We start from the raw sequence: 52,500 nt of genomic DNA on the forward strand, positions 1-52,500 counted from the left end.
GCCGGTCATCCCATGAGCCGGCTCGATCAGCTCTTGCCATGGAACTGGCGCCCGGCAACTATCCTCAACTAAGATAACGTGTCAGGAATAGACGCTTACCATAATCTCGCGCCCTTAGAACGTAGGAATCGACACCAATGTTCCGAAGGGTTGATCACAAAGTGGTGAAAAGGTGTGAAGATGCGCGATCATTGACCCGGCCTAATATGGGGAAATGGATAAATTGTGCAAATACATCAGCATTTTAACGTTAAACTGCGCTCGCGGCGCGTCCCGACGGGGCCGGCACAGGCTGGAGATAAACCAGTTGTCTGGTGCCAAAATGCCGCATTAAGAGCGGCGTGATTCGAGCAGCGTGATCAGATGCTGCCGACCGTCTTGAGCCGGGCCCGGGGATGGATTTCGGCCTGCGATAGAACAGAGGTCTGGGCGCGGAAACGCTCGACCAGCGAGCGGACGAACGGCCGGATTGCGGCCGAGGTTACCAGCACCGGCGCTTCGCCTTCCCGGGCGGCCTGTTCGAAGCGGTCGCGCACCGCGGCCATAAATTCTGATAACTTTGACGGCTGCATCGCAAGGCTGCGTTCCTCGCCCTGGCCGATGATGGAGTCGGCAAAGGCCTGTTCCCATTTGGCCGACAGTGCGACCAGTGGCAGGTAACCGTTGACGGAAGTGTTTTGGGCGCAGATTTGACGCGCAAGGCGGGCACGCACGTGCTCGACCAGCGTCGCCGGGTTGCGCGAGAAGGCCAGCGCTTCGGCGATGCCTTCGAGGATAGTGGATAAATCGCGGACGGAAATGCGCTCGGCGAGCAGGAGCTGCAGCACGCGCTGGATGCCGGATATCGTGATCTGGCCTGGAACAATGTCCTTGATTAGCTCGCCCTGTTCCTTCGGTAGATCCTTCAGAAGTTTTTGCACTTCGCCGTAAGAGAGCAGATCCGACATGTTGGTCTTGAGCAGTTCAGTGAGGTGGGTCGAAACGACGGTCGCGGCATCGACCACGGTATAGCCTTTCAGTGAGGCCTCCTCCTTGAGCGAGGCATCCACCCATGTTGCCGGCAGTCCGAAGGTCGGTTCGGTGGTGTGAATGCCGGGAACCCCGACCTGATCGCCGGCAGGATCCATCACCATGTACTGGTTCGGCCAGATACGACCCGAGCCGGCGTCGACCTCTTTGATCTTGATGATGTAGGTGTTGGCCTCTAGCTGCACGTTGTCGAGAATCCGCACCGCCGGCATCACGAATCCCATCTCGATCGCGAGCGAGCGGCGCAGCGCTTTGATCTGCTCGGTGAGGCGATCCTGGCCATCCGGGCCGTTGACCAGCGGCAACAGCGCATAACCCAGTTCGATCTTCAGATCGTCGATCTTCAGCGCCGCCGAGATCGGCTCTTCCGCACTCGGGGGGGCGACCGCGGCGTCGGACGCCGCCGCCGCCATGGCTGCCGCCGCCGCGACGCTTTGGCGTTTTCGCGAACTCCAGGCAAGCGCCGCCGCTCCGCCGCCGAGCGCGACAAACGGCAGCATCGGAATGCCGGGTAGCAGACCCAGCACCAACATTACCCCGGCTGACATACCAAGCGCTTGCGGATAGCCGGAGAGCTGCTTCATCAGCGCCTTGTCGGCGGCGCCGGTGACGGCAGCTTTGGAGACCAGAAGGCCCGCGGCGGTGGAGACGATGAGTGCGGGAATCTGTGTCACCAGTCCGTCGCCGACGGTGAGCAGCGTGTAGCTGCGCGCGGCGTCGGCGAAGCTCAGGCCCTCCTGCGCAATGCCGATGACCATGCCGCCGATGATGTTGATGAAGACGACGAGCAGGCCGGCGACCGCATCCCCCCGCACGAACTTCGAGGCGCCGTCCATGGCGCCGAAGAAGCCGCTTTCATCTTCCAGCGCCTTGCGGCGTTCCTTGGCGGTCTTTTCGTCGATGAGGCCGGCGGAGAGGTCGGCATCGATCGCCATCTGCTTGCCGGGCATGGAGTCGAGCTGAAAGCGCGCCGCCACCTCGGCGATGCGGCCCGAACCCTTGGTGATGACCACGAAGTTCACGATCACCAGGATCGCGAACACGATGATGCCGATCACGAAGTTGCCGCCCATCACGAAGTTGCCGAAGGCCTCGATGACGTGGCCGGCGGCGGCCGAGCCTTCATGCCCGTGCGACAGGATCAGCCGTGTTGAGGCGAGGTTGAGCGACAGCCGCAGCATGGTCGCAATCAGCAGCACGGTCGGGAAAGAGGAGAATTCCAGCGGCGCCTGGATGAACAGGGACGTCATCAGGATCAGGATTGACAGCGTGATCGAGATCGCCAGAAAGAGGTCGAGGATGATCGACGGCAGCGGAAGAATCAGGACGACAAGGATCGTCAGGATGCCGAAGGCGAGCGCGAGATCGCCGCGCTTCAGCATGGTCCCGATCTCGCCAAAACTCGGAAAACCCGAGCCTGGCGAATTTGCGCCCTGATTCGCCGTGATGCCCCTCATCCTCCCCGTCTCCACCCACGCCCAAGGCCGCTCCCGCGCGCCGATCGTCTGCGCGGCGGCTGAGGCGGCTCCATTTTGAAGTAAGGCGCCGCCCTGGCGTTCATTGGGGGCGATGCCGTTCTGAGCGGCTGACGACGCGCGGTCCCCTAGGCAAAATTTGCCCTGTGTATGGTTAGCAAAGAGTTAAGACGCCCTCGTTGCGTCTGGTTCTGTCACTTCCGATGCCGCTAGGTCTCGTGGTCGCTGGTGACCGCTGGAACGATGTCTTTTGGCCGGTGCCCAGACAGAACGTGTTCTTTCGGCGCCGCCGTCCCGGTCCGCATCGGGCCTGTACGCTCGCAACCAGCTAATAAGGTCATCGAAATAAAGGTCATCGAGATGTCCGGTTCGCGAAGCAGCGTCAAAAATCCGCTTGATAAGACCTACGAACCCGCCTGATGCCTGCCTCAGTCCCACATCTTCGGTGGAACGCGTGCCACTTCTAGCGCGGTGGTCACGGAGAGGAGGAAATGCGCGCTCCGATCTGGCGCGCGTGCTCCGTATCGCGCTCGAAGCCACCCAAAGCCCTGACCGCCGATTGCCGCGCGGCACATGACATTGTAAGGGGATGCCTGCGCCGGCGGCGGTTGCACACGCGACGTCCGGCCGGGGCCTGTAGCTCAATGGTTAGAGCCGGCCGCTCATAACGGTCTGGTTGGGGGTTCGAGTCCCTCCGGGCCCACCAGCAAATCAGGCATCTACACGAGCCTGCGAGACCTTCCGGCTCATGTGGCGCCAACGTGTATCAATTTTGCGCGAGTGCGACGAAGGCGGCGAGACGATCGGGCCGCGAATTCTCCTGCCGTTGCGCGGCCATCTGGCCTGATGCCCACAACATCTTTAGGTGCGAGATGCGGCGGGGCGACTGACATAGCTGGACAATGTCCCCGCACAATGCACGGCACAAAGATGCCGACCTGTTCGTCAGCCCCAGAAGCTGGTTACAAATCGAATCTGTGAGGTTTGATAGGTAGTTCCGCTGTGACGACTGCAGCCGCCTTACAGAATGAACGCGGAACGCAAGATAGGAAAGATAGGATCGACCACAGACCATGGCGCCCGTGCTCTGAAGAAGTGATACGCCCGATCGCGGTCCTCGTGGGTATCTCGCCATATGATAGCAATCGGAGATCGAAACAGATGGTTTTGGTTTTACGTTGCACTGCAGCTAACACGAAAGGCTAACGCGCGCGGAGCTTGATCCTGTGGCGCTCGGCTGTCATATATTTATTTGTCCATTTTATCGTTGTGAAGTTGTTCGCAAAATGAGATTTACATTTGGTTTTATTCCCTGTCATCGAAGCCGCATCCAGGTAGGAAGATGAAGAAGCATTCGCGGGAGGAAATTCTTTCGAAGCTTGCCCGGGCAGACGAGCTTGCCCGCACGGGCAATTCCCAGGTCGATGTGTGCAAGGCGCTTGGTGTGAGTGTCATGACCCTTCATCGGTGGAGGAAACTGCCTCTGCCAAGGCAAGAAGCAAATGTTTTTCAGGACAATGCAGGAGAAGGTGTGGCGTCTGCCAGACCTCCGGCGATGGATCAGATGCGTCATGTTCTGGAGGAGCTTAAACTCGAGAACCAGCGGCTTCGAAAGATCGTCACGGATCTCTTGCTAGAGAAAATGAGGCTTGAGGAAGCCGCGGTTACGGCATCGTCTCGTCCGTCGGAGACGCAAGGTGTGCAGGCCCTGCTTGGTCCAGCCAATTCCAGATAGCTGTCCTTGGAAGGGAAAGAAGTGTCTCTCTGCGAGTGCGGAGTTACCTATTCCTCTTGGTCGGTCCGTTCGATTGCGTCCGCTAGTTCTTGGATTTCCCGATCAGCGTTATCTCCGGGCACGAAGCTTGTTACCGATTGACCGCTAGTGAAGCAACGAACGAAGGCGGCGCGGCTAGCGATCGGCGGCCCGACCGCTTCACCGAATGTATTTAACTCGTCGAGCAGTTGCCTTCCCTCGAGCGTGCGGCGATCGAGCCTGTTCGGCACCAGGATCACCTTGATTCGATCCCGGCGGCGTTCCCGTGCTGCGTTAATGATCGCAAGAGTCTGAAGCGTTGCATCGAGGTCAAGGCCGGACGGGGTGCAGGGTACCAAAATCAGATTGGCCACAGCGATGGAGGCCCCCATTTCTCGAGCGTTGGGAGCGGTGTCGATGACGATCACCCCAGCTTCAATGCTGCGCACTTCCTGCGCCCAGGCGGAGACTGACATTTGCTCCAAGGCCATTTCATAGACCGGGAATTCGAGATTGCCGGGCTCCGCCCACTGTGAGGCGGAACGTTGAGGGTCGCTGTCGACAAGCGCAACGTCATGTCCCCGGCGCGCGAGCGCAGCGGCGACACAGACCGCGATGGTGGTTTTGCCGACACCGCCTTTGCGCTGAGTAACGGTTATAATTCTCCGTCTCAGTCCGTGAGAGCTCATGCGGGCGCCACGATAACAAATTCTCACATTTTCCGGTAAAAGCATCTGCCGACGTTACCATTTCTTGACCGAAAATCACAATTGGCTGGCCGGTCAGGGTTTAATAGTGGTCCGTCCTTCTGATTTTATGCATGCCTAGTGGGCGAATCCGACCCAGATTAGGGAAATCGGCTCGGTAAAGCACGCAGGTATCCGGCTGATGGGCCGACGATCTCAGTCGAATCTAAGTTAAGGGGACGTAATTTGATCCTTGACTTGCGCGATCTGGTGCCTCTAACATAGACATAACAATCGAGAGGTGACATAACATTTATATGTTATGCGAGCCCCGGGTCGGCTCAGGACTAGCACATTCGAACTGCAGTATATTGGTGTCGATTGGCGTCGACTGAATATCTGCTTTCGTCATGAAAAAATCCAGCCAGAGGACGCCATGGCCGTTTCCTATTTGACGAAGACCGAGTTAGGTGAGTTTCTCCATAATAACGGGAACATCGAGGCGGGCGTACGATCGGCGTTGATCGATTCGCTCGAGCAAAGCGGTGTGTTTAACGAGGGCGACAACAGTGCGAGGGGATGGTTGGAGTCAGGGCCGTTCGCCGGCGGGGCGGTGCCGCCGGTGGTCCAGATTCTGGACGTATCCAACTCGACAAGCGTCCAGACGAATCCGAATCTGAAAGCGATTGTCCTGGACGACCACAGCGCCAGACTGAACGTGACCGGCGGGGATAACGACATCTTTGTCGCCGCAGGCAGAGGTAATGATACGATCAACCTTCGCGATAGCGGTGACGATACGGTCTACGGTGGAGGCGGCAACGACGTCATCCGCGGAGGCCATGGCGACAGCTCGCTATTCGGCGGTGCCGGCAATGACAGCATTTACGGCGGCACCGGCAATGACACGCTGGACGGCGGCGCCGGCAACGACCTCCTGGTATCTGGTGCGCTGGCCGGCGGCGGCGGGGGTGGCGGCGGCGGTAACGCGCGCGTTGCCAGCGCCGACGACAGCACCTTCGGGGATAATGATCGCGGCCGCGGCCGTGACGGCGGTCGTGGAGATGATCGCGGCGGCGGTCGCGGAGATGACCGTGACGGCGGTCGTGGAGATGACCGTGGCGGTGGTCGCGGAGATGGCCATGGCGGCGGTCGCGGAGACGACCATGGTGGCGGTCGCGGAGATGACCATGGCGGGGGTCATGGTCATGGCGGCGGTGGCAATAATGGTGGCAATAATAATGATGTGGAAGGACACAGCACGCTTATAGGCGGCGCTGGGAATGACACACTGGTTGGCGTGCAGGGCGACGTCATGCAAGGCGGTGCGGGCAACGACCACTTCAGGCTGTCCGGTGGTGGAGATGGCAATTCCACGCTGGAAGGCGGAGGTGGCAATGACACCTTCCGGATCGAATCGCATAGCGGCAGCGATACCATCTTCGGCGGCAACGGTAACGACTCCGCCGAGTTCGTTGGTCGTTCGTTCTTCGATGTTGCCAAGATCGACGTCGATGAGAGCACGTCGACCTACACCCTGCACTTCAACGATGAGCAGACTGTTGCGGTCAACGGAGTTGAGGAGTTGCACTTCAGCGATCAGGTCGTCACGCTGCCGAAACTCTCATAGTTCGGACGGAAGCACAGGATTGTTAAGGCCCCGCTTCGGTGGGGCCTTAATTTTTGTGATGCAAAGACATCCCACGGGGCCGCTCGTGCCTTTGTGAAGCCACATCGATAGTGTCATGGTCATAGATCGCTGGAGCGGTATTGTTCTAACTTTTTTCCGATAGCTCCGATCGGAACGCCAGGAGCCGATGTTGCCCCGAGGTATCAAGCGCTTGCTCAACGCGGGCTCCGGCCCCGGGTCTGCCCGACGAATCGCTCGAATGATTCACGAGCGAGGACTGGAAGAATTACGTTTCGATATCGATCCGAGTGTGCAACCCCACGTCGTCGGCTCTATCCTCGAACTTGAAACGTCGTTCGAGCCACAATCGTTTGATGTGATATGGTCGTCACACGTCCTTGAGCATCTCTATGCTCACGAGATCTTTCCCACGCTGCGCCAGTTCCATCGCGTCCTGCAACCGGACGGCTTTGCCCTGATCATGAGCCCTGATGTCGAAGCGGTGGCTCATTTTATAGTCGAGCAAGGTATTGCGGCGGTCGCCTACAATTCTCCTGCAGGTCCGATCAGGCCGCTCGATATGCTTTACGGCCATTCCCGGGCCATCGAGGAAGGACACCTGCATATGGCCCATCGCACCGGCTTTACCGCAGAGCGACTCGGCAATCTGCTATTGACGGCCGGCTTCCCGACCGTGTCGGTCTCAATGCAGAACTTCGAGGTTTGCGCGCTGGCGTTGATGCCCGAGGCCGATGATGCAGCCATCAAGACAGCTTTATTAGGAAGCGGGTTTAATTTTCAGGAGCTGGCGGCTTAGTCCGGCGCGGAGCGGCCATGCACGGATGCTTTTGCATGGTGGTTCAGAAGAACCCGTTGCATTTTCGGCAGTCCAATTTTGAACCCGACCAATCGAAGCATACGATAGCGAATTCCCGGGAAAGGGATGCTGGCCCAGCGCCCTAATACAAAGCGGGACACCCTGGAGCGGGACGTCGGCCCTTTAATGCCGGACTCTGCCGGCCGATGAATGCGGGCAATTGCCGCCTCAACGCCGCCGCATCTCTTGAAATGTTCGTGTTTTCGTCACTTTCATTATATGTAATGTTATTAATGAGAGGTCATTATCACTCGCTTGATGGCAGGGATGGCCTATCATGAATTGCAACAGACAGAGCGAGACTTCATGATCGCGCTAGCCGTCGCCGAGGATGCCGATATCGATCCGATGCTGCCGTCTGGGCTCGAATGCCTGGTCATTGTCGCTCGGCAGCACGGGCTGGATCTCACCCCGACGCAGCTCATCAAGGATAATCTTCTTACCGAAGGGGAAGTGTCTTCCAGCCAGTTGGTCCGCTGCGCCGAACAGGCCGGCATGCGATCGAAGCACGTCAAACTCGATTGGGACGGGCTTTCCCATCTGAAAAAGGCGCTTCCGGCCATTGTCGGCCTCCGCAATGGAAGCTTCATGGTGTTGCTGGGCGTAACTGGAGACGCCAACAATACGCGCATCGCGCTGAGGGATCCAAACGCCGCGGAAGACGCGCTGCTCGTGATCGACAGGCTTCGCTTCGAAGACATCTGGTCCGGGGACGTCATTCTCGCCAAGCGAAACTACGAAATCTCGGATGAATCGCAGCCGTTCAGTTTCGGTCTCGTGGTCGCATTGATGTTTCGCGAGCGTCGCATTGTTCGGGACGTCGCAATCGCTGCGCTGGTCCTCGGCCTTCTGGGCCTCGCGCCTATCATGTTTTGGCGCCTGCTGTCGGACAAGGTGATCTTCTATCACGCGTACAATACCTTCTACGTGCTCTGCGTCGCGATGCTGGTCATCATCGCCTTCGAGGCGACGTTCGCGTTCCTCAGGCAAGTCCTTGTTCATCGCCTGACGACCAGGCTTGACGTCAAGTTGTCCACCTATGTTTTCGAAAAGGTCCTCAATCTTCCCATCGACTATTTCGAGCAGACCGCCGTCGGGCTCGTCGCGCGCGACATCCGCGAGGTGTTCCGCATTCGCTCGTTCCTGATGGGTCAGTTATTCGGAACGGTACTGGATTCAACGACGCTGATCTTCTTCCTGCCGATCATGTTTTTCTTCAGCCCGACAATGACTTTGATAGTCTTGGCGTTCTCGGCGATGATCGTCGGGTGGCTTATTCTGATGCTGCCGACTTACCGCAAGGCGTCGAACGCCGTCCTGGTCGCGGAAGGCGATCAGGGTGCGTTTCTGGTTCAAACGCTCAACGGCATTCGGACGGTGAAATCGCTGGCGCTCGATTCGCGGCAGCGTCATTTCTGGGACGTGCTGGTGGCACGTGTCGCCAAGGCGCGGCTCGCGGAAGGAATGACCGGAAACGCGATCCAGGCGGTGGTGCGCCCACTGGAGCGGCTGTCGGTGAGCGGTTCTTATGCGATCGGCGTTTATCTCGCGCTTATCAACGATGATCCGGTTTTCATCGGGGCATTGTTTGCCTTCCTGATGCTGTCGCAGCGGGTATCCGCCCCGTTGATGCAGATGGCGCAGTTGATCAATCAATATGACGAAGCGCGTAGCGCGGTCGCAACGGTCCGCAACCTCGTGAACCAGCCCCCCGAGGAGGGACGTTCCGGGCATGGCGTTCGCTCCGCGATCGAGGGGAAAGTGGAGTTTTCCAACGTCACCTTCAGGTATAAAGGCGCTGTCTCGCCAACGCTGAACGGCGTTTCCTTTGAAGTAACCAGGGGAACTACGCTTGGCGTGATGGGTAAGAGCGGCTCCGGCAAGACCACGATCACGCGACTCTTGCAACGATTGCATTCCGATTATGACGGGCTGATCAAGATCGACGGAATCGACGTTCGCGAATACGACGTCGATCACCTGCGCAGGAACGTCGGCATCGTGCTGCAGGAAAACTTTCTCTTTAGCGGGACGATTCGCGAGAATATCTGCGCAGCCGTGCCGGATGCCACCTTTGACGACGTCGTCAAGGCGGCGCGATTGGCGGGCGCGGAGGAATTCATCGACAAGTTGCCGCGGGGTTATGAAACCCGTGTCTATGAGGGATCGCCCAACCTCTCCGGAGGGCAACGCCAGCGGCTTGCGATTGCGCGAGCGCTGATCGTCGATCCGCCGGTTCTCATCCTTGATGAGGCGACGAGCGCGCTCGACGCCGACAGCGAGGCCATCGTGAACGGCAACATCGCGCGGATAGCGAATGGCCGGACGCTGATCATCATCTCCCACCGGCTGTCGTCGCTAACAAAAGCGGATGCCATCCTTGTGCTCAACCGCGGGGTTGTTGACGATCTCGGGCGGCACGCGGAGTTGCTGGAGCGGAACGACATCTACAGTTCGCTTTGGTACCAGCAGAACACGCATCTCGCGCCGACGGTCCGCAGTGACAGGCCTAAACTTCGGAGCCCGACCCTTGTCCCATAGCCAGGTTTCGCTGGCGACCGTTCGCCAATTTCAGTCGGAGACCGATGCAATCCGGGAGGCCGCCGAACCCCTGGTCGCGCGCGCCACCTTGTTCGTGCTTTCCGCGTTCCTGGTTTCGATTATCGTGATCCTGTGCCTGACGCGGGTCGACCGTGTCATCACCAGCCTTAGCGGCAATATCGTGCCGCTCGGTCATGTCAATGTCTTGCAGGCGCTGGATCCCTCGATCATCAAGACGATCGACGTGCGCGAGGGCGAGCAGGTGGAACGGGGGCAGCTGCTCGCCACGCTCGACTCGACCTTCACGTCCGCGGACCTGATGCAGGCGAAGTTGCAGATCGCGAGCCTTGAGACCCAAGTGGCGCGCGATGAGGCCGAGCTGAAGCAGCAGCCGCTCGTATTTGCCGACAAGTCGGATCCCGACTACCAGAAATACGCGGGCCTGCAGAAGGCGCTCTACGGTCAGCGCGTGGCTCAATATAACGCCCAGCTCAACAGCTTCGAATCAAAGATCAGGGAGACCAAGGCGACGATTGAAAAGCTGCGCGACGACGATGCTCGCTATCGGCAGCGCGACGAGATCCTGGCGAAAATCGAAACTATGCGCACCACGCTCGCCGAACGCGGCACCGGATCGCAGCTCAACATGTACATCTCCCAGGACGCCCGGCTGGAATTATTACGGACGCTGGAAAATGCACACAATGGCCTGATTGTGGCGCAGAATTCACTGGGATCGATAACCGCCGATCGCGACGCATTCAAAGAGCAGTGGTTTGCGCAACTGAGTCAGGATCTGGTGACGACGCGCAACAAGCTCGATGAAGCAAGGGCGACCTATGAGAAAGCGCTCAAGCACCAGAATCTCGTGCGCTGGACGGCTGCCGAACCCTCGGTGGTGCTGACGATGGCAAGGCTCTCGGTCGGTTCGGTCCTCAAGCCGGGAGATCCCTTCATCACGCTCATGCCGATCGACATCAAGCTTGAAGCGGAAATCAGGATCGCTTCTCGCGATATTGGGTTCGTTCAGGCTGGCGATCCCTGCACCATGAAGGTCGATGCCTTCAATGCGGCGGAGCATGGTACGGCGAGCGGAAAGGTGCGTTGGATTAGCGAGGGCGCGTTCACCACGGACGATGACGGCAAGCCACTCAACTATACTTATTACAAGGCGCGGTGCTCGGTTGACACCTCCGATTTCAAGGACGTGCCGAGTAATTTTCGTCTGATTCCCGGCATGACCCTTCAGGGGGACGTCAATGTCGGAACCCGCTCGGTCGCGATGTATCTGCTCGGCGGAATGTTGAAGAGCTTCCACGAGGCGATGCGTGAACCATGATGCTTTCATCTAGATCGCTTTTACAGTGGTTGCGCCCCGCTTCTGCATCTTCTCGAGCTGGTGCTTTTGAGTGTGGAATGGCTGCGTATGAGCGTGGCCAGTATCTTGAATCGATCAAGCACTGGAAGCTGGCGTCGGAGACAGGCGAGGCCGAGGCCGCCTACCGGATAGGAATGCTTTATGTAAAAGGCGAAGGGGTCGTCAGGAGCGTACCCGATGCCGCCATCTGGTATGAGCGTGCAGCGCGGCTCGGCAACGTCGAAGCGCAGTTTCAGCTCGGCCTGATCTTTCTACAGGGGGAAAAGCCGCTGCTGGGTCCGCATCGCCACGAAACATGGCGCCAATCCTCGGCCGTACGTCTCGGCGACAAGGCGTCGAATATTCACCAGCTTGTGTTTCCGCATGGAACGAGTGTTGAGCGGAATATTGACGCTGCTTTCCATTGGATATCGGTCGCGGCGGAAAGAGGCAAAGCCGAGGCGCAGACGGTCCTTGGCAACATGTATAGCGAGGGGCTCGGCTGCGAGAAGAATCTCCAGATAGCGTTCGCATGGTATGGAGTTGCGGCCGAGCAGAACTGCGCCGCGGCAGAATTCGCTCTTGGCGATATCTATTTCCAAGGCAAAGGGGTTCCCGTCGATTTCGAACAGGCGGCAGCCTGGTATCGCAACGCGGCCGGGCAGGATCATGTAAGAGCGCAGGTTGCGCTCGCGTTCATGAACCTGAAGGGCACGGGGATGCCGGAGAACCCTGCGGAAGCGGCCCGCCTGTTCCAGGGCGCGGCCATGCACGACGATGTCATCGCGCTCTATAACATCGGCCTGTTGCGCTTGAAGGGCCATGGTGTTGCGAAGGATATCGACAGGGCCGAAACCGCGCTGCGCAAGGCGGCGCGCAAGGACTACTATCCGGCGGTTCAGGCGTTGGCGGAATTCTATTCGCACGGCGCAGCAGGTTTCGCGCCCGATCTGCGGGAGGCCGCGGTCTGGTATGAGAAGGCCGCCGAACGGGACGATGTGCAGGCGCAGTTCTTCATGGGTCGTTTCTATGCGACCGGAACCGGTGTCGGCCCGAATATCCGTCAGGCCGCAAGATGGTTTGAGCGCGCAGCCCGCAATGGTCACGCGACTGCCGCTTTCAACATCGCCATCTTCTACCTCAACGGCTCCGGCGTCGAACGTAACGTGGAAAGCGCGATTGAATGGTTTGAGCGCGCGTCCGAAGGCGGCATCAACGCCGCGCAATTGCAACTCGGAAGACTTTATTCGGCAGGCAATGGGGTTCCGCGCGATCAGAAACGGGCGAAAGAGTGGCTCAGCAAGGCCGCTGTGGGTGGGGACCCGGACGCCAAGACAGCCTATGCGCTTTTCCTGCTCCATCAGGACGGTTCGACCGAGCAGCTTGAGCAGGCTTGCGCGCTATTGATCGAGGCGGCTGAGGCAGATCACGCGCCGGCGGCATTCCAACTCGGCGTATTGCATATGGGAAAGTTTGGAGGGGACGCAGACGTCGAAGCTGCTGTCACATGGTTCGCGCGTGCCGCCGGCGCGGGGCATGTCGATGCGCAATATGCCCTTGGGCTTCTTCATCTCGATCCAAACGGTATGAGCGATGCGAAGGCTGCGGCGTCCTGGATGACGAAGGCCGCGCATGCAGGCCACGCCGGCGCGCAGTTTCAACTCGCCGTGTTGTATTGCACCGGCGCTGGCTTAGCCCAGGATATTGCGCAAGGGGCGCAGTGGTACGAAGCCGCCGCGCGACAGGGACACAAGGTTGCGCAGTTCAACCTCGCGGTGATGCTTGGAAAAGGGCAAGGCTGCGAGGCCGATCCCGGGAAGGCAGTTGAATGGTTCGAAAGAGCAGCTCAGCAGGATATGGCGGAAGCGCAGTTTGCGCTCGGCGACGCGTTGATGGCGGGAAGCGGCGTTACGAAAGATCAGGACGCGGCGGTGCAATGGTATCGCCGGGCAGCGAATCAAAACCATGAAGGTGCCCGGCGTCGTCTGGATGCGGTCGGCGTGACAACGGTCGATGGCTGAGCATCGCTCGCGATCAGGTTCGATCTTGAGGATTGAAAGCGGGACCATCCTTCTTCACGCAAGATCTCGCCGGCGGAATATGAGTGGCTTGTCTTCAGGCCTCGCCCGCGCGTGATGCGAGATCATGAGTCTAACAGGTCAGGGCTGTCAGGAGACCCGGGTACGATGAACAAGATTGCGGAGCGCGATGTTAGGAATGCGAAGAATACGCGACCCGTCGCCAGTCCTATTCCACATGAGGAAATTCTTCAAAGCTCGTTTCTGGATCCCGATCTCAGCGATCTGGAGTCAGGCGCGCGCCTGCGCGGGGCAATACTGGAGCATTCGGGCCGGGAAATTTCTGGCTGGATCGTCGATACGCGCTCGCCCACGGTATCTGTTTCTCTTTCTCTCTTTGTCGGTCCCCACGCGATCGAGGAGACGAGAACGGACCGCGCGGCTCCCGCCGGAATCGGCTCGGGAATGGCAATCGGCCGTCCCGGATTTCGTATCGATCTGGCGAACCCTGTCGCGCGTCGACGTCTGGCGCGCGCGCTCAGAAACACATTGGCGGACCCGGACCAGACACAGATCTATCTTCGCGTTCGTCTAGATGATGGAGAGTTTTTCGAGATCCCGCTCTTTGACGCCATCGCGCCCGATGACCTGGTCGTCGCGCTCGGATTTTCGCCCTCCGATTATACCGACCTGCTGATTCCCAATAACAACAGGCCTATCACACCTGATCCGGATCCCGCCGGCAAGCAGGTGCGTCATGTTTGTTTCTATCTCCCGCAGTTCCACTCGTTCGAGGAGAATGACAGATGGTGGGGACCCGGATTCACCGAATGGACCAATATCGCACGTATGCGCCCTCAGTTTCCTGCACATCAGTCTCCCTGGCTGCCGGCAGATCTGGGCTTTTATGACGTGAGATTGACGGAGACCCGCCGGCAACAGGCCGAGCTGGCTCGCCGCTACGGCATCCATGGCTTCTGTTACTACGTTTACTGGTTCCAGGGTCGCAGGCTGCTCGAACGGCCATTGCAGCTTCTTCTGGAGGATGGAGAGCCAGACCTGCCGTTCTGCATTTGCTGGGCGAATGAGAACTGGTCGCGCCGCTGGGACGGTTCGGATGCCGAGCTCCTGCTCGGACAGAATCACGCGTTGGAAGATGACGTTCGCTTTATCGACGATATGGCGGAGCTCCTGCTCGATGAACGCTATATCACGGTAGATGGTCGCAAGATCATCCTGATCTATCGGCCCTCGCTGTTGCCGGACAGGCAGAGGCTGTTTGAAACATGGCGCGCAAGAGCGAAGGAACTAGGTATCGGGGAAATTCTGATCTGTAACGCCATGACGTTCGGAGAGTTTGATCCACGCGACGTGAACTGCGATGCGGCAGTTGAGTTTCCTCCGCACACCGTCTCGACGACGGAGCAGCCGCTGTCCGAGCTGGGCGCGCCGGCGAACTTCACCGGAAAAGTTTACGACTATGTTGATGCCGTGCGCTCGTCTCTGGGTAAGACCTACGATTTTCCCTGCTTTCCGGCCGTCATGCCGCGCTGGGATAACACGCCCCGCAAAGGTTCACGCGGACACATCTTCAACAGATCGAGTCCGGAGGCGTTCGAGGTATGGCTGCGGGATGCTGCAGGGAGAGCAAGAAAGGGCCCGTTTGCGGAGCCGATTGTTTTCATCAACTCCTGGAATGAATGGGCCGAGGGAGCTCACCTGGAACCGGACTCGCGGTACGGTCGGGCGTTTCTGGAGGCAGTGAGAAGGGTGGCATCGTCCGAACCAATCTCGGCTCAGGTCCGTTCGAATCCGGATTTGCTGGACTGCCTGAGTCGGCAAGAGCTCGAGCAAGCGATGAAGGAGGCGAGTACCCACGTTCAATTGCTCGCTAACATTCATCGATCGGAGATGATCTATTCCGGCCTGCAACATATGCGAAGCGGGATTCCGGTTGAGGCCGAGGGCGCATCGGAAAATCCGGCGGAATCGTTGTTGGTCGTCGAAAACATTAATTCTCAAACGAACGAACGGGTGGTGGTGGACCCGCGATCGGTCGTGCTCGTGCGAGGATGGGTTTGTGCGGGCGGTTCCTTTGAGGCAAGCAAACACAGGATTGCCTTCCTCATCCTTCTCTCCACGGCCTCCGAAATGCCGGACCGAGACGGTTATTGTCTGGTCGTGGACTGGCATGAGCGGTTTGACGTCAAGGAATATATGAGAACGAAGAGCAGTGATTGCTATTTTGGTTTCCAGCTCTCCTTTCTCGTCCACGATCTTCCTGAAGGAGAGTACCAGATCGCGGTTCTGGAGGTAGGTGAGGGGAGTCGTGCGCTCATCAGATCGAATCATTCGATCATTGTTCGACGCTGAGCTGGGGAATCCGCATGTTGGCCAGCGTCGTCATCGCTTGCTACAAGCATGAAGCGTATATCGAAGAATGCCTGGAGACTGTCTATCGACAGAACTTCCCCGACGTTGAGCTCATTATCGTCGACGATCACTCGCCTGATAAGAGCTTCGAAATCGCGCAACGCGTTCTCAAAAAAAGATCCTTTGCCAAGCGCTTCGCATCTTGCTCGCTCCTGAAGAATCCTCTCAACCTCGGAGCGCCCGGCACCTGGAACAGGGCGTTGTCTCTCGCGAAGGGAGACATGATCTTCCTCCTGAATTCGGATGATGCATTTTCGAAAGATCGTATCCGGATATTTGCGAGCCAATATGAGAGAGAAAAGCTGTTTTTCGGCTTTTCGGCCGTTGAGCCAATCGATGAACGCGGCAGGCCGATAACAACCTATCAATTTCCGACGAGCCTTCGATACGCCATTGATCGCGGCCGAATAACGGGTTCTCCGTTATCCTGGATATTTTTGGATTCACAGGTCGCTGCCTCAAGCGGCAACTTCGTATTGAGCCGGGAATTGCTAAGGAAAATCGGGTTGCTGTCCGATCTGAAATACTGCCATGACTGGGAGTTCGCGCTACGTGCCGTAACGGTAGTCGAGCCCAAATATGTCGAATCGGATCGCTATATGTATCGGCTCCATTCGACGAATAGTTTTCGAAGCTTGAGCAAGGTGGCCGAACGCGAAACAAGGGCTTGCATGTCGTCGTACTGCACAAACGCGATAGCTCAACGACCGATCAACAGAGCTTGTCTGAGCCCCATAAACTTCGGAGATGCCTTCTACAGTTTTATCAAGCTACATCCGAACTTCAGCTATTGGTTAAAGCAGCTGTATGCTCCTTACCATCCTGACCATCGGACCGTGGACTGGAACGAATGGACGATGCCGCTCAAGTGGCGATGATGATCTCGGGCTGAATGAATCCAAAGCAACATGTTAGAGCGCTTTTCGAGCGAAGTAGATAACGGTTCGCGTGAAGAAAACGCGTCAGATCAAAACCATAAAGCCAGGCATCTAGGTCTGTCCGAAGTGAAAAGACTCGAGAGATTTCAACCCAGTTGAAACAGCTTAGCAGAGTTTAGGCTTGCGGCTCGGGACGGCTGTCTTCTTGAGAACTTGACGCAGCGCATCAAGACGGTCTGTCTGACAAGGCAGCGTCGGCATCAGCCAGCCGCCTTCATCGTTCTCGTTCCAGGCATAGATCAGCACGACGGGGGCCTGCTCACTCAATGGTAGAGCGGTGACCCAACCGAGAGCGCGTTCCAGATGATCGGCGAGCTCTTTCTTCGTCGGCGCTGTGAAGAAGTTCTCTATGCCTTCTCCTGGTTTCTGTTTTTTTTCCCATGGGACAGGATGTTCAATGCGAGGGCGGCGATCCCATCCCGTCATCACGGTCGGCACCACAGGCAGGTGACCATTACTGAGTTCGTTCCAGCCTCGCTCAGCAACTCGCGTAAGCTCGGCAAAAGATCCTCGGCCATTCCCTATCGTGAGCGCGTATGATCCGGTCGCATCCCCGCCGATATGTTTAGCTTCCCGCATCAAGAAATTCTGATCTCCGGCCAGCACGATGTAGGGATTAGCCAACCCCGCCTCGGTTGCGCTACTTCTAAACTTTTCGATTTGCTCTTTCAGACCCGCGACTCCTTTCCAGTTTCGTTCTATGGAGGCCGGCGCGATGAAACCCAGAAAATATAAAGGTCGGTCACCCGAGACTCGCAGGTAATTCCTGTCCGCCATGAGACCGATATGCTCTTGAGGCAAGGTTGTCGGCTTGTTGCGTGACCCCCACCGGTCAAGTTCGGTAAATAGACAATATCTGAGGCTATCACTCGCCGCGCTGGCTCTGAACTGATAGAGCGCCTTCGACATCGGATGGTTTGATCCGTAGGCAACGAAGGCCCAGTAATCGAGGCCGGCGAAGACGGCTTGACTTATCTCCTTGTCCATTTCCTCTGGCGTGATGGGAGGGAAAGAAAAAGGCTTCGGATCGTGGGCGGAGCTTTTGGCGAAAAATGGCGCTCGCCAACGATATTTCTCGGGCGATAGCGAGTTCTCGACTGCTTCAGTCGGCGCCGAACCCGGCGAATACCAGGCATCCCAGCGGATTGCTCCCACCAAAGGTCGGGGTTTCATCGCCGTTGCGGCGAAACTCTTGCGCCGGAAGATCGGCGTGATAGGCGGAACCAGGCTTGCCGCCAGCGAAGCGACAATCGTGCGTCGGGTCAACATGCGCGAACGCCTTCCGTCTGTAGTGAGTGTCAGGCTCGTTCATTCAACCATAACACTGCACAGCGGTATTCGTTAACTGATCTGTTGATTTTCCTCGAAAAGACCTTACAAAAATCTAGAATAGGCTTCACACGTGAATTGAACACTGCTCTGATCTGTTAAGATCATGCCGCAATCCGGCAAATCAAAGTCGGCTTCGCCGGAATTGGGAGCCGGTGTCAGGGTTTTTGAACAAGCCTGGAGCGCGACAGGGTGGGAATGGAAACTGCGACACTGACAAAATTCGGCTTGGACCTGGACGTCGATGCGCTCACGGCCAACGAGATCGAACCAAGATTGAAAGAGTTCTTTTCCGGCCGGATTGCCAATCCGAATCCGGAAGAACTGATGCAGTCGGTCAAGGAGCTGGAAGAGCAGTTTAGCGGGTACAGCGAGTATCAGTTCGCGAGAGCTGCGGTGCTGATGCAGGCGTGCGATTTTGCGCGAGCACGAGAGATTCTGACGCGTCTCGCGAGAGAACTGCCGTCCGATTCCCGTATCCTGCATCGACTTGCCGTAACCCATTTGAACATGGGTTCGGCCCAAGCGGCGCAAGATACCTATCTTGCCGCCTTGGCGGCTGCTCCCTCGAGCGAGAATCTCCGCCGGGAATTCGCTGGCCTTCTCCGAGTCATGGAGGCCAAGAAGCTGTATGCCGGCGTGAGCCGCAAGAAGCACAGATTATCTGTTGTTTGTGCGATCAAGAACGAAGCGGACGATCTGCTTGAGTGGCTGCATCTCCACAAGCTGGTCGGTGTTGATCATTTCTATTTGTACGACAACGAAAGTACCGACGAAACGCGAGCGATAATTGAATCCTTTCCTTGGCCGGACATGATCACCTACCACCATGTGAAAGGTGAGTTTGGACAAATACGCGCCTTTCATCACGCAATCGACAGCTATCGGAATAGCTCCGAATGGTGCGCGTTTATCGATGCCGACGAGTTTCTTTATCCCGTCGAGGGTAACAGCATCAGGGATGTTCTGGACGATATTCCCTCGGCGCCGGCTGTCGCGGTTCAATGGCTGAATTTCGGTTCCAATGGTCACGAGGCAAAACCACAAGGCCTCTGCATCGAGTCGTTTACGCGACGGGCTCCTGATGATTTTCCGGATCATTATGTGATGAAGTCGATCGTGCGCCCCGATGCGATCGTGGCCTATCTTCACCCCCATCAGTCGCTGGTATTGGGATGTTACGTCCAGGAGGACGGCGCCCCCGTTTTCCCGATCGGCGGCCGGTGCTCGGTTCCGAAGCGCAAGAAGCTGGCCATCAATCACTACTATACGAAATCTCGACAGCAGCTTTTGAAGAAGCGGGAGCGGGGGAGGCCTTTGGCGGAAGGTGACCCCGAGCGCATACGGGCGATGGAGTTCTTCACGCTCCGCGACCGCAATGACGTCGAGGATCTGACGATCCTGAAATTCCTGCCTGAGCTCAAGAAACTGGCTCATCGCTGAAAGTTACGATGCAGATGTAACGCACAGTACGCGCTGTATGCGAATTCAGTTCTGGTCCGAATTCGCCGGTTGCGGCGCGGGCACCGAGGCTGTTTAGCTATAGCGTTTTCGAGCGGAGTGAATTCCGGTTCGCGTGAAGAAAACGCGTCAACGAAAAGCTATTGATTCCATCAGAGCCGGAATAGCTGTTAGGCCGGCTCGGCATGAAATGATTGGAGGAGGGCCTCTGCAATTCTTTTTTCCGGAAGAGGGCGGAAGAACGAGATATCGCCGGCAGTTGCAATCTCGCGTGCGATCTCCCTGACGCAATGATACTTTGGACGTGAAGTGAAATCGTGAATGCCGATAATCGCATTCGGACTACAGTGCAATACGATCTGCGCGAAGCACGCGACCCTGAAACGACCGTCGACGAAATAGAGATCCGCAGCCGCGCTATGCGGCATTTTCCAGATGGCCGAGTGATAGTCCGGCCAGCGCGATTTCGTGGAGGCGTCAGTCGGAAATCCCCATTCGCCAGTCGGACCGATATCGACAAAAATCAGCTCTGGCTTTGTTTGACTCGAGGCGCATGCGGTCTTGACCTGATCGAGCCATTCCCGGGAAGAATCAACAGAAAGTATCGAACTCTGAACATGCCTTGATGCGACGGCAGTGCTTCCGCCGGTTCCAAATTCCACGTAGATGCGGCTGTTTCTGACAAACGACAGAAACAAAGCCGCCTCATCTGAAGACATCCTCGGCAACAACTGTTGCTTCGTGTCGGTTGCGGCCATGCAGGGGGTCAGCAAGGTGTCGCTCCCCGAAATGTTCGTCTTATTGGCGACCAATGCTTTCATACTTGAATCCTGCCGATCGTACGTCTTCCGGCCTGTAGATGTTTCGCAAATCCACGATAATCGGCGTGGCCATGTCGGTTCTGATCCGTTCGAGGTCCAGCGCGCGGAACTGCCGCCACTCGGTCACGATCACCAGCGCGTCGGCGCCGCGGGCGCAGGCGTAGGGGTCGTCGCAGTATTCGATATCGGAGAGCTCTTTCTTCGCCTGCTCCATGCCGACGGGATCGTGCGCTCTTACCTTGGCGCCGAAATCGAGCAGACCGGCAATCAGTGCGATCGACGGCGCTTCACGCATGTCATCGGTGTCGGGTTTGAAGGTCAGGCCCAGTACGGCGATCGTCTTTCCGCGAATATCATGGTCGAGCGCGCCGGCTACCTTTCGCGACATCGTACGTTTGCGGATCTCGTTCACGGTCAGGGTGGCCTCGACGACGCGAAGCTGCACGCCAAAATCGAGCGCGGTTTTCGATAACGCGCGAGTGTCCTTCGGAAAGCACGAGCCGCCATAGCCCGGTCCAGCATGAAGAAACTTGGCGCCGATGCGATTGTCGAGCCCGATGCCCCGCGCAACGTCCTGCACGTTGGCTCCGACGCGTTCCGCAAGATCCGCAATCTCGTTGATGAAGGTGATCTTGGTCGCGAGAAAGGCGTTGGCGGCGTACTTGATCAATTCAGCGGTCCGTCGGCTGGTATAGAGGATGGGCGCCTGGTTGAGATAAAGCGGGCGGTAGATCCGGCCCATCACTTTCCTGGCGCGCTCGTCCTCGGTTCCGACCACGATGCGATCCGGATGCTGGAAGTCACGGATTGCCGCGCCCTCCCGCAGGAACTCCGGGTTCGCAACGACGGCGAAGTCGGCCGCTGGATTTGTCTCCTGAATGATCCGCTCGACCTCGTCGCCTGTTCCGACAGGCACCGTCGATTTCGTGACGATAAGCGTGAAACCCTCCAGAAGACCAGCTATTTCGCGAGCAGCGGCATGCACGTAGCTCAAGTCTGCATGCCCATCTCCGCGTCGTGACGGCGTTCCGACCGCGATAAATACGGCATCGGCGTTGCTTATATCGGAGAGATCGACCCCGAATCTCAGCCGGCCCGAATTGATGCCGGACTCGACGAGTTTGTCGAGATCGGGTTCAAAAATCGGAATCCTGTACTGGTTCAGTGCTGCGATCTTGTTGGAATCCTTGTCGACGCAGGTCACGTCATGACCGAAATCTGCGAAGCAGGCTGCCGATACCAGGCCCACATAGCCGGCGCCGATCATCACGATGCGCATGGTATTATGGACTCCGATTTCTGATCACAGAGCGGGTTTTCGATCGAGCCATCGGCAGGCTACTGCCTGAGTCCCACGCGCTTTGCTGTGTAGCCTCGCTCCAGGATCGCCCGCCACCACGGTTGTTCGTCGACATACCAACGCACCGTCTTCTCAATCCCACTCTCAAAGTTCTCCTCCGCGAGCCAACCGAGTTCGCGCTCAAGCTTGGATGCGTCGATGGCGTAGCGCCGATCGTGGCCGGGGCGGTCGGCGACGAAAGTGATGAGGTCACGATGCCGTGCCGCACCCGGCAGGATCTCGTCGAGCAGGTCACAGATGCTCTCGACGACATGCAGGTTAGTGCGCTCGTTACGCCCGCCGACATTGTAAGTTTCGCCGACAGCGCCGTGCTCGAGGGTCAGTGAGAGCGCCTTCGCGTGATCATTGACATAGAGCCAGTCTCGAATGTTCTCGCCGTCGCCATAAACAGGCAGCGGCTCGCCGGCGAGGCCCTTGATGATCATGTGCGGGATCAGCTTTTCAGGAAAGTGATAGGGGCCGTAATTATTCGAGCAATTGGTGACCAGCGTGGGCAACTCATAGGTTTCGCGCCACGCGCGCACCAGATGGTCGGAAGATGCTTTGCTAGCCGAGTATGGTGAGTTCGGCGCGTAGGCGGTGGCCTCCGTGAAAAAGCCATCGTCGCCGAGCGAGCCGAATACCTCGTCGGTTGAGACGTGCAGGAAGCGGAATTTCTTTTGCTTATCGGGCGACAGCGAACGCCAATAACGCAAGGTTTCCTGCAGCAGAGTGAATGTACCGACGATGTTGGTCTGGATGAACTCAGTTGGGCCGTCGATTGAGCGGTCTACATGACTCTCGGCGGCGAGGTTCATTACGGCGTCTGGTCGATATTTCTCGAAAAGATGACGCAGCCCGAGGCCGTCGCAGATGCATTGCTTCTCGAAGGCATAATTCAGGTTCTCGTTCGTACCAGGCAGTGAGTCGAGGTTCGCTGCGTAGGTGCATTTATCGATGTTGACCACGCGAGCGTGCGTATTGTGCAGGAGGTGACGAACTACCGCCGAACCGATGAACCCCGCGCCGCCTGTGACAAAAATGGTCGAAGCCTTAAAGCGCATAATCGATCGCCTCCGCGAAATTAACACTGGTATGAAATGGCAACGGATCTCAGATATTCGCCGTAGCTGCTTTTCCCGTTCTTCTCGGCAGCCTTCTCAAATGCCGGAAGCGAGATGTAGCCTTGCCGCAGCGCGATTTCCTCGGGGCAAGCGATGCGTAAGCCCTGTCGCTGCTCCAGGATCTGGACAAAGTGGCTGGCCTCGACCAGCGAGGAATGGGTTCCGGTGTCGAGCCAGGCGAAGCCGCGCCCGAGAACCTCGACGTACAGATCGCCGCGCTCAAGATAGGCGTTGTTGACGTCCGTGATCTCGATCTCGCCGCGCGCAGACGGCTTGATTCCAGCTGCAATTTCGACAACGTCGTTGTCATAAAAATACAGCCCGGTCACGGCCACGTTGGATTTCGGCTGCTTCGGCTTCTCTTCGATCGAGCGCGCTCGTCCGGTATCGTCGAGCTCAACGACCCCGTATTGTTCAGGGGTGTTCACGACATAGCCGAACACAGTGGCGCCCTTGTTGCGGGAGGACGCGGCCGACAGCAGTTGGGGCAACCCATGGCCGTAGAAAATGTTGTCGCCCAATACGAGCGCGACGGAGTCGGAGCCGATAAAATCGCGGCCGACGATGAAGGCGTCCGCCAGCCCGCGCGGAGTTTCCTGCGTCGCATAGGCAAAGCGCATGCCGATTTCGCTGCCGTCGCCGAGTAGCCGATGAAACAACGGCCCGTCCTGCGGTGTCGAAATGATCAGAATCTCGCGAATGCCGCCCAGCATCAGCGTGGACAGCGGATAGTAGATCATTGGCTTGTCAAAGACGGGCAGGAGCTGCTTGGAAACGACCGTCGTCACTGGGTAGAGGCGGGAACCCGTCCCCCCGGCAAGAATGATGCCTTTCATGGCCCCTCTCATTTAATCGCTGATAACATAACATATAGTGTTAAGCGTGCAAGTTTGTTATCAATGCGGAGGTATCATACGTTAACAAATATAAAGTGACGCGAAATGAATGTTATTCGGACCGAAGTTCCCGACGCAGTGGTCATCGAGCCCAGGCTGTTCGGAGACCAGCGCGGCTTTTTTCTCGAGACGTATCAATTTCCCCGTTACTCCGAGCACGGAGTCACTTGTCCGTTCGTCCAGGACAATCTGTCCCGCTCTGCTCGGGGCGTGCTGCGCGGGTTGCATCTGCAAAACCCTTTTCCGCAAGGGAAGCTGGTGACGGTGCTCCGCGGCAAGGTCCTGGATGTCGCCGTCGACGTCCGCGTTGGCAGTCCGAATTTCGGCCGCCACGTGGCCGTTGAGCTGAGCGAAGAAAACAGGCGGCAGCTCTGGGTTCCCCGCGGTTTCGCGCACGGCTTTGTCGTTCTCTCCGAGACCGCCGACTTCTTCTATAAATGCGACGATCTCTACAGTCCGAAGGACGAGGTCTCGATCCGCTGGAACGATCCTGCAATCGGCATCGACTGGGGCGTGGAAACGCCGTCCTTGTCAGCCAAGGATGCGGATGCGCCGCTGCTCGCGGAGATCAAGAACCTTCCTCGCTATGGGCAAGTCTGATGCGGATATTATTGACGGGGACCAGCGGTCAGGTCGGCGGGGCGCTTCGGCCGTTGCTGGACAAAGGTGGTACGGTCATTGCGCCGTCGCGCAGCGCGTTCGACCTTTCGAAGCCCGAAACGCTTGCCGGGGCGCTCGACGGATTCAAGCCTGATCTCATTGTCAATCCCGCAGCCTATACCGCGGTGGATCGCGCAGAGGACGAGCGTGAACTCGCTTTCCTTATCAACGCCAAAGCGCCCGCGGCGATCGCGGAATGGTCGGCAAGGCATCGTGTGCCGTTGATCCATTTCTCGACCGACTATGTTTTCGATGGCTCGGGCAACAAGCCGTGGCGCGAGGACAGTCCCGCCGGCCCGCTCTCGGTCTATGGTGGGAGTAAACTCGCCGGCGATCTCGCCATCCAGGCAGCCGGTGGGCCACATCTGATTGCACGCACCTCCTGGGTCTACGCAGCGACCGGCGCCAATTTTCTGCGGACCATCGCGCGGCTGGCTGGTGAACGCGAGGAATTGCGCATTGTCGCCGATCAGACCGGCGCTCCGACCACGGCAAGCGCGATCGCTAGTGTCATTTCTAACATCGTGCTCTCGAATGCATCGAACGTGAGCGGGTTGTTCGCGCGCCACGGCGGTGTGGTCAATCTCACCTGTGCCGGCGAAACGAGTTGGCACGGCTTTGCTACTGCCATCGTCGATGGATTGAAGTCTCGCGGTGTGAAGCTTTTGGTGGAAAGGATCACCCCGATAGCCACGGCCGATTTCCCGACCAAAGCCAAGCGACCTGGTAATTCCAGGCTCGACCTGTCGCAATTGCGAGATCGTTTCGGGTTGGCCCTGCCAACTTGGCAGGAAGCGCTATCGGCGGAACTCGACAGCCTTGTGACACGTCAAGGCGAGCAGGCGGTCTTGGCAATGAGAGCATGATCCCGGCCTCAGCGCCGCGCCCAAAAAGGCGGACCTGGTTTTGGATAAGATCATGCTCGAAAGGATTAACCCTGGAGTGTATTTCGATTTCTTGAATCAGCTTCCGGCGTTGCGTCAGAATCCCAACGGCAGATCGTGTGCGACCGGCGGACGATTGTATCGGGGAGTTCGTCGCCCCGGCGGCCATGCCAGGCCGCTATAGGGGACACCGTCGCGTGACAATTGCGGATTGTAAGCCGGGTCGTCGTTCAGCCGTTCGCCCCAGCGCGCACGAAGCAGATTGAGTTCGTGTTCGAACCGGCTTCGCCGGTCGGCGCGATGATCGCTACCCCGGCTGGCGGACTCTGCGTGAATCAGTTTCGCGTATGGTGTCAAGACGATGCGCTTGCCGACCTCGCGCAGCCGCAGGCAATAGTCGACATCGTTGAGCGCCACCGCGAAGCGGTCCTCGTCCATTCCGCCGACGGCGAGATAGTCGTTTCGTCGGGTTACAAGGCAAGCCGCGGTCACTGCGCTGCATTCGTGCGCCACAAGAAGCTGATCGAGAAAGCCCGGGTCATCGCTGAACCGGTCCGTAAAGGCATGCGCAACCGAAAAGTTCATGCCCAACACCACGCCACCGTGCTGGACGACGTCACCGGGCCAGGTCAGCAGCGCGCCGACCGCGCCGACGTCCGGCTCGCCAAGACGCGTGAGCATCTCCTCGAGCCAGTCATCGGAACTCGCCTCGATGTCATTGTTGAGCAGGCACAAGATGTCGCTGTCGAGCGTTGCGGCGGCCTGATTGTTGAGCCGTGCGAAATTGAACGGCCCCTCGATCCGCAATGTTCGAATGCCGCGTCGTGACAGATCGGAAAGAAAGTCAATAGTCTGCGGCTGCGCGCTGTCGTTGTCGACAACAAGGATATCGGCGTGGCAGCGTTCAACGGCAGGCGCGATGGTCTCAAGGCAACGTCGCAGGAGAGAAACGCGGTCGCGCGTCGGGATGATCACCGTCACGCGCTGTTTGGAGAGCGGTCGTTTGATTCGAACCGCCGGAAAAAAATTGCCGGTCCGCTGGGTCACGTTTGCATGGATTCCGCGCGCCCGCAGGTGCGACTGGCTTGCCGCGGACAGCAGCGCACCAGCTGTGGTTCGGTCGAGCTTTGGCATGGTCGCCAATGCCCCCGGCAAGTGAAGGATATCTGTTCGCAGAGGACCGATTTGATCCAGCAGGCTGTTGAAAAGGCGGTAGAGGTTATTCGGCCGCGCCGTCTCGATGGCCGCAAATAATGCCTTACGCCGGACTGCGAACAGGTGGGCGCAATAGCCTTGTTCCAGCAACCTTTCGTAATCGAACGCTGGAAAAGCAAGCGGCCAGAGGCGACCGTCGTCAGTGAGAAAGTCAAGGTCACCGTACAAAGCTAATGCATCAGGATGGGAGTCGAACGCAGCCGCGATGCGTGCAAGAGCGGTTCGTTCCAGCGACACGCCCGCCATGGTCGCGACGATGTAGTCCGCATCGGGTGCGGCGTCCTCGAGAAACTCCAGCATGGCGTCGCTATCGATCGACAGCGGCTGGCCGTCGATTGCGCCAGCGGTCCAATTCTCGTGGCTTTGCGCTTCGAGGCTGGCGAGCGTCTGTTGGGTGCCGGAGCTTCCAGCGATCACGACAGCCAGCCGAAGCGGGCTTGGCTGAGGCTCCGGTAACGGAAAGCGCTCGCGCCAGTCGGCATAGTCATGCAACGGCAGCGAGGCTGGAATAAGCCGGTCATAAAGTTTACCGCGCAACCGCTCAGCGGCATAGCCGCCGATGACATCAATCATTCCGGCTAGGCCGTCGGGAAACGCCACAAAGGTGGCTGCTGCCGGAATTTGTTCGCCATCCTCTTTCCGCAGCAGGATTCGATGGACTCTTCCGTCGGCGAGACGTTGCGGGACGTGGAAATCGAATGCGCGAACGTTGCGGGACGCACCTCCTTCGGCATCGCCACCGATGTGCGTCCAGGCCGTGGCGCGGACCTGCGCGACGGACTCCCCGTCGACGATTGCTTCCAGAGTGACGACGATCTCGCTATCGATCCACCCTTGGAAGTGCAGGCCGCCCAACCAGCGCAGCTTGCAGGTCGGGCGAAGATCGGCTCGAAACGTCGTGTCATTCTCAAGGTCTATGGGATTGCCGACGGGAGTTCCGAGATTGGCGAGTCGCGCCGAAAGATGACGCGCGGCATGGAGCAGTTCGATGTCAATGCTCACAGCGAATCCGCAAGTGTTACTTCGGTCTAGCTCAGAGCATTCCGGCGCGAACGCGGCGGCGTAAGCAGTCTTCAGCACTAGGCCGTCGAGGAGGATTTCGATCGTGAAGCGGTGTTCCGGCGCATCCGGATCGAACACGAAACCGGACACGGTACCGTCGTCGCCGAGTGCGAGCCGGCTGATCAGCTTTGGCTTGGTGATCTGTGCCTTGCGAGCCCGGATGACACGCGTCATGTCTAGGACAGTCCGGCCCACGCGATAACGGCATCGATAAATTCCTCCTCGTCCGCGTTTGCCGGGATGGCAAGATCGCCCTTTCGCGGTTTGACCGATCCGGCTGACCAGTCGCGGTATGCGACAGGTATCGAGGCTCGTCTTGCAGTCTCGATCAGAGGATGGCCGAATGCCGGTTCGTCAAAATCCGTCAACAGCCAGCCAGGGTTATGTGGCGCCAGCACATCGCCGATCTCACTGGCTGCGATCCTGCCAGTAACGAAGACATTCGTGCAGGACATCAGACGCTCATCGTCACAGGTCACGCCGGCAACAACGATCGACCGTCGCAAGTCATCGACCAAACGTCGTATCAAGCGGAAGGATGCGGGGGATGGCTCGGACGGCACGATGGCAACCGATCGACTCGCGCCATGGATCGGCTCCACGGTCAGCGGGCGGGTCGGCCAATCCTGAAGGACGATTTTGCGTTCGGGCCAGCGAGCCTTCGCAAACGCCTGGGCGTTCTTTCCGGGAACAAAAAGCTGAGTCTCATCGGGAAGCGACGTGATCGCTTCGCTCAAGGTCCCTGCCGTAAGCCACGGATGGATGGGAAGACCAAGTTTCCGTATCAGATCAATCAGCTGAGGTAATGGGTTCGGCTCGAAAACTTCGACGCGCTCGGGGTGCAGCCGTGTGATGATGGCAGCTGCCTCGGTGGCGCCTGTCTCAGTGCCGACATTCAACTGAATGGCTTGTGGGCTGCTCCCATCTGCGGCTCTGACATGAATGACATCCCGTTCGCGCGACAGGAAAATCGCACGCTCGCCACGCTCGCCGAGGTGGCGTGCCCGCTCCTCAGCAACGGCAAATCTCCGTCGATTGCCGAGAATCAGAACGGACGGCTGGCAGGGCCATGTTAACGCCCGGTCGAGCTTCGCACGCGCCGGTCGCAACGGATCAGCGATCTCGAATGCGCGACATTCCCGCCGATAATCGGGAAATCGCTGGTCAAGCACCTCCAGATTGCGAAGCACCAAACGTCGCTTTTCGTGCTGGAAGGATTTCGAGCCGTGATGCCCGACATAGACTGACGGCGCGCAGACGTTACGAAAACCCTTGCCGCGGGCGCGCAAGCAGAGATCGACGTCCTCAAGATAGCCTCGTTCGAAGTTTTCCGATAGCGCGCCAATGGCCTTGAGACAGTCGCGCGTGACATAGAGACAAAAGCCAATGCCGCTCGGCACGTCGGTGACATCACCGGCATTGGCGATGCTCGCGATCCGGTTGATCTCAAGAATTCCTTCATAGCTTTGCATCGGATTGACATTGTTCGGTACTGGAAACGAAAAAATGTCACCGTTGTTCGACAAGGGAGTGACTGTTCCAATATCCGGTGTGGAACGCGCTACGTCCGCCAGTCTCTCAACGAAGTCCGGCGGCACAATGGTGTCCGAATTGAGCAGAACGACGTCGCCCGCCAGTACGTTCTCCAGCGCGCGATTGATCGCGCCGACGAAGCCGAGATTGCTCTCGTTCACGAGGAGATCGATCGTCCCTCGGGCGGCAAGCTCGCTGAGATAGCGCCGCAACTCCGGTTCAGGGCTGGTATCGTCGATTGCCAGGATACGAAAAGAAAGTTTCCCGGTCGTATTCGATGCGCGTGCCTTGATGAGACTGTCAAAACAGTCCAGCGTCGCCGCTACGTCCCGGTAAACCGGAACGATAACGGTGGGTGGCGAGGTGTCGGATCGGGACGCGGTTGAGCGGCACGCTTGGCTTGGCAGGTCAGGTGGTGAAGACAGGTTGGGAGCCAGCCGTCGAACCCGGAAGATCTCGCCGTCGCATGTCAGCGTCAGCGTCTGAGGCGCTCGCGACGTTGGACGCCGAACCAGGAACGCTGCTGCCTGAACGTCCACGCTGGCCAAGGGGTGAAACGGGTCGGGCTCGAGCTGGCTGATCAGTGCGCCGTTTTCGACCCCCACGCTCACTTCTACGGCGTTCGCTGTGGTCCACGCGATCCAGCCGGTCACGTGGTTGTCAAATACCGAATAGGCAGCCCAATGCCGATACCCCGCTTGTCGGAGTTCCTCAATGGCAAGGCGCAGGACTGCCGGATTGCTGTCGCGGCCGATCAGATCGGCGGCTGCGGTGCGCCGTCGATCGTCGGTGGCCCAGGCAAACATTCTGCGGTTGGCGGCAAGATCGGATGGATCGACGAGGAGCGCTTCGGCGAGATCAGCCATGGCCGCTTCCTTGCGTTCGAGTCTCCAGTTCGCCTCCGCGCGGAGAACGAAGCAATGTGCAGCCGATGATGGATCGACCCGGCAACGTCTGTCCGCGTATTTGAATGCAGCAAAATAGTCCTTAGCCGTTAACGCTTGCGCGGCCATGCGTTCGAGCATGACATACGAGGAATATGCAGCACGGTCCTGATTGTCAGTGACGGGACCGAGAACCATCTGCCGGTGTCCTGACAAGTTGGCGCTTGGCCGGAGCTTCAAATCCGCAGCCGGCCTCCAGCGCGCAATCCGAAAAGCGATGATCGGCTTCTATCTGGCGGCGCCCGCCTGACGCTGCTGGCTGCGGAAGACCCGCACTCGTGCTGAACCGGCAGACTTGCGTGGTATTGCAGACGTTGCAACCACCTCCGCAGGCGCACTACGCTCGATCCCGATGCGAATGCCGACCAGGGGTTCGCGGCTGGTCGGACCCGATAAAACCACGCGCTTGCCAACTGCGCGGAGAGTGGGCGCATTTAAAAAACCTGCCTCGGCCACAAACTTCAGTTCATCGGTGCCGCTCATCTCGAGAACCACGCCAGTAAGGGGCAGGGCCCGGCCGCGCGTGCCTGCATAGGTGCCGAGCGGCACCATCTTGCCGCTGCCAGTCTGACCGTTGGCGAACTGGACCGCGTAACGTATATCGATGCTCGCAGGTTTGTCCGGCCATTCCAGCGCCACGCCTTCCACGCGAGACGGCGCGGCCGGACCAGCGATCCACGCATCCGGACCGACGACAATGTCGCCGCGGCCTGCAACGTGGCCGAGCACCTTCAGACCTTCCGTTGCAACATGCAGCCCCACGCCGTTGCCTGGACTTGCCGCGTCGGGAATTCGTCCGGCCTGGATCTGTTCGACGCGCACGATGGCAGATTGTGATCCTCCAGGTCTTGTCGGCCGGACCTGAACCTGCAAAGTCGCGGGTGTGTTAATCCGCACGACCAGTCCAGAATTGGGACTGTATAAAATCGGCTCGGTCGCGTCTGGATGCAGAATGATCTCCATGCGCCGCTCATGCCCCTCGGCCGGCGCGACGATTACGCGAGGTGGCGAGACGGAGTCGTCGGCGCTTTTGTAATTGATGAAGAAAAGTCCGCGGTCGAGACTCAGTTTTTTTTGTTGCTCAGTCTCGTTCGTCATCCCCCGAAACAAATCCACCAGCCATCTCCCTCAATTGTGCCAATTCGTCATGCACCACCGGCTGTCTTAGAAAACCCGCTATCGTGAAATCAGCGGGCAGACGATCAAAACCGCGACGCAACCACTATAGACGTCATTTCCGTTCTCAAGTTGTCGATCCCGCGATTGCCGTCCCTCTGAGAAAACGAAACGGCCGGAATACATCAGTTTCTCTCCGAGATACCGATGCGAATCATGTTCCTAGTGGCAGTCGTGGTGAGCACATGGCTCCAGTAAATGATCAGGCCAACAAGGTCGTCGATTTCGTAGGCGAAAGAGATCGCCGGATGTCCTCAGCCTCCACACTCAGCGATGCGGCCATCTTGCGCAATCTGTCGTTCTCGTCTTTCAGCAGTATGATGGAGTCAGCGATGCTGTCGACGGAATCCGGAATATCCTCAACGCTGCTCAAATCCGGGTGCGGAATCTGCGGAAGATAATCGGAAACATGTTGTGTAAATTTGAGCCTCATCGCGAATGTCCCGCGCTAGCCATATTTATGGGTGATACGGCGACTTCGTTATCCGTGTCCATCCGGTCTCGACTATTCGACGACTTTTAGGGCAGGAAGATGTCAGACGGAAGTGAAAGCTGAATGAACAAGCCTCGAGTCATTTGGAACTTGTCAACGTGCAAACATTTAGACGAGATTGTCTCGAAGGCATCGACGATGAGAAGGGACCGGAGATGGAAAGCCTTTCTAAGTAGCGATACGCATGCTTTAGCGCGATCCTGACCAGAGATATCACGCCGATGAAAATTTTATTCGTGCATAATAATTTCCCGGCGCAGTACCGAAATCTCGCGGCGGCGTTAGCGAGTGAGTCAGGATTTGAACTCGCCGCGATTGGTGCATCGAATGCGCAGCCGATGCCTTCGGTCAAGTTGATTAAATATGCTCTGCATGACGCTGACGTTTCGGGCACGCATCCGTTTGCCAGACGTTTCGATCTTGAATGTCGTCGCGCTGAGCAGGTGCTTTACAGCCTTTCAACACTGGCGACATCGGGATTTACGCCGGATGTCATCCTTGCCCATCCCGGATGGGGCGAAACGCTGCCGTTGCGCACCATGTTTCCCAAGGCGCGGCAAGTGGTCTATTGCGAGTTCTTCTACGGCGCCGAAGGTCGCGACATCGGCTTCGATCCGGAATTCCCAATCTCGGGCCTGGATGGCCATATCGGGTTGCAGCTCAAGAACGCGACGACCTTGCTTGCATTAGCTGATTGCGATGTCGGAATTTCGCCGACAAATTGGCAGCAGTCGACTTTTCCAAGGCATTATCAAAGCAAGATCGAAGTTATTCACGAGGGGATCGATACATCGCGCGTGCGACCTGATCCCCAGGCGCGTCTGATGCTTCCAAACGGCCGTCAAGTCGGCCGCTCGGATGAAATCGTGACATTTGTCGTGCGTAACCTGGAGCCGCTTAGGGGTTACCATATCTTCATGCGCGCGCTTCCGGAAATATTGAGGCGGCGGCCCAACGCACAGATTGTCATTATCGGCAGGGATGGATTGTCGTATGGCCTTCCTCCGCCGGCGGGCAGCAATTGGAAGTCGATTTTTCTGCAGGAGGTGCGCGATCGGATCGACATGTCGCGCGTTCATTTCATGGGCGGAGTTCCGTACAGCACTTTTATTGCGGCACTTCAGGTGTCATCTGCGCATGTCTATCTGACGTATCCCTTCGTGCTGTCGTGGTCTGCGCTGGAAGCGATGAGCGCCGGCTGCCTGGTGATAGGGTCGGATACCCCGCCTGTGCGTGAAGTCATCAGTTCCGGAGACAACGGCCTGCTGGTTCCTTTTTTCGCGGTCGATGAAGTGGCTGCGCGGGTCGTTGAGGCGCTTCAGGAACCCGATCGGTTTTACGCCATCAGAGAGGCTGCCCGGCAATTTGTCGTCGAGCATTTCGACGCGGAGCGGGTATGCCTGCCGCAAATGCGTCAGCTTCTCGACCTCAAGGAATCCCCATCATCGGCGGCTGCCCGACGAAACGTCTGGAGAGGACGCTCGGCGTCGGAATGGCCTAAAGCCGCCCGACGCTCCCGCAAATCTATATCGCCGCCCAAGGTGGAATGGTCAGACGAAGGCTGTTCCGGCCGGACTGGCTGAGACCATGAATGGAAATAATTTTGATGGATTTGAAAGAAGAGTCGTTCTGAAAAAGAGTCGTTCTGGTGAATGCGCTTTTTTTATTCGTTCTAAAATCATCGACGAGAGAATCTCTCCGATCACATATCCGATTTATTTTCAGGCATGTCTGAAATGTGAGTGAAGTCATCGATCGTAAGAGCCGCGCCTGAAAAGTCATCGTCGCTGAAATAAGCGCTGCGTGAAATCAGGACAGGAATTCCCGCGGCCGATGCCGAAGCGAGACCATTGCCGGAATCTTCGATAGCAAGGCATTGCGATCCCGGCAGGTCCAGTTGGGAAAGAACCTTGAGATAGACGTCCGGTGCAGGCTTCTTGTTACGCACCTCGTCTCCGGCGACAATAGCCACAAACCACTGTGCCCAGTCCTTGCCCAGCGAGACTGTCAGCAACGCATCGATATTGTCGCGCGAGGTCGTGGTCGCAATCGCCAGAGGCTGCGCGCGCTTTCGTGCCGCGGATAACAGGGCGTGAATGCCCGGCCGAAGCGAACAGCCGCCATTGGTTACCAATTCGGCGTATAGCCTGGTTTTTGCTTGATGTAATTCCGCGATCTCGCGATCCGACAGCTGTGGAGAAGCTCCATTTCGCGACGCGTCGAATGCGCGGATACGTTCCTTTCCACCTGTCACTCGCAGCAAGTCCTTGTAGAGGGTGCGGTCCCAGCACCAATCAAGGCCAGCTTCGGCGAATGCGGTATTGAAGGCCTTGCGATGAGCCTCCTCCGTTTCGGCGAGCGTCCCGTCGACATCGAAGATCAAGGCGCTTGCCTGAACGATCAACGCTCTTACGTCGTCCAGCGGAATATTATTGGCAGACGCTTCGCTCATTCCATTTCACCGGGAGGCAGATCGCAGACAATCATGCGATAGATGTGTGTCTCCGCAGCTGTCGCCGCAGACTCGTTGCAGACAGCGAAACTTCGGCGCCTGATATTTACGCCACCATCTCCTTGGTCTTCTCGGCGCGCTTGCGCTCGTTGGGATCGAGATGCTTCTTGCGCAGGCGTATCGACTTCGGCGTTACTTCGACGAGTTCGTCGTCCTCGATATAGGCCAGCGCCTTTTCCAAAGTCATCTTAATCGGCGGTGTCAGCCGCACCGCCTCATCCTTCGATGTGGTGCGGATGTTGGTGAGCTGCTTGCCCTTCAGCACGTTGATCTCGAGGTCGTTATCGCGAGTGTGCTCACCGACGATCATGCCGCGATAGACCTTCCAGCCGGGCTCGATCATCATCGGGCCACGATCCTCCAGCTTGAACATCGCGTAGGCCACGGCTTCGCCCTGTTCGTTGGAAATCAGCACCCCGTTGCGGCGGCCTTGAATGTCGCCTTTGTAGGGCGCGTAGCCGTGGAACAGCCGGTTCATGATCGCCGTCCCGCGGGTGTCGGTGAGAAGTTCGCCCTGATAGCCGATCAGGCCGCGCGTCGGTGCGTAGAAAACCAACCGTAGCCGGTTGCCGCCTGACGGCTTCATCTCCGTCATTTCGGCTTTGCGCTCGCTCATCTTCTGCACCACGACGCCGGAATGCTCCTCGTCGACGTCGACCACGACCTCCTCGATCGGCTCCTGCCATTCGCCGCTCGCCTCGTCCTTTTTCAGCACCACGCGCGGCCGCGATACCGATAGCTCGAATCCCTCGCGCCGCATGGTCTCAATCAGGATCGCGAGCTGCAATTCGCCGCGGCCAGATACCTCCATCGAATCTTTGTCCGCAGCCTCCGTCACACGTAGTGCGACATTGCCTTCAGCCTCACGCAGCAATCGATCCCGGATCATGCGACTCGTCACCTTGCTGCCCTCGGTGCCAGCCAGCGGCGAATTGTTGACCATGAAGGTCATGGAGACAGTCGGCGGATCGATCGGCTGCGCGGGAAGCGGCTCCTCGACAGCGGGATCGCAAAAGGTGTCGGCTACCGTGCCCTTGGTCAATCCTGCGATGGCGACGATGTCACCAGCCGTTGCTTCCTCGAGCGGCGTGCGCTCAAGACCGCGGAAGGCGAGGATTTTCGAGATGCGGCCCTGCTCGATCAGTTTCCCGTCCCGCGCCAGCACCTTGATGCTCTGGTTCGGCTTGATCATGCCCGAGGAGATTCGGCCGGTGATGACACGGCCTAGATAGGGATTGGCCTCGATGATCGTCCCGATCATGCGGAAAGGTCCGTCCTCCACCTGCGGCGGTGGGACATGCCGCACGATCAAGTCGAACAGCGGTTGCATGCCGGCATCCTGGGGTCCCTCCGCGCTATCTGCCATCCAGCCCTGCTTTGCCGAGCCGTAGAGGATCGGAAAGTCGAGCTGCTCGTCGCTGGCCTCGAGCGCCGCAAACAGATCGAACACCTCGTTGATGACCTCGGTCGGACGGGCGTCCGGGCGATCTACCTTGTTGATGACGACGATCGGCTTCAGCCCGACCTTCAGTGCTTTGGAGACCACGAACTTGGTCTGCGGCAAAGGACCCTCGGCCGCATCCACCAGCACCAAGGCGCCATCCACCATGTTGAGGATGCGCTCAACTTCACCGCCGAAATCCGCGTGGCCGGGCGTGTCTACGATATTGATGCGGATGTCGTTCCATTGCACCGAGGCGGCCTTGGCGAGGATGGTGATGCCACGTTCGCGTTCCAGGTCGTTGGAATCCATGGCGCGCTCGACCACACGCTGATTGTCGCGGTAAGTGCCGGACTGCTGGAGCAGACGATCCACGAGAGTGGTCTTGCCATGGTCGACGTGAGCGATAATCGCGACGTTGCGGAGATTCATGGGTTGATTCTTCTTCATCAAGAAAACCGCGCATCGCCCCGGTTTTGGGCGGCGGTCTTATTTACGGGGATAAGGTCACGAGAAGGGCGCGGCGTGATCGATTCACGCGGCAAAAGCGGTCAGGGATTCGTCGCTTCCGGCCAGGTCATTGCCACTTCTTGTCTGAAATGCCGAATACTAGGTGCGAACAGCCACATTGCGGCTCCGGCGCTTTCGCTGCGACGCTATATAGCCGGAAATCCTCAAAAAACAATGCGTCGTTTGCCGTTTGGCGAACTCATTTTGCAGATGACGGGAACCGCTTTGGTGCTTCGGTCGGGTAAACGCCACGCAAAACCTCTTCAAAATGGTTCCTTACGGCGTCGTTGCAGAGACAGGCGCGAGTAGCCAAGGCTGCCCGGTCGCATACCAGAATGGCGCCTCGCCGGGTCGCCAGAACGCCTTCAATCTTGAAGGTCTGGATCACGCGGCTGGTATAGCTGCGCCCGACACCCAGCATGGTCGATAACTGCTCGTGGGTAAGTGGTACGAGATCGCTGCCGGTACGCTCCATCGCCGAGAGGATCCACTTGGCCGTGCGCTGCTCGATCGAATGGATGGCGTTGCAGGCGGTGGCTTGAAAGACCTGCGCCAGCATGCAGTCGGCATAACGCGCGAAGAGATCTTGCAGAGTGGGGGATTTTGTTTTTGCGGCTTCCAGTTTCGCAACCCGTAACCGCACGAATGGCCCGCCGACCTTGACCATAATGCGTGTATAGGCTGGCAGATGGCCGTGACTAACGATGCCGCCGACCGCCCCCTCCCGTCCGACCAGAATGGTTTCGACATCGCGGCCATCCTCGTTGGGGACGAGATAGGACGCGAGACTGGATCCGCAGGGAAAATGGACGGTTTCGACATCGTCTCCCGGATTATAGAGCAGGTCGTCGTTTTGACTGCTGACGGTTTCGAGACTGGACTTGATCAGTGTGAAATCGGTGTCGCTTAGCCGACGCAGAAGGTTGTTGTACGGTCGGTCCTGCTGGTTCGTGTCCTGTGCCGCCATGCTGCGCCTTTCTTTTTAGCGCTTCCTAACGCAAGCGCGTATTAAGTTATGTGCAGAAGTGAACAGACAAAGCTTTACCGCTATGGTCAGTTCCATGCGGGAACCGATCAGGTCGGGTTCCAGCCGAGTTCGTTGCCGTGGCGTTCGGACGGACACTTCGTGGAAGTTATGGATACCGTTGTTCCCGATGATCCGGCTTCAAAGCCAGCCGGCATCCCTCGCGACGTGTTGATCGTTGAGGACGATGTCATTATCGCGATCGACGTTGAGCAGACCATTGCGGAGTTTGGCGTGACGTCAGCCCGGACTGCTTCAAATGTGGCGCAGGCGCTGGCCATGATCGCAGAACGTGCTCCCGACTTCGTGCTTCTTGACGTGGGTCTTTCGGAAGATAAAAGTTTTGCAGTCGCCAATCGGCTGGCCGTGTTGAAGATTCCGTTTGCTTTCGTGACCGGCTATAGCGGCGACAAAGCCTTTCCAGCGGAATACTCGGGTCGGCCCAGACTTTCGAAACCGTTTTCGCGCGATGAATTGTTCGCGATTTTGTCGAACTGGCGAAGCTGCAACCCGGGCTAATCCGAGCATCGTCTGCGGTGATATTACGGTTTTTCCGACTCAAAACCTGAGCGTGCAAGTTGTGCCCATCTCATGCGCTAGCATCGAGGATACCATCCAGACCGCGCACTAAACGCCGCACTTGCTGATATGGTCGCGCGAAACCATGGGAGGATGGCGCATGGCCATGTCGGAAGTGGAGAATGCAAGAGCGAGGCCGTTTGCGATCTGGACGATCGGCTTCAGACCGTTCTTCCTGATGGCTGGCGTCTGGTCGGCGGTGGCGCTTGCCGGATGGATCGCCATGATCGCAATGGGGCTCACGCTGCCCAGCCGCTTCGATCCCCTCACATGGCATATCCATGAAATGCTGTTCGGGTTCGTCCTGGCTGTGATCGCCGGTTTTCTGCTCACCGCGATTCCGAACTGGACCGGCCGTGCTCCGATCAGCGGTCTGCCGCTCGCCGCACTGGCGCTGTTGTGGCTCGCGGGTCGCGTTACGTGTCTCGTTTCAACGTCGATCCCGCTCGGGCTGGCTGCGGCAGTCGACCTTGCTTTCCCATTCGTGCTTTGCGGGGTTGTCGCTCGCGAAATCATTGTGGGCCGCAACTGGCGCAACATGGTCATGCCGGTCCCACTTGCCGTGCTCGGCGTCGCAGACCTTCTGATGTATCTGGAACTCGCAGGTTTTTCGGTACCCGCGGGTCTGGGATGGCGCCTGGCGCTGACCGCGATCATCGTCCTGATCTCGGTCGTCGGCGGTCGGATCGTCCCTAGCTTCACGCGTAACTGGCTCGTCAAGAAAAATGCGCCCCGCCTTCCGCCCGAACACGGACACATCGATAGCCTCGCACTTGTAACACTCCATGCGGGGATGATCGGATGGGCGATTTTTCCCGAGATCTGGCCTTTCGGGTGGCTGTTGCTTCTTGGCGCTGCGCTCAATCTTTGGCGGCTCGGCCGCTGGCGCGGCATGGCCGCCAGGGCCGAGCCGCTATTGACCGTTCTTCACACCGGATATCTGTGGGTCATCGTCGGGGCGGCTTTGCTGGGCGTTTCGATGCTGACCGATCATGTGCCTCAGGCCGCGGCAATCCACGCGCTGACCGCCGGCGCCATCGGAACGATGACGCTTGGTGTCATGACCCGCGTTTCACTCGGCCACACCGGACGCGCCCTCACATCGGATCGGATCACCGCCTTGATCTACCTGCTCGTGATACTCGCCGCCATCGCCCGGGTGGCAGCTTGGGATAGTGGATCGTCAGCGATGTTGATCGAGGTTTCGGCTGCATTGTGGATCGGCAGCTTCGGCCTATTCGCGCTCCGATACGGACCGATCTTGGTGGCGCCCCGCGTGCAGCCCGTGGACGTTCAGCCCGGCAAATAACAAAGTTATTCGCCGGGGCGGCGAGTGCTGGCGCGGTGCACAACCTCGGGACATTCGTGGCCTTGCCGATCTAATCGTGTTTATCGGTCGACGTTGAGCACCGCGCCCGTCGTGGCATCGACGTCGACTTCCATATACCGGTCGGCTGCGTCGCGGCCTTCGATCTGCCACTCATGACCGGCGAACTCCGCGTCAGAGACAGCGGTAATACCGACTTCAAACGCGACGCCAAGCGCCTCTTGCATCGAGAGAAGACTACCGGAGTCATAGGCCATCGCCGGAGTGGCCGCGCCGAGGGAAACCGCGGCAGCCATCGACAGAATGTACTTTCGCATGTGAAACTCCTTGTCGAGGTCATCAAGCTGTGCACGTCGCAGTGCAACATCAATGAGAACCGAGAGCCCTGCATTGCGTTCCCGTCCCCCACGCGGCAAGTTTGAGCAAGTGGGCGGGCGGCCGTGGCGTTTTTCTGGCCATACCTTGGCGAGCCAACATGCGGGTCGTCGCGATCGGATGCCGAGATACCTATGCTGAAGATGTGTGGCGATCAACTCCTGCATCTGCGCTCCACCGACCCCGTCGCGCTGCAAGAATTACCGCCCGGATAAACTTCCGCTTTTCTTATCGGCCGGTGGCGGATCGATCCGGCATTGCATCATGCAGTGCAGCCCTGTGCCGAGGAATGCGATCTCCGCTTTCCCGTCGAACGCCCGTAGACCGGCATTCAGGAGCTGCGTTCCAAACCCCGGCTTGCCCTGCGCAGTGATCATAGGCCCGCCTGATTCGTCCCAGACGATTGACAGCAGGCCGTTGGTTACAGTCCAAGACACATGGAGCAGGCCATGGGGCGTGGAGAACGCGCCGTATTTGGCGGCGTTGGTGGCGAGTTCATGAAACATCAGCGCCAAACTGACCGCGAGCTTCGTCGGCAGAAAGAGGGGACCGCCGTTCAGCGTAAACCGGACGTGGCCGTAGGGGCCGAGCTCCGAGCGTAGCAGATCGATGATATCGCAGCCACGTTCGTCGGTGCGTGCGATCAGGTCATCGGCTGTTGCCAGCGCGCCGAAGCAGCCGTCGATCTTGGCCCGGGCCGCCGGATAATCGTGAAGCGCCTGTCTGCTCACCGCATGAATAGTGGCGAGTTTGTTCTTGAGGCGGTGGCGCAGTTCTTCCACCACGAGTTCGCGATAGCGCTGTTCCTTTTCGAGTTCGGTCGTGAGTTCGCGGTGATGGACGACGAGAGAACGATGGCGTCGCACCCCCAGGATGATGAGCGCCGCGACGACAAAATAGATCGCCATAAGTATTGCCGCGGCCATAACCTGTGGCGCCTCGCCGAAATTCAGCATCACGCCGAGAGCTGCGCCGCCAATCGCGGCGGCAATTCCGGCTCGCTCTCCGCCGAACGCGGCTGCGACAAAAACGCCGGGAAGATAGATGCTGTAAGGTACGTCCGTTCGCAGCAGCGAGATGCCGAAGCGGAACGCGGTGGCGAGCATCAGGCAGACGGCCGTGAGGCCGAAACCCAGAACCGCCGGAGGCTCGGAGATTCCCTGCCACCCGCGCCGGAATTCCTCGATCCACTTGGCCATCCGGCCCCCACTGCAATGTCACGCCGGCACCGCTGAAATTCGCCGGGGCAGATGTCTGCAGGCAGCTTAGCTTAAAGGCACGGCCGGCTAGCATACAATCTTTCTTCCGCAAGGGAATTGACCCAACCGTCCTCGAGGCTCGATGCTTTCGAGACAAGCTGATGTGATCCGTTTCCGGTCTGCGGAACGTCCGCAACAGGATGCGTCTAGTCCAGCCCTGCCAGTTGCGAGCACGCCTGGCGGTGATCAAGCTCCACGCTCATGGACAAAGGCCGCTCTCCCCCAGCGCGCGTTTTTTGCCGGGATATTGGATAGAATTCGGTATAACTTCCGCTGTCTTCCCTATAGTTCGCTACGCTTCTCATCACGTCAGGAATTTTGGCTGGATTGCCATGGACATATCACATTTAGCCGAACATTTCGGGACCGTCGGCGGGGTGGCCGCTTCGTTCTTTGTGGTCGCCACCTGCACCATGCGGACCATGATCCCGCTCCGTGCTTTCGGCATGCTGGCCAATCTCATGCTGATGATCACTGCGCTTCCGCTCCACAATTTCCTGCAATTGGGGCTTCACGCAGGACTGTTCTGTCTCAACGGCTATCGCTTGCACCAGATGCTTCTGCTCGTGCGCGAGGTGAAGAAGTCCGTCAACAGCGATCTATCGATGGACTGGCTGAAGCCCTTTATGACCAAGCGCAAGTGCAAGACCGGAGAAATGCTGTTCTATAAGAACGAAAAGGCGGAGACGATGTTCTACATCGTCAGCGGCCGCTACCGTCTGGTGGAGTCCGGCATTGAGCTTCCGGTTGGCGCAATAGTTGGTGAGCTCGGCATGCTGTCTCCTTACAACGAGCGCACCCAATCGCTGGAGTGCATCGAGAGCGGTACGGTGCTCAGCGTGAGCTATCGCCAAGTCGAGGAGCTTTACGTCCAGAATCCGGAATTCGGTTTCTATTTCCTGCGGCTGGCCAGCGCGCGGCTGTTTCAGAACATTGGCAGGCTCGAAGAGCGGCTCGCTGAACATGCGGCGCCCGCGGTCATGACGCCTAAGCTCGCATGAATTTCGGCAGAAGCAAAGCCGCAGACGTTCTTCCCGCCATCCGTTCGATGTTCGCGACTGTTTCAGGCGAGAACAACCATCTCATTCCGACGCTGCCGGCGGACATGCCTGAAGAAGCGAGGCGTGTGGCGGTCGATGGCGTGAAACACCTGGTCGAATATCAAGGAGCAGGTTACGCGCAGTTGTATGTCGCCCGGCTTCGGCGGTTTATCGGCCGGCGCAATGTTGATGATAAAGTGTTTGCCGATATCGCGCGTCTGATGGCCGTGCGTATGGCTTATGATGATCCTATCCGCATGGCGCAGCTCAAGCTTGCTGAATTCCGAATGGGTCTGCATGTTCCGTCTGATATTCGCAAGCTACGTCTCGATGAGCTGGTGTCCGTGCTCCCAAAACGGGGAGCCGATCCTGTATTCTCGCTGCTTGACCGCCTCGGGTGGCGACACCTGCCGGTCACCATGCGGTTCAGTGCAGCGAGTGGATTGGGGGTTAGATCCCTCAGAATCAAGACGTCGCTCAGGCGATGGCGGCTGTCATCTCTCCGTTATGCCAATGAGCGCGTTTGGGTCGAGCGCTGGCTGCATATGATCGATCGCAGCCTGGCAAAGCAGCCTGCCGCAGTCGCCGCGGTGGTTGCGACGGCCGAAATGGTGCAGGGATACGGGGATGATTACGCTCAGAATCTGCGTAACTGGAATCTGATTATCGACCATCTTGTCAAACCGACCTTCGACGGTGCGATGTGCTGCTCTGATCTGGGTGTCTCAATAGCCGAGGCGCGGGCGGCCGTGGATCGTGATCCTCAGCAGGAATCGTTGAAGCGTGTCATCGCGGGGATAAGGGAGCGGGCCGGTGCCGACACCCGGAGGGTCGATTGAGCGGTGTATCCCGGTCCAGAGATGGCATAATGAAGGTGCTTGAGCCGCTCGATGCGCAGAACGCTCGCACAGCTTGCCTCGTTCATGAATATGCGAACTTCAAAAACCGGACATTAGCAGGGGCGTCTGCGTGATACTTCCTTCGTTGTCGTCGTCGATCGCAGTGGGTCCGCTTGTTGGCTGGATGGTCGTGCTGACCATCAAGCATGTGTTGGCCGATTTCGTGTTGCAGAATTCCTGGATGGCGGTCGGCAAGGATCAAAAGACCGGCTGGGCGCTGCCGCTGCTCTCGCACTGTCTCGTGCATCTCGTGTTGGCGCTGGTGCTGATTCTGCTTATCGCGCCACGCTTCTGGTTCATCGCCTTTATCGATTTCGCGATTCATATCGTCGTGGATCGCGCCAAGGGTATCTGTGTCTCCGCCTTCGACGTGACATATCAGCACCCGTGGTTCTGGACGCTGATAGGCGTCGATCAGACACTGCATCATCTCACCGGATTCGGTCTGGCGATCGTCATGGCATTCAACGCGTGACCTGAAATACGTGATCTGGCGACGGCACCTGCGAATCGCGAATCGTGGCCCGGTTTGATTCGGAACCGGAATGCAAGTCTCCCCGGCCTGACTTTGCGGGCGTGGTTAACTTCTCGTTAGGGAATTGTGTTGCATCCTCAGGACTTGAGGAGAGTTGCGCATGTGCTCTAGCGCCGACGCTTTCGAGAACGACATCTGCCCAGTCAAGGATGATCTGTTGGGCGCCATGTATCGCGCCAGCGAGCATGGGTTGCCTCAGCTCATTGCCAGCGTCGCTCCGGATGTACGAGCGATGCTGGCACTGTTCTGCTACCACCGGAGCCATCTGCACGCACTGGCTTTGTCAATCGCTTCAAGCTGCACCGAGCGCGATCTGGTCGCAGTCGGTGGCCGCGTCGGTTCCACGCTGTTCGCGCTGTCACGCAACGCACGGCAACCCCATGCTCCGTCGCAGCACGGCCAGCGCAAGCCCATTACGTTGTCAACAAAGCCGCTCAGCACGTTCGTGCCGCTCGACGACCTGGCCGACGACGAGGAGGCTGCGCTGGTACCGGCATAACGGTCGCGCAGCTCAAACGCCTATTTCTTTTCCCTGGTGATGATGCCCGGCAATGTGAGATTGCCGGAAGCGACCTTGTAGGTGCCGGTGACGCAAAGAAGCGGGGCCTTTCCGGCTTCGTTGACCTGCAGATGCGCGGCGACGGCATCAAAGTTGACGTTCTCCGCTCCCTTGACTGGCACGGTAATACGCACCGTTTGTCCTTTGAGAACGGGGCTCATGCCTGGGCTGTCCAACGCGAGAGGCAGGCCGGGCGCGGTGGCCGGCAATAGATCCTGCCCCGGCGAAATGTCCAGCACCTTGAGGCCGCCGGCGCAGCCCTTGTCGCTGGCTAGTACTACCCAGTGCGAATGCCAGCCCGCGCCGTCATTGGTCGGATCGCCATCGCCGTTTTCGTCGAACAGCGGTGTGTCGTCAAAGTCCGGATGTGCGGTAATGGCGAGCGCCAGGATGCCGGAACCTTTAGCAAAGCCGACCGTCGCGGGATCGAGCTTGGTCGGCCAGACGTAGGCGTCGACTTTGGCGCCGGCGAGCTTTCCGACCTTTTGCGGTTTCAGCGAACCGGCATCGCCGCTGACCTCCATGGCGAAGGTGGCAAGCCGGCCGTCGGTCGAGGCGGAGGCGCTGGTGACGTCGAACGCCGGGGGCACCGCCGCATCTGGTTTAGAATGGATATCGTGGGCGAAAGCGGAGGTTGACAGCGTACCTTGCAGCAAGATGAAAGCTAACGTTCTCGTGGAGAGCTTGGGCATGGAGGCGAACATAGAGAACTCCAGTTGTTAATATCGAGTCGATACTATATGTCTGATCGACGATCGGAGTGTCAACTAAAAATAGCGAGTCGCTACTATGTTATTATCCAAAGCCCTTGAAGCGGCTTATCTGATTGACCGCCTGGATCGGCTGACCCGCAGCGGCGGAAACATCGCGGAGCTCAATCCTGCGCAGTGGGAGGCGTTGCGCTACTTGTCACGGGCTAATCGTTTCTCGCGCACGCCGGCGGCGCTTGCCGGTTACGTTGGCTCGACTCGAGGGACCATTTCACAAACCCTGATTGCGCTGGAGCAGAAGGGGTTGGCGTCGCGGCAGTCCAGCCGGCGCGACGGCCGCTCGGTCGAATTGGCGCTGACCCGGCGCGGCGAGGCCGTATTGAGGGATGATCCGCTGCGGCGGCTGGCGGACGACATTACGGCCGCCACGGGCGGCGATGCTGGCGAGTTGCTCGCGACGTTACAGGGCATCCTGTCGGCAACGATCGCGAGGAACGACGGACGGGCTTTCGGAGTCTGCCGCACATGCAGGCATTTCCGCCACAATGCCAAACCGGGCAGCGCCTCGCCGCATCATTGCAATTTACTCGATGAAGCGCTCTCCGATTCTGATGGGGGCGCGATCTGTCAGGAGCACGATGCTGCCGCCTGAACAGCAGCTCGATCATGATTCCGGGTCGAAGCGATCCAAAATCACGCACGTGATAGATTCCAGAATTTTGAGAGGTGAGATGCGGACGGAAAGCCGCTACGGACCTTCCTTATCCCGCTCGGGTTAAGCTACTCCCGCAGTGAGAGCGCGCCAATCAGACGGCATCCACCAGAATCACCCGTATGTCGTTGACGTTGGTGAGCGTCGGTCCGGTGAATAGCAGGTCACCGCTGGCTGCGAAGAAGCCGGTGGCGTCGTTGTTGGCGAGATAGACGGCGGGATCGAGGTTCTGCGCGCGCATCGCCCCGTACGTGCGGGCATCGATCACGGCGCCGGCGGGATCGGAGGCATCGCCCGCTCCACCGTCGGCGCCATCGGTGTCGGCCGCCAGCGCGGAAATGCCCCGCGCGTCCTTAAGCTGTGATGCAAGCGACAGCGCATATTCCTGATTGGGGCCGCCGCGCCCGTTGCCGCGAACCGTTACGGTGAATTCGCCGCCCGACAGGATGGCGAGCTTGCGGCCGTCGGCTCGCGCCTTCAGCGCTAGTTTCGCGTGCTCCACTGCAACGTCGCGAGCTTCTCCTTCGAGATTCGCGCCGAGGTCGAGCACCTCAAAGCCGGCATCGCGTGCAAGTCTCACGGCGGCGTCGAGCGAAGTTCTTGGCCGTGCGACGATCTCGAAACGGGTGCGGGCGAAGGCGGCGTCGCCGGGCTTGCAGCTTTCGTTGGCGGGATCGTTGAGGGCGCGGCCAACAGCATCGTCGCATACGATTTTGTATTTTGCGACCAACGCGCGGGCGTCAGCCAGCGTGGTTGGGTCCGGCACCGTCGGGCCGGAGGCAATGGCCGTCGGCTCATCGCGCGGCACGTCCGATATCGCCAGCGTGACGATCTCGGCGCGCCTGCCCGTGCGCGCAAGCCGCCCGCCCTTGATCCGCGACAAGTGCTTGCGCACCGTGTTGACTTCGCCGATCGGGGCGCCGGAGCGGAGCAGGGCATGGTTGAGCTGCTGCTTCTGAGCGAACGACACGCCATTCACAGGCGCAATCCAGTTCGCCGAGCCGCCGCCCGAAAGCAATACCAGCAGCAGATCGTCGGCTGTCGCGGTACTCGCGAGGGTCAGACTGACGCCGGCGCTGCGCCAACCCGCTTCATCGGGCACGGGATGGCCGGCCTCGATCACCTTGATTCGACGCGTCGGCACGCTATGGCCGTAACGTGTGGTGGCGAGGCCGGTCAGCCGGGCGGGATCAAGACCGGCAGCGTCGAGATAGTGTCGTTCCACCACTGCGGCCATGGCAGCGGCGGCTTTGCCGGCGGCGAGGCAGATCACGCGGCCTTCCGGCGCGGGTGGCAGATGTGCCTCGAGAATGTTGTCAGGATGCGCGGCGGCGACACTCGCGTCGAAGAGGGCACGCAGCAGCTTGCGATGGTCGGTCATGCTCGGATCTTGCCGAACGGCGCAAGACGTTGAACAGGTCGCATGTCCATCGGAAGCGGACCGAGCCAACCCTGCTCAAAAAACTTACCTGGAATGTCGGCTCGAGCCATCGCCGTTCGTCTGGAAGAAAGGCACACACTCTGACCGGATGGACGTTCCATGCAGCTATTATCGATATGCTCGAATCTGGATTGTCTCTACCTGATCGTATGCTGGATCAAGCTGCGGATTTTCTCCGCGCTGAGAGATTTTTGCCTGCCTTTACTCTCGGCGAACCAACCAGGCTTGTTCCGACTAGGGCGTTTCGAGCGAAGTGGATGCCGGTTCGCGCGAAGACAACGCGTCAGATCGCAATCATAGAAGCCACGCGTCTAATCCGCGTCAGAAGCGAAAAGATCTAGCGGTTGGAGACCTGCCGAGGCAGCGGTAGGGCAGGTGAGCCTGCGGCATCCGATACCCTGGCAACGGCGCCGCGGCTATTCATCATCGCCTCGAGCCGGTCGCGTTCCTTCTCAAAGCCGGCCAGGATCGTGCCGTCCAGTGATCGCCCCCGCGGAAGCCTGACGCGCATCGGATCGACGAAGCGGTCGTTAACGAGAATTTCATAGTGCACGTGCGCTCCGGTGGAGCGGCCGGTCGAACCGACAAAGCCGATCACCTGCCCTTGCCGGACGCGCTTGCCTGGTTCGAGGCCCTTGGCGAAGGCCGACATGTGACCGTACGCGGTTTCATAGCCGTTGTTGTGCTTGATACGGACATACTTGCCGTAGCCGCCTTCCCATTCTGCTTTTTCGACGACGCCGTTGCCGGTCGCGAAAATTGGTGTGCCATAAGGTGCCGCCCAATCGACGCCGGTGTGCATTTTCACGTAGCCGAGGATGGGGTGGCGCCGAACGCCGAATCCTGATCTCATGATCGCGCTGGCGACCGGTTTGCGGACCAGGAACTTCTTCGCGCTCTTGCCGGTCTCGTCATAAAAATCGACGGCGGCGTCGTCGGGAGTTTGGAAACGATAGTATTTCTTGGTCTCACCACCCACGGTGAGAGAGGCATAAAGCACTTCGTTTTTCTCGGTCGTCGGTGTTCCTTCGTCGTCGCCGGCGTAGAAGACGTCAAATGAATCGCCGGGCTGGACCTTGCGCTGGAAATCGATGTCGTAGGAGTAGATGCGGACCATGTCCTCGATGATCGCTGGCGGCACCTTGTCCCGCAGCGCGGTCTCGTAGATGCTTTGATAAAGTCGGACTCCGCGGTCATCGTCGGTGTCGCTGCTGTCAGCGACATCGGCGATCGAATTCATGCTGGCGACGTCGACAGCGACGTAATTGCCGAGATCCGACAGTGCGGCGACAGCCTCAATGGTGGAATCGTTCGCCACGATCACGCGGTAGGGGACGAGTCGCTGGTCGGAGGCCGCAGGCGCCATCAGGACGCGCAACTTCTGGCCTTCCCTGAGTCCGCCGTCGCGGCCTCGAGGTCCGAGCGTGCTTGCGATCGCATGGGCTTCTTCCGGCGTTGCGCCCTGGTCCCGCAGCACCGAGGCGATGGTGTCGCCTCTCCTGACCAGATGCACGCGCTCGCCCAGTGGATTGCCGCCGGTAAGTTGTTCGCTGGTTTTCGAAAGCAGCGTGACGTTTTCCGGGACAATACGGGCCTCAAACCCGGCATAGGGGTCTACGCTACCTTCGGCGGCGTAGGCCATTTTGATGCCCGACGTCGGGCCAGCGGTCTCTACCGCAGCCTCCGCCATCGTGTACCGCACACCGCTGTTGCCGCGCCAGTTCGAGGCATCGCGTACCCGCATCAAAACTTCATCGATCGGGATGGTTGCCGCGATCGTCGCCTTCGGGAGGATCGTTGCGAGATCACGGGTCACGAAGGAAACTTCGGCGTCTGGTTCGGCCGCCGTCGCGGCGCTTGTATCGTCTGTGGCAGTGCGGGCGTGGCTACCACCGTCGGCCAGCAGGCGTTGCGCGTTGAATGGCGGAATCTTTGCGCTGAGATCGCCGGTCGCCATCGACAGGTTGCCGGATACCCGAACGAAGGGCCGGACCCGCATCACGTCGCGGTTGCCGGCGCGGGTCACGGTCGAGACGCGAATGACCTGCCTTGCAGCGGCCGCCTCGCTCGGCGGCGGCAGACGATCGCTCTTGTGAAGGCTGGCCTGATGGTCACCGGTTCCGAACGAGCCGCGAAGTCCGCCTTCGACGCGCTCGGCTACCCTCGCAAAGGTGGTTTCACCATCGAGCGACGCAAAAACGGCGCCGCCGATAAGAGCCGCGCCGCACAGGCCTGTAAGAATGGTGCCGCTGAACCACTGCACGGAGATGCGGCGGCGGTCGATGACGGCGGCTTCGGATCCGTCCGCAGAAAGCGGCGGCTCATGACCCAGGTCAATGATCCGCGTCTCGCGTCCTCGATCCCCACTGCGTGCTGCGTTCAATCCGCCGTCCCCCAAATTCCTGCAACCGGCGAAACTCTTGCGTATCCCGGCGTCCGACGCCCTCGGGCGAGAGACGAAAGATTCGCGTGCTTCATGCTCAAGGCTCCCGCCGGTTGGCCTGGGTCACGAACATCAACGGCGTCTGAGCCCTCGATGCATTGCGGTCGCCTGGACAAGGCGATGCGACCGTGGATGACCACCGTCTGCTGAAAGCTACCAATTCCTAGACTTAACGAAATGGCCGCTGCCCCTAGCAATCGGCGATTCAAGACTTATTTCTGGAGAACGTCGCAGGAATGTGGCTCAAGTACGGCATTTCGCAGGGCTTTTTGGCCTGCGATGTTGTTTTACCCGATGCAACAATTTGTTGACGATGGGCGTTGACAAGCGTCCGACGGTGGGACTATAAACCGCCCACTGAACGCGGCGCGGCCTTGGGCCTTACCAAGGCCCTTAGCTGTGTCGGTGAAGCTCCTCACTAGGTTGAGTGAATCAACAGCCGATAGCCATCGGTTGTTATTTGTCGTCCGGTGAGTGCTTCACGGATCTTCCAGCGATGGAAGATGGGTCCTTGGACCCGGGCTGTTTGACAAGTGAAGATGAAGAAAGAGAAACGTGGACGGCGGAGTCCTTGCGGGTTTCGATCAATGAAGGCTTCGGCTTTCGTGGATTGAGGCCGGACGAAAGACTTCGGCGGTACACGTTTTAAAGGTTACACCATCGTCATCAGCGATGTGAATCGCGGATGGCTGTTAGCTTCGGCTAACAAAAAATGGTGGGACCTCGTCAAACGTTGTGATCAGCCGGCTCAAAGTTTCAAGTCCAACTTGAGAGTTTGATCCTGGCTCAGAGCGAACGCTGGCGGCAGGCTTAACACATGCAAGTCGAACGGGCGTAGCAATACGTCAGTGGCAGACGGGTGAGTAACGCGTGGGAACGTACCTTTTGGTTCGGAACAACACAGGGAAACTTGTGCTAATACCGGATAAGCCCTTACGGGGAAAGATTTATCGCCGAAAGATCGGCCCGCGTCTGATTAGCTTGTTGGTGAGGTAATGGCTCACCAAGGCGACGATCAGTAGCTGGTCTGAGAGGATGATCAGCCACATTGGGACTGAGACACGGCCCAAACTCCTACGGGAGGCAGCAGTGGGGAATATTGGACAATGGGCGCAAGCCTGATCCAGCCATGCCGCGTGAGTGATGAAGGCCCTAGGGTTGTAAAGCTCTTTTGTGCGGGAAGATAATGACGGTACCGCAAGAATAAGCCCCGGCTAACTTCGTGCCAGCAGCCGCGGTAATACGAAGGGGGCTAGCGTTGCTCGGAATTACTGGGCGTAAAGGGTGCGTAGGCGGGTCTTTAAGTCAGAGGTGAAATCCTGGAGCTCAACTCCAGAACTGCCTTTGATACTGAGGATCTTGAGTTCGGGAGAGGTGAGTGGAACTGCGAGTGTAGAGGTGAAATTCGTAGATATTCGCAAGAACACCAGTGGCGAAGGCGGCTCACTGGCCCGATACTGACGCTGAGGCACGAAAGCGTGGGGAGCAAACAGGATTAGATACCCTGGTAGTCCACGCCGTAAACGATGAATGCCAGCCGTTAGTGGGTTTACTCACTAGTGGCGCAGCTAACGCTTTAAGCATTCCGCCTGGGGAGTACGGTCGCAAGATTAAAACTCAAAGGAATTGACGGGGGCCCGCACAAGCGGTGGAGCATGTGGTTTAATTCGACGCAACGCGCAGAACCTTACCAGCCCTTGACATGTCCATGACCGGTCGCAGAGATGTGACCTTCTCTTCGGAGCATGGAGCACAGGTGCTGCATGGCTGTCGTCAGCTCGTGTCGTGAGATGTTGGGTTAAGTCCCGCAACGAGCGCAACCCCCGTCCTTAGTTGCTACCATTTAGTTGAGCACTCTAAGGAGACTGCCGGTGATAAGCCGCGAGGAAGGTGGGGATGACGTCAAGTCCTCATGGCCCTTACGGGCTGGGCTACACACGTGCTACAATGGCGGTGACAATGGGAAGCAAAGGGGCAACCCCTAGCAAATCTCAAAAAACCGTCTCAGTTCGGATTGGGCTCTGCAACCCGAGCCCATGAAGTTGGAATCGCTAGTAATCGTGGATCAGCATGCCACGGTGAATACGTTCCCGGGCCTTGTACACACCGCCCGTCACACCATGGGAGTTGGTTTTACCTGAAGGCGGTGCGCTAACCCGCAAGGGAGGCAGCCGACCACGGTAGGGTCAGCGACTGGGGTGAAGTCGTAACAAGGTAGCCGTAGGGGAACCTGCGGCTGGATCACCTCCTTTCTAAGGATGGTTCTTCAACAGCTTGCTGTTATCGAACCGTTTTAGAAACATCAGTGGCCAATGATCGTCAGGATCGTTGAGCTGCATTGGCGGGATTTCGCCGTCTTCGTTTCTCTTTCTTCGCGGACGAACACGCGCCAGGGGCGACGCTTGTGCTCATGATCCGGTTAAGCCGGCGGAGTGCGCTGTCCCTAGTCGTTAGGGGCTTGTAGCTCAGTTGGTTAGAGCGCGCGCTTGATAAGCGTGAGGTCGGAAGTTCAAGTCTTCCCAGGCCCACCATTTGATCAAGTGCAGCATTCGTCTTCTGGTACGGGGCCATAGCTCAGCTGGGAGAGCGCGTGCTTTGCAAGCATGAGGTCGTCGGTTCGATCCCGTCTGGCTCCACCAGATGGTTTGATTGATCGACATTGTTCGATCGTCCGCGAAAACAACGCTTCGCATGTCTCATTTGTTATAGATGGACATGCGGGTTTTCTGACATCGTAAAGAGGAGATCGATCCGAGTCTGGATCGTGGGTCGTGCTGGAAAGCACGGTCTGCGCCCATTCACTATCTCCAGGTCATTTCGGCGCTCGGTCATGTCGTAACGCAAGTTGCGAGGTGAACGGGTTGTAAATGATCCTGTTAGCGAAGCTTGACCGCCTCGCTATCGGTTCGATCTTACGAAGCAAGCTGGTCTTTCTAATCAATGTCCAGCCGCATGCAGCATTCATCGAGGGTGCGTGTTGAGGGGGCTTTCGGGCTCCTGACGCAGGTGTGCGGATAACATTCTGCCGAGTGTGTGGATATTGATAATGAGAGCAATCAAGTGCCTTAAGGGTGTTCGGTGGATGCCTTGGCGCTGAGAGGCGATGAAGGACGTACTACGCTGCGATAAGCCGTGAGGAGCTGCGAAGAAGCTTTGATCCACGGATTTCCGAATGGGGAAACCCACCTTCGATAGCCGAAACTCTAAGCGCATGATGACGCAAGTCGTCGTGGGTTTGGATTTTCGGTTATCAAGCGAAGGTATGAGACTTCTGAATACATAGGAGGTTTCAAGCAAACCCAGGGAACTGAAACATCTAAGTACCTGGAGGAAAGGACATCAACAGAGACTCCGGTAGTAGTGGCGAGCGAACCCGGACCAGGCCAGTCATGAATGTGAGACAACCAGAACCTGTCAGGAAAGCAGGGCCTCAGAGGGTGATAGCCCCGTATGGGTAATG

38 protein-coding genes, 3 tRNA genes and 2 rRNA genes (1 of these 43 only partly in view) are annotated in these 52,500 nt (G+C 58.5%); 24 read left to right on the forward strand and 19 right to left on the reverse strand.

The genetic code is table 11. The annotated features are described in order from the left end of the window. Positions 1-359 precede the first annotated feature (359 nt). Complete coding sequence (gene flhA, locus B2M20_RS03360) at positions 360-2,486, reverse strand: flagellar biosynthesis protein FlhA (protein ID WP_079445690.1); 2,127 nt, start codon at positions 2,484-2,486, stop codon at positions 360-362. 648 nt (positions 2,487-3,134) lie between these two features. Here flhA and B2M20_RS03365 point away from each other — a divergent pair. Together B2M20_RS03365 and B2M20_RS03370 are read left to right on the forward strand one after the other, a co-directional pair. Then, positions 3,135-3,210: transfer RNA gene (locus tag B2M20_RS03365), tRNA-Ile, on the forward strand. A gap of 636 nt (positions 3,211-3,846) precedes the next feature. Further along, positions 3,847-4,239, forward strand: a complete 393-nt coding sequence (locus B2M20_RS03370) for a transposase (RefSeq protein WP_079445691.1) — start codon at positions 3,847-3,849, stop codon at positions 4,237-4,239. A 47-nt stretch (positions 4,240-4,286) separates the two neighbouring features. On the opposite strand, the gene B2M20_RS03375 is transcribed toward B2M20_RS03370, so the two are convergent. Continuing rightward, entirely contained in the window at positions 4,287-4,946 is a 660-nt protein-coding gene (locus B2M20_RS03375) for a ParA family protein (protein ID WP_079445692.1), read from the reverse strand. Between the two features lie 433 nt (positions 4,947-5,379). Here B2M20_RS03375 and B2M20_RS20515 point away from each other — a divergent pair, with 433 nt between their 5' ends. The 7 genes from B2M20_RS20515 to B2M20_RS03410 all read left to right on the forward strand — a co-directional run bounded on the left by B2M20_RS20515 (position 5,380) and on the right by B2M20_RS03410 (position 16,677). Beyond that, a complete protein-coding gene (locus B2M20_RS20515; protein ID WP_079445693.1) occupies positions 5,380-6,573 on the forward strand; it encodes a calcium-binding protein in 1,194 nt (397 codons plus the stop codon). 190 nt (positions 6,574-6,763) lie between these two features. Continuing rightward, positions 6,764-7,390 (forward strand): class I SAM-dependent methyltransferase, encoded by a 627-nt coding sequence (locus tag B2M20_RS03385; protein WP_087881100.1) that lies wholly within the window; start codon positions 6,764-6,766, stop codon positions 7,388-7,390. Positions 7,391-7,756: 366 nt separating this feature from the next. Further along, the gene (locus B2M20_RS03390; protein ID WP_079445778.1) at positions 7,757-9,991 is read left to right on the forward strand and encodes a peptidase domain-containing ABC transporter; all 2,235 of its coding nucleotides are present in this window, start codon (positions 7,757-7,759) and stop codon (positions 9,989-9,991) included. Then, positions 9,981-11,330 (forward strand): HlyD family type I secretion periplasmic adaptor subunit, encoded by a 1,350-nt coding sequence (locus tag B2M20_RS03395; protein WP_079445694.1) that lies wholly within the window; start codon positions 9,981-9,983, stop codon positions 11,328-11,330. The genes B2M20_RS03390 and B2M20_RS03395 overlap by 11 nt, the downstream gene beginning before the upstream one ends. Continuing rightward, positions 11,330-13,369, forward strand: a complete 2,040-nt coding sequence (locus tag B2M20_RS03400) for an SEL1-like repeat protein (RefSeq protein ID WP_079445779.1) — start codon at positions 11,330-11,332, stop codon at positions 13,367-13,369. Before B2M20_RS03395 ends, B2M20_RS03400 begins: the two co-directional genes overlap by 1 nt. Positions 13,370-13,915: 546 nt before the next feature. Next, on the forward strand, positions 13,916-15,739 hold the full coding sequence (locus B2M20_RS03405; RefSeq protein ID WP_244553405.1) for a glycoside hydrolase family 99-like domain-containing protein: 1,824 nt from the start codon (positions 13,916-13,918) through the stop codon (positions 15,737-15,739). A gap of 14 nt (positions 15,740-15,753) precedes the next feature. Continuing rightward, a complete protein-coding gene (locus B2M20_RS03410; RefSeq protein WP_079445696.1) occupies positions 15,754-16,677 on the forward strand; it encodes a glycosyltransferase family 2 protein in 924 nt (307 codons plus the stop codon). 165 nt (positions 16,678-16,842) lie between these two features. On the opposite strand, the gene B2M20_RS03415 is transcribed toward B2M20_RS03410, so the two are convergent. Beyond that, positions 16,843-18,006, reverse strand: coding sequence for a glycoside hydrolase family 71/99 protein (locus B2M20_RS03415; protein ID WP_079445697.1), 1,164 nt, complete (start codon positions 18,004-18,006; stop codon positions 16,843-16,845). A 258-nt stretch (positions 18,007-18,264) separates the two neighbouring features. Here B2M20_RS03415 and B2M20_RS03420 point away from each other — a divergent pair, with 258 nt between their 5' ends. After that, positions 18,265-19,509: a glycosyltransferase family 92 protein gene (locus tag B2M20_RS03420; protein ID WP_079445698.1), complete on the forward strand. Its 1,245-nt coding sequence runs from the start codon at positions 18,265-18,267 to the stop codon at positions 19,507-19,509. Between the two features lie 188 nt (positions 19,510-19,697). On the opposite strand, the gene B2M20_RS03425 is transcribed toward B2M20_RS03420, so the two are convergent. The 4 genes from B2M20_RS03425 to rfbA are packed head-to-tail and all read right to left on the reverse strand — an operon-like array spanning position 19,698 to position 23,647. Further along, positions 19,698-20,348 carry a hypothetical protein gene (locus B2M20_RS03425; RefSeq protein ID WP_244553406.1) on the reverse strand — a complete coding sequence of 217 codons (651 nt, stop codon included), beginning with the start codon at positions 20,346-20,348 and terminating at the stop codon, positions 19,698-19,700. After that, positions 20,326-21,627, reverse strand: a complete 1,302-nt coding sequence (locus tag B2M20_RS03430) for a UDP-glucose dehydrogenase family protein (protein ID WP_079445700.1) — start codon at positions 21,625-21,627, stop codon at positions 20,326-20,328. Before B2M20_RS03430 ends, B2M20_RS03425 begins: the two co-directional genes overlap by 23 nt. A gap of 59 nt (positions 21,628-21,686) precedes the next feature. Beyond that, positions 21,687-22,751 carry a dTDP-glucose 4,6-dehydratase gene (rfbB, locus tag B2M20_RS03435; RefSeq protein ID WP_079445701.1) on the reverse strand — a complete coding sequence of 355 codons (1,065 nt, stop codon included), beginning with the start codon at positions 22,749-22,751 and terminating at the stop codon, positions 21,687-21,689. A 20-nt stretch (positions 22,752-22,771) separates the two neighbouring features. Next, positions 22,772-23,647 (reverse strand): glucose-1-phosphate thymidylyltransferase RfbA, encoded by an 876-nt coding sequence (rfbA, locus tag B2M20_RS03440; RefSeq protein WP_079445702.1) that lies wholly within the window; start codon positions 23,645-23,647, stop codon positions 22,772-22,774. A 105-nt stretch (positions 23,648-23,752) separates the two neighbouring features. Here rfbA and rfbC point away from each other — a divergent pair, with 105 nt between their 5' ends. Beyond that, positions 23,753-24,307 carry a dTDP-4-dehydrorhamnose 3,5-epimerase gene (gene rfbC / locus B2M20_RS03445; protein WP_079445703.1) on the forward strand — a complete coding sequence of 185 codons (555 nt, stop codon included), beginning with the start codon at positions 23,753-23,755 and terminating at the stop codon, positions 24,305-24,307. Continuing rightward, positions 24,307-25,233 carry a dTDP-4-dehydrorhamnose reductase gene (gene rfbD, locus B2M20_RS03450; RefSeq protein WP_079445704.1) on the forward strand — a complete coding sequence of 309 codons (927 nt, stop codon included), beginning with the start codon at positions 24,307-24,309 and terminating at the stop codon, positions 25,231-25,233. The genes rfbC and rfbD overlap by 1 nt, the downstream gene beginning before the upstream one ends. Positions 25,234-25,347: 114 nt before the next feature. On the opposite strand, the gene B2M20_RS03455 is transcribed toward rfbD, so the two are convergent. From B2M20_RS03455 to B2M20_RS03470, 4 genes are all read right to left on the reverse strand, one after another. Further along, the gene (locus B2M20_RS03455) at positions 25,348-27,702 is read right to left on the reverse strand and encodes a glycosyltransferase family 2 protein (RefSeq protein WP_079445705.1); all 2,355 of its coding nucleotides are present in this window, start codon (positions 27,700-27,702) and stop codon (positions 25,348-25,350) included. 2 nt (positions 27,703-27,704) lie between these two features. Further along, on the reverse strand, positions 27,705-30,143 hold the full coding sequence (locus B2M20_RS03460) for a glycosyltransferase (RefSeq protein ID WP_079445706.1): 2,439 nt from the start codon (positions 30,141-30,143) through the stop codon (positions 27,705-27,707). A 90-nt stretch (positions 30,144-30,233) separates the two neighbouring features. After that, positions 30,234-31,103, reverse strand: a complete 870-nt coding sequence (locus B2M20_RS03465; RefSeq protein ID WP_079445707.1) for a hypothetical protein — start codon at positions 31,101-31,103, stop codon at positions 30,234-30,236. Positions 31,104-31,383: 280 nt separating this feature from the next. Continuing rightward, positions 31,384-31,614: a hypothetical protein gene (locus B2M20_RS03470; RefSeq protein ID WP_079445708.1), complete on the reverse strand. Its 231-nt coding sequence runs from the start codon at positions 31,612-31,614 to the stop codon at positions 31,384-31,386. A 281-nt stretch (positions 31,615-31,895) separates the two neighbouring features. On the opposite strand from B2M20_RS03470, the gene B2M20_RS03475 reads away from it, so the two are divergent. Further along, on the forward strand, positions 31,896-33,257 hold the full coding sequence (locus tag B2M20_RS03475) for a glycosyltransferase family 4 protein (RefSeq protein ID WP_079445709.1): 1,362 nt from the start codon (positions 31,896-31,898) through the stop codon (positions 33,255-33,257). Between the two features lie 119 nt (positions 33,258-33,376). On the opposite strand, the gene B2M20_RS03480 is transcribed toward B2M20_RS03475, so the two are convergent. From B2M20_RS03480 to B2M20_RS03490, 3 genes are all read right to left on the reverse strand, one after another. Next, positions 33,377-34,126, reverse strand: a complete 750-nt coding sequence (locus B2M20_RS03480; RefSeq protein WP_079445710.1) for an HAD-IA family hydrolase — start codon at positions 34,124-34,126, stop codon at positions 33,377-33,379. A 106-nt stretch (positions 34,127-34,232) separates the two neighbouring features. Then, a complete protein-coding gene (gene typA / locus B2M20_RS03485) occupies positions 34,233-36,059 on the reverse strand; it encodes a translational GTPase TypA (protein WP_079445780.1) in 1,827 nt (608 codons plus the stop codon). A gap of 277 nt (positions 36,060-36,336) precedes the next feature. Further along, positions 36,337-37,104: a Crp/Fnr family transcriptional regulator gene (locus tag B2M20_RS03490; RefSeq protein WP_079445711.1), complete on the reverse strand. Its 768-nt coding sequence runs from the start codon at positions 37,102-37,104 to the stop codon at positions 36,337-36,339. Positions 37,105-37,272: 168 nt separating this feature from the next. On the opposite strand from B2M20_RS03490, the gene B2M20_RS03495 reads away from it, so the two are divergent. Continuing rightward, positions 37,273-37,680, forward strand: coding sequence for a response regulator (locus B2M20_RS03495; RefSeq protein ID WP_079445781.1), 408 nt, complete (start codon positions 37,273-37,275; stop codon positions 37,678-37,680). A gap of 160 nt (positions 37,681-37,840) precedes the next feature. After that, a complete protein-coding gene (locus tag B2M20_RS03500; protein WP_079445782.1) occupies positions 37,841-39,049 on the forward strand; it encodes an NnrS family protein in 1,209 nt (402 codons plus the stop codon). Positions 39,050-39,129: 80 nt separating this feature from the next. Here the strand turns inward: B2M20_RS03500 and B2M20_RS03505 are convergent, their stop codons facing one another. Together B2M20_RS03505 and B2M20_RS03510 are read right to left on the reverse strand one after the other, a co-directional pair. Then, on the reverse strand, positions 39,130-39,384 hold the full coding sequence (locus B2M20_RS03505) for a PepSY domain-containing protein (protein ID WP_079445783.1): 255 nt from the start codon (positions 39,382-39,384) through the stop codon (positions 39,130-39,132). A gap of 258 nt (positions 39,385-39,642) precedes the next feature. After that, positions 39,643-40,641 (reverse strand): sensor histidine kinase, encoded by a 999-nt coding sequence (locus tag B2M20_RS03510; protein WP_079445712.1) that lies wholly within the window; start codon positions 40,639-40,641, stop codon positions 39,643-39,645. Between the two features lie 392 nt (positions 40,642-41,033). Between B2M20_RS03510 and B2M20_RS03515 the strand changes: the two genes are divergently transcribed. The 4 genes from B2M20_RS03515 (at position 41,034) to B2M20_RS03530 (ending at position 43,674) form a co-directional block, all read left to right on the forward strand. Then, positions 41,034-41,702 carry a Crp/Fnr family transcriptional regulator gene (locus B2M20_RS03515; protein WP_079445713.1) on the forward strand — a complete coding sequence of 223 codons (669 nt, stop codon included), beginning with the start codon at positions 41,034-41,036 and terminating at the stop codon, positions 41,700-41,702. Then, a complete protein-coding gene (locus B2M20_RS03520) occupies positions 41,699-42,580 on the forward strand; it encodes a DUF6537 domain-containing protein (RefSeq protein ID WP_079445714.1) in 882 nt (293 codons plus the stop codon). Before B2M20_RS03515 ends, B2M20_RS03520 begins: the two co-directional genes overlap by 4 nt. 130 nt (positions 42,581-42,710) lie before the next feature. Further along, positions 42,711-43,115: a DUF3307 domain-containing protein gene (locus tag B2M20_RS03525; protein ID WP_079445715.1), complete on the forward strand. Its 405-nt coding sequence runs from the start codon at positions 42,711-42,713 to the stop codon at positions 43,113-43,115. Positions 43,116-43,275: 160 nt separating this feature from the next. Next, on the forward strand, positions 43,276-43,674 hold the full coding sequence (locus tag B2M20_RS03530; RefSeq protein ID WP_079445716.1) for a hypothetical protein: 399 nt from the start codon (positions 43,276-43,278) through the stop codon (positions 43,672-43,674). 20 nt (positions 43,675-43,694) lie between these two features. Here B2M20_RS03530 and B2M20_RS03535 read toward each other — a convergent pair whose 3' ends face one another. Beyond that, positions 43,695-44,438 carry a hypothetical protein gene (locus B2M20_RS03535; protein WP_173815904.1) on the reverse strand — a complete coding sequence of 248 codons (744 nt, stop codon included), beginning with the start codon at positions 44,436-44,438 and terminating at the stop codon, positions 43,695-43,697. A gap of 85 nt (positions 44,439-44,523) precedes the next feature. On the opposite strand from B2M20_RS03535, the gene B2M20_RS03540 reads away from it, so the two are divergent. Further along, the gene (locus tag B2M20_RS03540; RefSeq protein WP_079445717.1) at positions 44,524-45,096 is read left to right on the forward strand and encodes a MarR family transcriptional regulator; all 573 of its coding nucleotides are present in this window, start codon (positions 44,524-44,526) and stop codon (positions 45,094-45,096) included. Positions 45,097-45,250: 154 nt separating this feature from the next. Here B2M20_RS03540 and B2M20_RS03545 read toward each other — a convergent pair whose 3' ends face one another. Next, a complete protein-coding gene (locus B2M20_RS03545; RefSeq protein ID WP_079445718.1) occupies positions 45,251-46,537 on the reverse strand; it encodes a glycerate kinase type-2 family protein in 1,287 nt (428 codons plus the stop codon). A gap of 397 nt (positions 46,538-46,934) precedes the next feature. After that, on the reverse strand, positions 46,935-48,980 hold the full coding sequence (locus B2M20_RS03555; RefSeq protein WP_079445720.1) for a M23 family metallopeptidase: 2,046 nt from the start codon (positions 48,978-48,980) through the stop codon (positions 46,935-46,937). An 823-nt stretch (positions 48,981-49,803) separates the two neighbouring features. On the opposite strand from B2M20_RS03555, the gene B2M20_RS03560 reads away from it, so the two are divergent. From B2M20_RS03560 to B2M20_RS03575, 4 genes are all read left to right on the forward strand, one after another. Further along, positions 49,804-51,292: ribosomal RNA gene (locus B2M20_RS03560) — 16S ribosomal RNA — on the forward strand. 202 nt (positions 51,293-51,494) lie between these two features. Further along, positions 51,495-51,571: transfer RNA gene (locus B2M20_RS03565), tRNA-Ile, on the forward strand. Between the two features lie 32 nt (positions 51,572-51,603). After that, a tRNA-Ala gene (locus tag B2M20_RS03570) sits at positions 51,604-51,679 on the forward strand. Between the two features lie 415 nt (positions 51,680-52,094). After that, positions 52,095-52,500 (forward strand): 23S ribosomal RNA (locus B2M20_RS03575) (it continues 2,414 nt past the right edge of the window). Together the 16S and 23S rRNA genes with 2 tRNA genes alongside form the textbook arrangement of a ribosomal RNA operon.

Source organism: Nitrobacter vulgaris (genome assembly GCF_002028545.1).
In the GTDB taxonomy this organism is placed as follows: domain Bacteria; phylum Pseudomonadota; class Alphaproteobacteria; order Rhizobiales; family Xanthobacteraceae; genus Nitrobacter; species Nitrobacter vulgaris.

What these genes read in the sequence shown, in the direction of transcription:
- B2M20_RS03545 (WP_079445718.1), bottom strand. Translation starts at nt 46,537, where the DNA reads ATGACCGACCATCGCAAGCTGCTGCGTGCCCTCTTCGACGCGAGTGTC.
- B2M20_RS03455 (WP_079445705.1), bottom strand. Translation starts at nt 27,702, where the DNA reads ATGACGCGTGTCATCCGGGCTCGCAAGGCACAGATCACCAAGCCAAAG.
- B2M20_RS03425 (WP_244553406.1), bottom strand. Translation starts at nt 20,348, where the DNA reads ATGAAAGCATTGGTCGCCAATAAGACGAACATTTCGGGGAGCGACACC.
- rfbC (WP_079445703.1), top strand. Translation starts at nt 23,753, where the DNA reads ATGAATGTTATTCGGACCGAAGTTCCCGACGCAGTGGTCATCGAGCCC.
- B2M20_RS03390 (WP_079445778.1), top strand. Translation starts at nt 7,757, where the DNA reads ATGATCGCGCTAGCCGTCGCCGAGGATGCCGATATCGATCCGATGCTG.
- B2M20_RS03480 (WP_079445710.1), bottom strand. Translation starts at nt 34,126, where the DNA reads ATGAGCGAAGCGTCTGCCAATAATATTCCGCTGGACGACGTAAGAGCG.
- B2M20_RS03540 (WP_079445717.1), top strand. Translation starts at nt 44,524, where the DNA reads ATGTTATTATCCAAAGCCCTTGAAGCGGCTTATCTGATTGACCGCCTG.
- B2M20_RS03500 (WP_079445782.1), top strand. Translation starts at nt 37,841, where the DNA reads ATGGCCATGTCGGAAGTGGAGAATGCAAGAGCGAGGCCGTTTGCGATC.
- rfbD (WP_079445704.1), top strand. Translation starts at nt 24,307, where the DNA reads ATGCGGATATTATTGACGGGGACCAGCGGTCAGGTCGGCGGGGCGCTT.
- B2M20_RS03510 (WP_079445712.1), bottom strand. Translation starts at nt 40,641, where the DNA reads ATGGCCAAGTGGATCGAGGAATTCCGGCGCGGGTGGCAGGGAATCTCC.
- B2M20_RS03475 (WP_079445709.1), top strand. Translation starts at nt 31,896, where the DNA reads ATGAAAATTTTATTCGTGCATAATAATTTCCCGGCGCAGTACCGAAAT.
- B2M20_RS03490 (WP_079445711.1), bottom strand. Translation starts at nt 37,104, where the DNA reads ATGGCGGCACAGGACACGAACCAGCAGGACCGACCGTACAACAACCTT.
- B2M20_RS03520 (WP_079445714.1), top strand. Translation starts at nt 41,699, where the DNA reads ATGAATTTCGGCAGAAGCAAAGCCGCAGACGTTCTTCCCGCCATCCGT.
- B2M20_RS03370 (WP_079445691.1), top strand. Translation starts at nt 3,847, where the DNA reads ATGAAGAAGCATTCGCGGGAGGAAATTCTTTCGAAGCTTGCCCGGGCA.
- B2M20_RS03410 (WP_079445696.1), top strand. Translation starts at nt 15,754, where the DNA reads ATGTTGGCCAGCGTCGTCATCGCTTGCTACAAGCATGAAGCGTATATC.
- B2M20_RS03505 (WP_079445783.1), bottom strand. Translation starts at nt 39,384, where the DNA reads ATGCGAAAGTACATTCTGTCGATGGCTGCCGCGGTTTCCCTCGGCGCG.
- B2M20_RS03415 (WP_079445697.1), bottom strand. Translation starts at nt 18,006, where the DNA reads ATGTTGACCCGACGCACGATTGTCGCTTCGCTGGCGGCAAGCCTGGTT.
- B2M20_RS03470 (WP_079445708.1), bottom strand. Translation starts at nt 31,614, where the DNA reads ATGAGGCTCAAATTTACACAACATGTTTCCGATTATCTTCCGCAGATT.
- B2M20_RS03530 (WP_079445716.1), top strand. Translation starts at nt 43,276, where the DNA reads ATGTGCTCTAGCGCCGACGCTTTCGAGAACGACATCTGCCCAGTCAAG.
- B2M20_RS03430 (WP_079445700.1), bottom strand. Translation starts at nt 21,627, where the DNA reads ATGCGCATCGTGATGATCGGCGCCGGCTATGTGGGCCTGGTATCGGCA.
- B2M20_RS03515 (WP_079445713.1), top strand. Translation starts at nt 41,034, where the DNA reads ATGGACATATCACATTTAGCCGAACATTTCGGGACCGTCGGCGGGGTG.
- B2M20_RS03465 (WP_079445707.1), bottom strand. Translation starts at nt 31,103, where the DNA reads ATGACGAACGAGACTGAGCAACAAAAAAAACTGAGTCTCGACCGCGGA.
- typA (WP_079445780.1), bottom strand. Translation starts at nt 36,059, where the DNA reads ATGAATCTCCGCAACGTCGCGATTATCGCTCACGTCGACCATGGCAAG.
- flhA (WP_079445690.1), bottom strand. Translation starts at nt 2,486, where the DNA reads ATGAGGGGCATCACGGCGAATCAGGGCGCAAATTCGCCAGGCTCGGGT.
- B2M20_RS03535 (WP_173815904.1), bottom strand. Translation starts at nt 44,438, where the DNA reads ATGTTCGCCTCCATGCCCAAGCTCTCCACGAGAACGTTAGCTTTCATC.
- B2M20_RS03420 (WP_079445698.1), top strand. Translation starts at nt 18,265, where the DNA reads ATGGAAACTGCGACACTGACAAAATTCGGCTTGGACCTGGACGTCGAT.
- B2M20_RS20515 (WP_079445693.1), top strand. Translation starts at nt 5,380, where the DNA reads ATGGCCGTTTCCTATTTGACGAAGACCGAGTTAGGTGAGTTTCTCCAT.
- B2M20_RS03400 (WP_079445779.1), top strand. Translation starts at nt 11,330, where the DNA reads ATGCTTTCATCTAGATCGCTTTTACAGTGGTTGCGCCCCGCTTCTGCA.
- B2M20_RS03460 (WP_079445706.1), bottom strand. Translation starts at nt 30,143, where the DNA reads ATGGTTCTCGGTCCCGTCACTGACAATCAGGACCGTGCTGCATATTCC.
- B2M20_RS03495 (WP_079445781.1), top strand. Translation starts at nt 37,273, where the DNA reads ATGGATACCGTTGTTCCCGATGATCCGGCTTCAAAGCCAGCCGGCATC.
- B2M20_RS03375 (WP_079445692.1), bottom strand. Translation starts at nt 4,946, where the DNA reads ATGAGCTCTCACGGACTGAGACGGAGAATTATAACCGTTACTCAGCGC.
- rfbB (WP_079445701.1), bottom strand. Translation starts at nt 22,751, where the DNA reads ATGCGCTTTAAGGCTTCGACCATTTTTGTCACAGGCGGCGCGGGGTTC.
- rfbA (WP_079445702.1), bottom strand. Translation starts at nt 23,647, where the DNA reads ATGAAAGGCATCATTCTTGCCGGGGGGACGGGTTCCCGCCTCTACCCA.